General features: G+C 68.1%; 40 protein-coding genes and 5 pseudogenes. 23 read left to right on the plus strand and 22 right to left on the minus strand.

Going from position 1 to position 44,374, the window contains the following annotated elements; genetic code table 11:
- The first annotated feature begins 437 nt into the window (after positions 1–437).
- Both AC068D_RS34845 and AC068D_RS34850 read left to right on the plus strand, forming a co-directional pair.
- The gene (locus AC068D_RS34845) at positions 438–1,730 is read left to right on the plus strand and encodes a hypothetical protein (RefSeq protein ID WP_478827157.1); all 1,293 of its coding nucleotides are present in this window, start codon (positions 438–440) and stop codon (positions 1,728–1,730) included.
- Complete coding sequence (locus AC068D_RS34850; RefSeq protein ID WP_478827158.1) at positions 1,727–4,591, plus strand: helicase associated domain-containing protein; 2,865 nt, start codon at positions 1,727–1,729, stop codon at positions 4,589–4,591. The genes AC068D_RS34845 and AC068D_RS34850 overlap by 4 nt, the downstream gene beginning before the upstream one ends.
- Here AC068D_RS34850 and AC068D_RS34855 read toward each other — a convergent pair.
- Together AC068D_RS34855 and AC068D_RS34860 are read right to left on the minus strand one after the other, a co-directional pair.
- The gene (locus AC068D_RS34855) at positions 4,585–5,361 is read right to left on the minus strand and encodes a hypothetical protein (protein WP_478827159.1); all 777 of its coding nucleotides are present in this window, start codon (positions 5,359–5,361) and stop codon (positions 4,585–4,587) included. The genes AC068D_RS34850 and AC068D_RS34855 overlap by 7 nt on opposite strands.
- A 176-nt stretch (positions 5,362–5,537) precedes the next feature.
- Positions 5,538–6,371, minus strand: a complete 834-nt coding sequence (locus AC068D_RS34860; protein WP_478827160.1) for a hypothetical protein — start codon at positions 6,369–6,371, stop codon at positions 5,538–5,540.
- A 250-nt stretch (positions 6,372–6,621) separates the two neighbouring features.
- Here AC068D_RS34860 and AC068D_RS34865 point away from each other — a divergent pair, with 250 nt between their 5' ends.
- From AC068D_RS34865 to AC068D_RS34875, 3 genes are all read left to right on the plus strand, one after another.
- Complete coding sequence (locus AC068D_RS34865; protein WP_478827161.1) at positions 6,622–8,082, plus strand: hypothetical protein; 1,461 nt, start codon at positions 6,622–6,624, stop codon at positions 8,080–8,082.
- 191 nt (positions 8,083–8,273) lie between these two features.
- Positions 8,274–9,431: an ApeA N-terminal domain 1-containing protein gene (locus tag AC068D_RS34870; protein ID WP_478827162.1), complete on the plus strand. Its 1,158-nt coding sequence runs from the start codon at positions 8,274–8,276 to the stop codon at positions 9,429–9,431.
- Positions 9,428–9,787 carry a hypothetical protein gene (locus tag AC068D_RS34875; protein WP_478827163.1) on the plus strand — a complete coding sequence of 120 codons (360 nt, stop codon included), beginning with the start codon at positions 9,428–9,430 and terminating at the stop codon, positions 9,785–9,787. The genes AC068D_RS34870 and AC068D_RS34875 overlap by 4 nt, the downstream gene beginning before the upstream one ends.
- A 134-nt stretch (positions 9,788–9,921) precedes the next feature.
- Here the strand turns inward: AC068D_RS34875 and tpg (AC068D_RS34880) are convergent, their stop codons facing one another.
- Positions 9,922–10,479 carry a telomere-protecting terminal protein Tpg gene (gene tpg, locus AC068D_RS34880; RefSeq protein WP_478827164.1) on the minus strand — a complete coding sequence of 186 codons (558 nt, stop codon included), beginning with the start codon at positions 10,477–10,479 and terminating at the stop codon, positions 9,922–9,924.
- Between the two features lie 10 nt (positions 10,480–10,489).
- Positions 10,490–12,727, minus strand: a complete 2,238-nt coding sequence (tap, locus tag AC068D_RS34885) for a telomere-associated protein Tap (RefSeq protein ID WP_478827165.1) — start codon at positions 12,725–12,727, stop codon at positions 10,490–10,492.
- A 457-nt stretch (positions 12,728–13,184) separates the two neighbouring features.
- On the opposite strand from tap, the gene tpg (AC068D_RS34890) reads away from it, so the two are divergent.
- Complete coding sequence (gene tpg, locus AC068D_RS34890; protein ID WP_478827166.1) at positions 13,185–13,505, plus strand: telomere-protecting terminal protein Tpg; 321 nt, start codon at positions 13,185–13,187, stop codon at positions 13,503–13,505.
- A gap of 20 nt (positions 13,506–13,525) precedes the next feature.
- Here tpg (AC068D_RS34890) and AC068D_RS34895 read toward each other — a convergent pair whose 3' ends face one another.
- The 5 genes and pseudogenes from AC068D_RS34895 to AC068D_RS34915 form a co-directional block, all read right to left on the minus strand.
- Positions 13,526–13,846 (minus strand): hypothetical protein, encoded by a 321-nt coding sequence (locus tag AC068D_RS34895; RefSeq protein ID WP_478827167.1) that lies wholly within the window; start codon positions 13,844–13,846, stop codon positions 13,526–13,528.
- Complete coding sequence (locus AC068D_RS34900; protein ID WP_478827168.1) at positions 13,756–14,625, minus strand: hypothetical protein; 870 nt, start codon at positions 14,623–14,625, stop codon at positions 13,756–13,758. Before AC068D_RS34900 ends, AC068D_RS34895 begins: the two co-directional genes overlap by 91 nt.
- Positions 14,626–14,630: 5 nt before the next feature.
- Positions 14,631–15,374, minus strand: coding sequence for an AAA family ATPase (locus tag AC068D_RS34905; RefSeq protein ID WP_478827169.1), 744 nt, complete (start codon positions 15,372–15,374; stop codon positions 14,631–14,633).
- Positions 15,371–16,979, minus strand: a pseudogene (locus AC068D_RS34910) (Mu transposase C-terminal domain-containing protein). The gene AC068D_RS34905 and the pseudogene AC068D_RS34910 overlap by 4 nt, the downstream one beginning before the upstream one ends.
- A 103-nt stretch (positions 16,980–17,082) precedes the next feature.
- Positions 17,083–18,165, minus strand: coding sequence for an AAA family ATPase (locus AC068D_RS34915; RefSeq protein ID WP_478827170.1), 1,083 nt, complete (start codon positions 18,163–18,165; stop codon positions 17,083–17,085).
- A gap of 683 nt (positions 18,166–18,848) precedes the next feature.
- Between AC068D_RS34915 and AC068D_RS34920 the strand changes: the two genes are divergently transcribed.
- The 11 genes and pseudogenes from AC068D_RS34920 (at position 18,849) to AC068D_RS34970 (ending at position 29,811) form a co-directional block, all read left to right on the plus strand.
- Positions 18,849–19,223 (plus strand): hypothetical protein, encoded by a 375-nt coding sequence (locus AC068D_RS34920; protein WP_478827171.1) that lies wholly within the window; start codon positions 18,849–18,851, stop codon positions 19,221–19,223.
- An 18-nt stretch (positions 19,224–19,241) separates the two neighbouring features.
- A complete protein-coding gene (locus AC068D_RS34925) occupies positions 19,242–19,610 on the plus strand; it encodes a hypothetical protein (protein WP_478827172.1) in 369 nt (122 codons plus the stop codon).
- 85 nt (positions 19,611–19,695) lie between these two features.
- Positions 19,696–21,600 (plus strand): dynamin family protein, encoded by a 1,905-nt coding sequence (locus AC068D_RS34930; RefSeq protein ID WP_478827173.1) that lies wholly within the window; start codon positions 19,696–19,698, stop codon positions 21,598–21,600.
- Complete coding sequence (locus AC068D_RS34935; protein ID WP_478827174.1) at positions 21,590–23,392, plus strand: hypothetical protein; 1,803 nt, start codon at positions 21,590–21,592, stop codon at positions 23,390–23,392. Before AC068D_RS34930 ends, AC068D_RS34935 begins: the two co-directional genes overlap by 11 nt.
- A 40-nt stretch (positions 23,393–23,432) precedes the next feature.
- A complete protein-coding gene (locus tag AC068D_RS34940) occupies positions 23,433–26,534 on the plus strand; it encodes a dynamin family protein (protein ID WP_478827175.1) in 3,102 nt (1,033 codons plus the stop codon).
- Entirely contained in the window at positions 26,518–27,015 is a 498-nt protein-coding gene (locus AC068D_RS34945; RefSeq protein WP_478827176.1) for a hypothetical protein, read from the plus strand. The genes AC068D_RS34940 and AC068D_RS34945 overlap by 17 nt, the downstream gene beginning before the upstream one ends.
- A gap of 69 nt (positions 27,016–27,084) precedes the next feature.
- Positions 27,085–27,333 (plus strand): annotated as a pseudogene (locus AC068D_RS34950) (transposase); the annotation flags it as partial.
- 63 nt (positions 27,334–27,396) lie between these two features.
- Positions 27,397–28,079, plus strand: a pseudogene (locus AC068D_RS34955) (IS3 family transposase); the annotation flags it as partial.
- A 211-nt stretch (positions 28,080–28,290) separates the two neighbouring features.
- On the plus strand, positions 28,291–28,818 hold the full coding sequence (locus AC068D_RS34960) for an integrase (protein WP_478827177.1): 528 nt from the start codon (positions 28,291–28,293) through the stop codon (positions 28,816–28,818).
- Positions 28,808–29,269 (plus strand): hypothetical protein, encoded by a 462-nt coding sequence (locus AC068D_RS34965; protein ID WP_478827178.1) that lies wholly within the window; start codon positions 28,808–28,810, stop codon positions 29,267–29,269. Before AC068D_RS34960 ends, AC068D_RS34965 begins: the two co-directional genes overlap by 11 nt.
- Positions 29,270–29,316: 47 nt before the next feature.
- Positions 29,317–29,811: a hypothetical protein gene (locus AC068D_RS34970; RefSeq protein ID WP_478827179.1), complete on the plus strand. Its 495-nt coding sequence runs from the start codon at positions 29,317–29,319 to the stop codon at positions 29,809–29,811.
- A 122-nt stretch (positions 29,812–29,933) separates the two neighbouring features.
- On the opposite strand, the gene AC068D_RS34975 is transcribed toward AC068D_RS34970, so the two are convergent.
- On the minus strand, positions 29,934–30,167 hold the full coding sequence (locus AC068D_RS34975) for a hypothetical protein (protein WP_478827180.1): 234 nt from the start codon (positions 30,165–30,167) through the stop codon (positions 29,934–29,936).
- A gap of 52 nt (positions 30,168–30,219) precedes the next feature.
- Between AC068D_RS34975 and AC068D_RS34980 the strand changes: the two genes are divergently transcribed.
- The 3 genes from AC068D_RS34980 (at position 30,220) to AC068D_RS34990 (ending at position 32,004) form a co-directional block, all read left to right on the plus strand.
- Positions 30,220–30,486, plus strand: coding sequence for a hypothetical protein (locus AC068D_RS34980; protein ID WP_478827181.1), 267 nt, complete (start codon positions 30,220–30,222; stop codon positions 30,484–30,486).
- Positions 30,487–30,607: 121 nt separating this feature from the next.
- The gene (locus AC068D_RS34985; protein WP_478827182.1) at positions 30,608–30,829 is read left to right on the plus strand and encodes a hypothetical protein; all 222 of its coding nucleotides are present in this window, start codon (positions 30,608–30,610) and stop codon (positions 30,827–30,829) included.
- 293 nt (positions 30,830–31,122) lie between these two features.
- The gene (locus tag AC068D_RS34990) at positions 31,123–32,004 is read left to right on the plus strand and encodes a Mu transposase domain-containing protein (RefSeq protein WP_478827183.1); all 882 of its coding nucleotides are present in this window, start codon (positions 31,123–31,125) and stop codon (positions 32,002–32,004) included.
- A 7-nt stretch (positions 32,005–32,011) separates the two neighbouring features.
- On the opposite strand, the gene AC068D_RS34995 is transcribed toward AC068D_RS34990, so the two are convergent.
- Positions 32,012–32,419 carry a uridine kinase family protein gene (locus tag AC068D_RS34995; protein ID WP_478827184.1) on the minus strand — a complete coding sequence of 136 codons (408 nt, stop codon included), beginning with the start codon at positions 32,417–32,419 and terminating at the stop codon, positions 32,012–32,014.
- 219 nt (positions 32,420–32,638) lie between these two features.
- Positions 32,639–33,139, minus strand: coding sequence for a galactosyltransferase-related protein (locus AC068D_RS35000; RefSeq protein WP_478827185.1), 501 nt, complete (start codon positions 33,137–33,139; stop codon positions 32,639–32,641).
- A 166-nt stretch (positions 33,140–33,305) separates the two neighbouring features.
- Here AC068D_RS35000 and AC068D_RS35005 point away from each other — a divergent pair, with 166 nt between their 5' ends.
- Positions 33,306–34,799: a hypothetical protein gene (locus AC068D_RS35005; RefSeq protein WP_478827186.1), complete on the plus strand. Its 1,494-nt coding sequence runs from the start codon at positions 33,306–33,308 to the stop codon at positions 34,797–34,799.
- A gap of 196 nt (positions 34,800–34,995) precedes the next feature.
- Here the strand turns inward: AC068D_RS35005 and AC068D_RS35010 are convergent, their stop codons facing one another.
- The 4 genes from AC068D_RS35010 to AC068D_RS35025 form a co-directional block, all read right to left on the minus strand.
- Positions 34,996–35,358: a cupredoxin domain-containing protein gene (locus tag AC068D_RS35010; RefSeq protein ID WP_478827187.1), complete on the minus strand. Its 363-nt coding sequence runs from the start codon at positions 35,356–35,358 to the stop codon at positions 34,996–34,998.
- A 210-nt stretch (positions 35,359–35,568) separates the two neighbouring features.
- Complete coding sequence (locus AC068D_RS35015; protein ID WP_478827188.1) at positions 35,569–35,697, minus strand: hypothetical protein; 129 nt, start codon at positions 35,695–35,697, stop codon at positions 35,569–35,571.
- 66 nt (positions 35,698–35,763) lie between these two features.
- A complete protein-coding gene (locus AC068D_RS35020; protein WP_478827189.1) occupies positions 35,764–36,189 on the minus strand; it encodes a hypothetical protein in 426 nt (141 codons plus the stop codon).
- A 488-nt stretch (positions 36,190–36,677) separates the two neighbouring features.
- On the minus strand, positions 36,678–37,304 hold the full coding sequence (locus AC068D_RS35025; protein WP_478827190.1) for a DUF6409 family protein: 627 nt from the start codon (positions 37,302–37,304) through the stop codon (positions 36,678–36,680).
- Positions 37,305–37,714: 410 nt separating this feature from the next.
- Here AC068D_RS35025 and AC068D_RS35030 point away from each other — a divergent pair, with 410 nt between their 5' ends.
- Positions 37,715–38,035 carry a hypothetical protein gene (locus tag AC068D_RS35030; protein ID WP_478827191.1) on the plus strand — a complete coding sequence of 107 codons (321 nt, stop codon included), beginning with the start codon at positions 37,715–37,717 and terminating at the stop codon, positions 38,033–38,035.
- Positions 38,036–38,163: 128 nt separating this feature from the next.
- Positions 38,164–38,790, plus strand: coding sequence for a helix-turn-helix domain-containing protein (locus tag AC068D_RS35035; RefSeq protein ID WP_478827192.1), 627 nt, complete (start codon positions 38,164–38,166; stop codon positions 38,788–38,790).
- A gap of 241 nt (positions 38,791–39,031) precedes the next feature.
- On the opposite strand, the gene AC068D_RS35040 is transcribed toward AC068D_RS35035, so the two are convergent.
- The 6 genes and pseudogenes from AC068D_RS35040 to AC068D_RS35065 all read right to left on the minus strand — a co-directional run.
- Positions 39,032–39,874, minus strand: a complete 843-nt coding sequence (locus tag AC068D_RS35040) for a transposase family protein (RefSeq protein WP_478827193.1) — start codon at positions 39,872–39,874, stop codon at positions 39,032–39,034.
- Positions 39,875–39,936: 62 nt separating this feature from the next.
- Positions 39,937–40,392 (minus strand): hypothetical protein, encoded by a 456-nt coding sequence (locus AC068D_RS35045; RefSeq protein ID WP_478827194.1) that lies wholly within the window; start codon positions 40,390–40,392, stop codon positions 39,937–39,939.
- Between the two features lie 110 nt (positions 40,393–40,502).
- On the minus strand, positions 40,503–41,369 hold the full coding sequence (locus AC068D_RS35050) for a GNAT family N-acetyltransferase (RefSeq protein ID WP_478827195.1): 867 nt from the start codon (positions 41,367–41,369) through the stop codon (positions 40,503–40,505).
- 626 nt (positions 41,370–41,995) lie between these two features.
- A complete protein-coding gene (locus AC068D_RS35055; RefSeq protein ID WP_478827196.1) occupies positions 41,996–42,184 on the minus strand; it encodes a hypothetical protein in 189 nt (62 codons plus the stop codon).
- 476 nt (positions 42,185–42,660) lie between these two features.
- Positions 42,661–43,700, minus strand: a pseudogene (locus tag AC068D_RS35060) (IS3 family transposase); the annotation flags it as partial.
- A 28-nt stretch (positions 43,701–43,728) separates the two neighbouring features.
- Positions 43,729–44,280 (minus strand): annotated as a pseudogene (locus AC068D_RS35065) (IS630 family transposase); the annotation flags it as partial.
- Positions 44,281–44,374: the final 94 nt, after the last annotated feature.

Genomic DNA, 44,374 nt, shown 5'->3' on the forward strand with positions numbered 1-44,374 from the left:
CCCGCGGAGCGGGTACCACATCGCTGCGCGATGTGCAAGCGAACACCCGCGCTGCGCGCGGGTGTTGCGCTCACGCTCCGCGTGAGCGCTGGCGGGTGGCTGCGCCACCCGCTCACCCCTCTTGCTGCGCAAGAGGGGTGACGGTCCGTCCGCTGCGCTCCCGGACCGGCGGGACTACGTCCCACTACCAGGCTTCCGCTTCGCTCCAGCCTGGCCGGCGGGTCCGCTGCGCTCCCCCGCCTGACGGCCCTTCCGGCTGCGCCTCCAGAACCGTTGGGGCCCGCTGGCGCGGGGCCGGGCTGGCTGCGAGGGGTGGGGGTCGCTCGTTCGTGTGAGTTCCAGTGTAGCGCGCGCATCAGATTGATGCAGCATGTACCGTTGGCGGAAACACGAGATACCCCCCAACCACTCGGGCGGGATCGTGAAGGAGGGAAGACTTGAATTTGTTGAGCGTCGAAATGCGCCTCAAGGCGCGGGAGGAAATCCATCATGAAGTTACCGGATTGACGGCGGAACAGATCCACGAACGGCTGGTGGCTGCGCGCGGCATGGAAAGCCGCGCGGGTCAAACAAGTCCGCTCAGTACGGAGGAGCGGCTGGCCGCTGTTCGGCGGAACGAGCTGAGGCGCATCTGGACCTTGATGGGCGGCACGGCGTGGGACGCCCACTCCCCCGAGAACGACGCGCAGGCGGACCGCTGGCGCCAGGCGCTGCGGGACCGTCAGCAAGGTGCGAACGGTGGGGCGGTGGAGTCTGACTCCGGGCTGATCCGCTATCGGATCGTGGCGCAGCGGACTGACCCTGCGCACCCCGGAGCCTCGGTGGTGACGAACTACACCTACGCGCGGTCCGTTGAGGAGGCGGTGACGAAGGTGCGCCGGGCGAAGGAGAAGCCAGGTGGCCTGTACGGAGACCAGGGCCTGTACCGCGTTGTGGAGGCCGTCGAGGAAGGCCCGCAGAGCGAGGCGCGCCAACTGCAGGGAGCTCGCGGGCGGTTCCTCACTGCGGTCATGGACGCCGCTGTTGCTGCGTTGGACGACGAGTCGGTATCTGCGCGCCCGGAGCTGGTCGGTGTCCTGTCCGAGTTCTTCTTCGACACCGTCTTCACTCGCGCCATCGTCTCCCCCGACAGTGGAGAGGAGCACGCTCAGCTGTACGCCAGGGACGGGGAGGTCCTGTCCCGCTTGCTCCTGGCTCACCTCGCCGACCACGGCATGGACCTGGTGGAGGCCAGCGCCCGCACCGGCGAACTGTGTTCCCTGCCCGATCGGCACACGGGTGTCAGTCGGCCTTCCCTTCGTGGCGAGGAGAGCGAGGCGCCGGCGGAGCTCATCGAGCGCGTCCTCGCCGTGTGTGAGCAGCACTACGCTGCCGTGACCGGCACCAGCTTCGAGCAGTGGGACCAGGAGTCGTCCCGAGAGCTCGTGGACATCGCCCTGCGGACCGTGCACCTGGCGGAGCCGGATACCTACCCGCAGACGCTGGACGCGTACCTGCACGAGCACCGGGCGCAGCTGGAGCGGCTGTGGGGCCGCTACGGGCCCGGCGGCATGTTCGCGGGCGAGCTCGTGCTGATCGACCTGCCCGGCTGCTTCGCACTGTGCGAGAGGATCGAGACAACCCCGCTCTGGCTCGAAGGGATCTGGGCGAAGCACGGCCAAGAGGAAACCGCGCTGGAAAGGCTTCACGACAGCTGGCTGTACGACACGGGTGAAAAGGACGGTCGATGAGCAGGATTCCGCTCAAGAAACACCAGATCGACCAGAAGTCGGCCTTTCGTAGGTGGGTCGGATTCCCTGCAAGGTCATCTGTGCCCCCTCAGGGTGCCCATGGCACGATCGTGTCAGCGACCGGCTCCGGAAAAACGATCATGGCCGCCGCGAGCGCACTGGAGTGCTTCCCGGACGGCCGGATCCTCGTGACCGTGCCAACCCTGGACCTGCTCGTTCAGACCGCCCAGGCGTGGCGGGCCGTGGGTCACCGCTCCCCCATGGTCGCTGTGTGCTCGCTGGAGAACGACCCGGTGCTGAACGAACTGGTGGTGCGCACCACCACCAACCCGATCCAGCTCGCCCTGTGGGCCGGGTCGGGGCCTGTGGTCGTGTTCGCCACGTACGCCTCTCTCGTGGACCGCGAGGACTTCGACGACCCGACGGGCCAAGGGCGCGTTCGTGGGCCGCTGGAGGCCGCTCTGGCGGGCGGAGAGCGCCTGTACGGGCAGCGGATGGACGGTTTCTCGCTCGCCATCGTGGACGAAGCCCACGGCACGGCAGGTGATCTTGGGAGGCCGTGGGCGGCGATCCACGACAACGCCCGCATCCCTGCCGACTTCCGGCTGTACCTGACCGCGACCCCGCGCATCCTCGCAGCGCCCCGCCCGCAGAAGGGCGCAGACGGCCAGGAGCTGGAGATCGCATCGATGGGGCAGGACTCCGAGACCTACGGGCCGTGGCTGGCCGAACTGGGGCTTTCGGAGGCGATCGAGCGGGGCATCCTCGCCGGCTTCGAGATCGACGTGCTGGAGATCCGCGACCCGTCACCGGTCTTCGGGGAGTCGGAGGAGGCGCTGCGGGGCCGGCGCCTGGCCCTGTTGCAGACCGCGCTCCTGGAACACGCGGCCGCCTACAACCTGCGCACCGTGATGACGTTCCACCAGAAGGTGGAGGAGGCCGCCGCCTTCGCGGAGAAGCTACCCCAGACGGCCACGGAGCTGTACGTCAACGACGCGTCCGGCGACGACCTGGCGGCCGCGGAGGAGCTGCCGAAGTCGTCGATCGACGCGGAGCTCTACGAGCTGGAGGCCGGCCGCCACGTCCCACCGGACCGGGTGTGGGCGGCATGGCTGTGCGGCGACCACCTCGTGTCCGAGCGGCGCCAAGTGCTCTGGCAGTTCGCCAACGGCATCGACGCGGCCGGCCGCCGGGTACACCGGGCGTTCCTCGCCAGCTGTCGCGTGCTCGGGGAAGGTGTCGACATCACCGGCGAGCGGGGAGTCGAGGCCGTCTGCTTCGCCGACACCCGCGGCTCCCAGGTCGAGATCGTGCAGAACATCGGCCGGGCGCTCCGCCTCAACAAGGACGGCACCACCAAGGTCGCGCGGATCATCGTGCCGGTCTTCCTGGAACCGAGCGAGGACCCGACCGACATGGTCGCCTCCGCCAGCTTCCGCCCCCTCGTAGCCGTGCTCCAGGGCCTGCGCTCCCACGATGAGCGCCTGGTCGAGCAACTCGCCTCCCGCGCCCTCACCCACGGGCGGCGCAAGGTGCACCTCCGGCGTGACGAAGACGGGCGGATCGTCGGGGCCGACGGCGAGGTGGGCGAGGACCAGGAGCAGGACGACATCGACACCGCGGCCGAGTCCGCACTGCTCCACTTCTCCAGCCCGCGCGACGCCGCCACGATCGCGGCGTTCCTGCGCACGCGGGTGTACCGGCCGGAGTCCCTGGCATGGCTCGAGGGCTACCAAGCCCTCATCCGCTGGCGCAGGGAGAACCAGATCACCGGCCTCTACATCGTGCCCTACGACACCGAGGTCGGGGTCGGCGTCACCAAGGACTTTCCCCTGGGGCGATGGGTGCACCAGCAGCGCAAGGCGCTGCGCGCCGGTGAACTCGATCCTCACCGCAAGGAGCTGCTGGACGCGCCCGAGGCCGGGATGGTGTGGGAGCCGGGCGAGGAAGCATGGGAGGCCAAGCTCGCCGCGCTCAGGTCGTACCAGCGGGCCACCGGGCACCTCGCGCCGCGACAGGACGCGGTGTGGGGCGAGGGCGAGGCGATGGTGTCCGTCGGGCAGCACATGGCCAACCTCCGGCGCAAGGGCTCGAAGAATGGTCTGGGCAAGGACCCGTATCGGGCCGCCATGCGCGCGGCGCAGCTCAGCGCGATCGACCCGGACTGGGACTGCACATGGCCGCTGGACTGGCAACGCCACTACCGCGTGCTCGCTGACCTGGTCGACGCCGACGGCCACCTGCCCGACATCGCACCCGGGGTGCTGATGGACGGCGACGACATCGGGCGGTGGCTCCAGCAGCAGCGCAAGCCGGGCACCTGGGAGCAGTTGTCGCCCGAGCAACAGGAGCGGCTGTCCACACTGGGCATCAAACCGCTCGAGGCGCCCTCTCCCGCCCCGCCGGCCAGGCGCGCGACGAAGGGCCCGAGCAAGGCACAGCAGGCGTTCCAGCGCGGCCTGACCGCCCTCGCACAGTGGGTAGAGCGGGAAGGACAGCGGCCAGTGCCACGCGGCCACAGTGAAGAGATCGAGGTCGACGGCGAGGCGGAACCGGTGATCGTGAAGCTGGGCGTATGGATCTCGAACGCCAAATCGAGGCTCGACAAACTCACCCAGGACCAGTTGGATGCGCTTGCTGCGCTGGGCATGCAGTGGGCGGGCGCGGCACCGGCGCCGACCACCCATACCGTCCCCGCTCAGCCCACGCTGGGCGGCTCCGTGCGGCCCGCGCCGCCGAAGCGGCTGCCGGTCCGGCACCACCATGACGAGTGCGACAAGACGCTGTACGACGGCGGCATGTGCACCTGCGACCTCATCGAGCGATTCGGGCCGCCCTCCGAGCGGGAGGACTCCTACTGAACAGGAGGGGACAGAGGTGAGGGGTCGGGTGGGAACTCCAGCTTCTCCACCTCCAGCTCCCCCGCCTGCGGCCAGCGCTCGCCGTCCTGCAAGCCGACGTTCATGCCGCTGGGCTGGAACCATCCGCCCACGTACCGTCCTGCCGCAGCGTCCAGCCGCGGAAGTAGCTGCGGGTCCAGTGCCGTAGGAGGACTCGGCCACAGCCGCGATACCAGCCCCTGTTCCTCCAGTGGATGCCTGACGTCGATCAGCGGGTGGAACAGCAAATGGAACACCATCCGTGCGCCGGCGCCGTTGCTGCCCAGTGGGCTGAAGCCGAGCGTGGAGCTGCCGGGACGGCCTCCCGCCCCGTCCTCGCGGTGCACTCTCGAAGGCATCGAGAACAGATCGATGGCAGGAGGCGCCAGCGGCTTCGTGTCCTCGTCGACCACCGCTACCCACAACGACACATCAGCGGGCAGCCGACCGGTCTGACGCATCTGCGGCAAGAGGTCCGGCGGGAGCGACAGAGCGCTCTGCTCATGCCTGTCGGCATACTCGTCACGCCACTGCCGGACCTTCTCCCGCTCCATGTGCCGGGCCAGGGGATGCCGGTACAGCAGAAGCGTCTTCACCGCCCACCGGGCGACAGCGGTGACGTCTGGTTCCCCGATGGGCGCCAGATGGTTGAGGAGCGCTTCCACCGGGCGCTGGGCCTCCTCCTCGAAGGTGAGGTTCAGCCACCCGTTGCAGTTGTTCCGGCTGCCGTCCCCGCACACCGGAAGAAGCACCCGCTCGATGTTCTGATACCGCGCTACTGCTCCCCCGCGTGCCTTGAGTGGCTCTCCTCCTGCCCAGATGGTGAACGGCCCCTGCCCTTTCCACCGATTGAGAAGCCACCGAGGCAGGACATGCTCGCCCTGCCCACTGGCTGGTTCGTGGCAGAACACGCAGGTCCTGCTGGCCGTCATGACAGGTCCTCCAGCCGGGCGAGCAGGCCGGCAGCGGTGGCGACAGCCGCGACAGCGTCAGCGCGGGTCCAGGTGAAGTTCTCCGTGGTGCCCGTGTCGTCGTGCGGGGCGCCGCTGAACAGGTTGTAGGCGCTCTGGATGAGCACCGCCCAGCGCTCCTCCTGGTCCCGCTCTGCTGGTTTCTTGCCCGCCGCCCGCGCGTTGACATTCTGGGTGTCACATGCCTCGCGTACGGCGTCGAGGGCCTGGCGGGCAAGCGTGACGGTGTGCTCGTAGCGCTGGTCGCGGATCGCAGTCTTCGCCTCACGGATGCGGCGTGCCGCGGTCGCACGGGCCTCCACGGTCGTGATCGGGACGAGGACGTCGACGAAGGCGCCGGCGTCGGCCTGGGCGAGTTGGTTGCTCCAGGCCGCGTGCGGGATGCGGATGTTCTCATTGTCGGAGGCGACGGGCCAGTGTCGTGTCTCCGCGAGGCCGGTCAGAGTCAGGTCGGCGCGCAGGGTCAGGTCGGCTCCCGCCCGGGTCTTCTCCAGACCGCGCAGCTGTTGGTCCGTCACGCTGGTCTCGAGCGTCAGCGTCGTCGTGAACGGCTTCAGGCCGATGGGACCCGGAGCGTGCAGGACTCCGACCCAACTCGCGGGACTGGGCAGGTCGGACGTCCAGAGGTTGCCGGAGACGAGGAACGGCGCGTCTTCGGTGTATTTGTCGTGGGCGGTCACCTCGAAGCCCAGGACAAGGCGGTGTACGCTCCAGCCCTGCAGGAGGCTGGCGTTGTGCTGCGTGCGGATGTTGACGGTGTAGTCGTTCGAGCCGAATCGGAAGTTGGCCATCGTTCCTCGCCTGGTTCAGGTCTTGTCTGATGGTGGCAGGACCCTCCGCCCCAGCGGCAGCGGTTTTCAGGAGGTGAGCGGGTTCTCCCGGACCGGCATCCTTCACGGGCGTCGCGTACGCGGCGTCGTTTCGGCGTCAGCGACGTATCCGCCAGGGCGGGCCATCGTGGTAGAGCCCCGTCGCCTCGTGTGGTGATGGCCCGTCGTAATGGAGGCGACAGCTTGCACGTGCTGGCGAGATCCTTGCCGTATGGCATGGGAAGTCAGGCAGATGATCAGCGATCAGGAGTACGTGGCGAGGATCCGTCGCCATCGACCAAGTGCACTCATGCCGCTCATCGCGCTGGCATCGGCGACGTACAGCCTGGGTGCGTGGCGGAAGAGCCGGAGCACCTTCAAGTACGTGCCCTGGGCGCTGGCCGACGTTGCCCGTGTGTCCCTGGCCTGCGGCAACGAGTTCCGAAACGACGCGTCTGGACAGGATCTGGAAAGGATCCTGGAGATGTACACACAGCTGGACGACCACTTTGTCCGGGAGACTGCCGATCTGGACTCCCTGGAGCGGTACTTGCTGCGTACGTCCGGTGAGCAGCTGACCTTGCAGGAGTCGCCGTATCAGAACCTGGCCCGCGCTGCGGCCATGATCACGCAGACCACTGCAACCCGCGTACCCCGGTGCCTGCGTCCCGGCTGGGACGAGGATCTGTTCGGCACGAGTCTGTCGAACTACATCGGGATCGCCCAGCTCCTGTGGGCGTCTGCCCTTAAGTGCGGCGGCCGGTTCGACCCGGCCTGGTTGGAAACACCCGGAATGGCACCGGTACTCGAGGTCATCCCGGCCGCCACCTTCACCGCCGTCACCGAGGCTCACTTTGTAACCGACGCCACCGCCTTCAAGGAGGAGAACAAGGCAGCCCGACTGACGTCTGATCCGCTGCGGCGACGGTTCGAGTTCAACCCTCTGCGCGGCAAGCCCTTCCTGCGCGGGTACGGGCCGGGATATCTGGCTCCGGTGTCGGATCTCATTCCGGACAAGGGGAGCCCGCTCGGCATCTACTACACCGGCGTAGCCCGCTACGGCAACGCGTTCACGCAGGATCTTGGCGATCTGTTCGAGGCCTACGTCGGCCGACAGCTCGACCTGTGGCCGGAGGCCGAGGTCGTCCCCGAGATCATCTACGGCCGGGACAACAAACGCAGCGTCGACTGGATCGTCGTCACGGACGAGCTTGTGCTGCTGGTGGAGGTGAAGTCCGTTCGGCCAACCCAGCATCTGCGTCTGGCCACCGACAGGCGTGTCGAAGAGGTCCGCCGGATGCTCGGGCGGGCCTACGAGCAGATCGACAACACCGCCGCCCTGATCCCGAGCCGGCAGAAGGAGTTCACGTCAATCCCCGCCGACCGTCCCGTCCAGGGGCTGATCGTGACCATGGAGCCGTTCCACATCGTGAACGCACCCTTCCAACGTGCCCAGCAGCCCAGCACAGCGGTCCCGGTGTCGGTGTGCAGCGCCGGCGACTTGGAGAACATGGTCACCATCACCGACGCCCCCATCGGCCGTCTCCTGATCGAGCGTGCCAGCGACCCCCAACGCTCCACCTACGGACTGAACGAAGCCTTTGCAGGGCACACGCGTACCCGGAACCCTGTGCTGGACGAAGGCTGGAACAGCTACCCCTGGCGTCGTTCGGCAGACCGGCATTCGCCCTAGCCGGGCCTGCCACCCGCTGACTGCCCTCCCGAGCAGCCACCCGGACCAAGTCGAAGAAGCAGCACTGGGTGACGATGATGCACGGCCCCAGCAACTCCGCGAGCGCCATCGTGGGCGCGTCGTCCGAGTCGCCATGCGCGGCACCAGTGGGAAGCTGGAGGGGCTGCGCAGATGGGTCCGAGAGGGGACACGTGAGTGACGAACAGCATGGCGCGTGGTGGATTCCGGATGCGCCGGCCCTGCGGGTGCCCGGGTCGCTGACCCGTACCGAGGACGGGTGGCGGTTGAACCTCATCGGCACCCTGATGGTGGACTCGGGTGGCTGGGACGGCCTGCACCTTGTCCCACCACACACCATCTGGGGGTCCTGCCACGGGGTTCCGTACACCCTCCTGCAATGCTTCCTGGACGACGACGTACAGGGACCAGACCCCAGCTTGACTCGCAGTGCCAGCGACCAGTGGACCATGACGTGGCGCGTCGGACGGCTTGTACGTGGGGGTGAGGTCACCGAGGCGACTCGCTTCTCCGCAGCGGAGTTCGAGATCACCGGTCTGCCAGCCTGGTGGCCTCCGAGCGGGCTGCGTGGCCCGCAGGCGCGTTCCGGGGCCTACACCGCGCCCGACGACGTGACCATCCCCCTGGACGACGGAACGATCAGCATCGGAGTCCGAGAAAACCGCCACTTCGGCCGCCGGGTGAGATCCCTGCGTGAACGCGTGGTGGTCAGGGCCGACAGGAATTCAGGCTTCACCCTGGACCAGCTGGAGAAGGAGATCGTGGGCCCCATGCGGGCCCTGGTCGCCATCGGGGTCGCCGAGCCGGTCAGCGTGTTCAACCTGCGTGTCGTACCCGAAGATCCCCTCACGGAAGACGGACGGCCGCATTCCCTCGCAGTCGACCCTCACGACGGCGAGGAACCCGAAGAACCTGCGCCGACGATGCACGCCCCGCTGCCACTGTCCCCTTCCCTGGACGGCATGCCATCGTTCATCCCGGCGTGGCTGGCGCTGGCCCACCGCTGCTCCGTTCCGCTGGACGCGGTGGAGCCCCACCGACGGTCCGGGTCCCTGCAACTGCAACTCCTGGACGTCGTCAACGCAGCCGAGACACTCCATCGCGCTCTTCACGAGGAACCGGCGGATCATCCTTTCGCGGAGCGCGTGCGCAGGGCGCTCGATGACGCTGGAGGCTTCAACGCTGCCCAGCGCCGCGACGTACGTGACGCAGTCAAGGTATTCATGGGCATCACGCTGGAAAAACGCCTCCTGGTCCTGGAGCCGAAGAACTCGGGCCCGAGGTGTGCCAGTGGCTCTTCAACGGCACAGTCAAACCGTGGGCCTATGTGACAGCCCGCATCCGCAACGCACTGAGCCACGGCTTCACCGCCCCCGGCGGAGTCCACGAAGATCCCGGGACCCTCGCGGGCGCGCTGTACCTGACCGAGGCCGTCATCACGCTCCGGCTCCTCACCGAGGCCGGCCTGCCCACAGGCACGGCCCTGACCACACAGCTCGACAGGCACCCCGGAATGCGCTCCCTGGCCAAGCAGAGCATCGCAGACTGGCCCGCACTGGCCCACCGCATCAGCCCAAACCAGTGGCCGCAGCCCCAACCCGAACGCCCAGAGGACCAATCGGCATCATCAGAGAGCACGGGTGAGATGCCGCACGGCGCCCAGGGCAGCCCGCAGTTGGCGGAGTGACGGGCGCGACAACACCTTCGCCGTGCACGGGGCCGACTGTGTGGCCCCGCCACGCCCCATACCCAAGCGCCGGCAGGCAGGCCAGGCCGATGCCGAGCATGATGTGGTCGACGGGGCTCGCGTCTGTTCGGGATCTACAGGTCGAACTCGAGATGCTCAATGCTGGTGAAGCGGACCTCCTCCAGCTGGCCGGCGCGACGGCCGCTGTCCTGGAAGTACACCTCCTTAAGCGCTTCGGCGGCGATCTGCTGGAGCTGCTGGTCCGTGGCGCCGTGCTCCTGCGCGTCGAAGAGGCGGGCGGCGTGCCGCGGCGGCAGAGCGACCGTCAGGTGTCGGAGGCGGTCCTCGTCCGTCGTGCCGATCGGCGCGGTGTAGCCGATGCGGGCGCGGGTGTCGATGACGATGCCGCCGGTGGTCGCCGCCTTCTGCCGCGCCTTGGCACGGATCTGCGGCTGCCACCGCTTCTTCACCTCGCGCTCCAGGCGGGCGGCGAGGTCCGGGCGGGGCTTTTTGATCTGGTCCTTGACGTACCGTTCGACGGTGCGCTGGGAGATGCGCAGCATCTGGGCGACCGCCCTGGTGCCCTTGAGCTGCTTGACCAGGTACCGCATCTGCGCGGGCGCGCTCTTTGGCGCCGGGCGAGTGAACGCCTTCTGCACCGCGGCGTCCAGGCCGTCCCCGAACATGCTCATCGCGCTCTACCTACTCCCCGGTTTCCAGGTCGGTGACGGTGCCGTCCTTGATGTACCGGGCGAGGTTGAGCTCCGGGGCGTTGAACTGCTCGCGCACGCCCTCGCCCCACAGCACAGTCTGGGTGCCCTCGTGCTTCACCAGCCCGGGGTTCACGCCGAGCTTGAAGCCGCCCGGCAGCGGCTTGCCGTCACGGTAGGGCAGGAAGTCCAGCGGCGACGGCCCGTCGGACGCGTAGACGGCGCAGTCCGAGAGGACGGCCACCGGGTACTGCCCGGTGAACGCCGCGTGCTTGACGATCTTGCGGTGCATGTTGATCCGGGTCCGGGAGATGACCGCGGCGCGGATGTCCGGGCGCCAGGTGGGCCGGGCAAGGGCCCGCCACGGCTGCCCGGGCTTCCAGCCCTCCCCGCGCGGGCGCTCGCGCAGCTTGCCGATGCCGCCCTTCACGGTCGCCTTGATCGCGGACACGACGATCGCCAGCTGGGGGTCACGCCAGCGGTAGCCGTCCATCGCCGCGAGGAACTCGGCTGGCGGCATGTCGGCGTGCACGCCGAGGTCGGCCATCGTGGCGAGGTAGGCATCGCGGAGCCGGTTGTACCAGGCGTCCAGGTACCGGCCGTTGTCGTAGCGCACCCACGCCTCGATCGGGCGCACCTCGTAGCCCAGCTCCACCGCGTACGCCACCGTCGGCGTCGCGTACCAGGCCGGCCCCTCCGGGCTCTCGCCCTTCGGCGTGAACGGACCGGGCAGCAGGCTCGCGTCCAGGTCCGCCCACTTGTCCTTGCCGACCTTCACGCGGGACAGGTCGACGTGGGAGAGGTCGATGAGCCAGGAACCGGGCAGTTTCGCGTCGAAGACGGGGTTCTTGGCGTGCGTCGGCGCGCCCAGGCCGACCGTGAGGCCGTTCGCGCCGGCCGCGAAGGCCATGTTCACATCGATGCCCACCAGATGAGGGCGCAGGCATTCGGCGTCGGTGAGCGGGCGCGCCCAGTCGTACGCCTCCTCCACCAGGACCTCAGCCGGGGTGCGCTGATGGAAACGCGGCAGATCGGCGAGGAGCGGGTGCCCGTCGGGGGCCTCGCACGGCGCGCAGTCCACCGGATCCTTGCCCAGCGAGCCGGGATTGTGCTCGGAATGCCGCCTGCCGTCCGCGTCCGGTTCGGAGGCGCGGGTCGGCGGGTGCAGGGCGGTCATCAGCTCCAGGCCTGTGACGGCGGTGGAGCCGCGCGGTGTCATCACCCGGGCCGCATAGGTGCCCAGGAGCCGCGCGAGTTCGGCCGGCGGAAGCTGGGCAGCATCGGCCCAGTGCCGGGCATCGAGCGCATCCCACGACGGGATACACAACTGCACGCAGGATCGCTCCGAGCCCTGCGCGGGGCGGTAGATCCTCGCCCACGGCCCGAAGCCGCGCTTGGTCAGCTGCCAGTTGGCGCGCGTCAGCTGCTTGATGACCTTGTGGCCCTCCGGAATCCGGCCAGCCAGGCGCTCCTCCTTGGTGAGCGTGGTGGGCAGGCCGTAGTGCTCGCACGCGGCCTCGGTCAGCACGATCAGCGGGTCGGCATCCTTGCCCGGCCCCGACAACTTCGGCTGACCGAGCCGCCCTTCGCGCAGCGTCCACTCCACCAGCGCGGGAAGCGACTTCGCCGGTACGTCCAGGACCAGGCCGCCGACGCAGTACGCCAGCACCTCACCATCTGCGTCGACGTCGACGACCGCAAACGGGCCATTCTCGAAGCGCGGATCGGTGCCGGCCTCCGTCGTGCCTGCGGGGGCAGCCTTCCGAGCGACTGGACGGCGCGACGTCGGCCGGGTCGTGGCCGCCGGACGCGGTACAGCGGCAGGGGCAGGGGCAGGGGCAGCGGGGCGGAGTGCGGTGTTCGCGGGCTCCGCAGCCGGGCCTGTGGGTGCGGAGCGGGCTTGGGCCGGTTCAACTGCCGATGGCGCAGGAGCGGCCGCAACAGCAGGCGTCTCAGGGATCGCCGTGTCCTCAGAGGGCACCGGAGCGTTGGCGGGGTAGAGCTGAGCGAGCTGCTTGAGCATGCGGGCGTATGCGTCGCGCTCCGGCGGCCGCGGCTCGGTCTTGCCGGCCTCCCAGCCGCTGACCGTCGCGCGCCGCACCTGCAGTGCGGCAGCCACCTCGTCCAGCGTCAGGCCGTGCGCCTGGCGCAGCCGCTTGCGTTCCGCCGGGGGCGGCAGCGGGGAGCGGGACGCGATGAGCGCGTCGACCGCGTCGAACAGCTCGGACATGCAGCACCTCCTGACCCGCAACCCTAGCGTGAAGCGCACATTTCGCGTACCAAGAGCGTACGGATGACGTAAGCGGCGGCTGCAAGTCCTTTAGCCGAAGGTCCGCAGTGGTGTCTCGGCTATGCCTGAACTGGCCGAGGGAAGCGGCTTGGTGTGAGAGATCTGAGAGAGCAGACGGCTGCCGTGCAACAGCCATGGCGGTGGCAGAACGCTCGGGGGCGGGCATGGGTGAGATCGTCAAGGGGCTCGAACGAGCGTTGCTGACCCGTCCCGTGCCCACGCGTGACGCCGCTGTGCGTTTCCTGCTCAAGGCGGAGAAGGGCTCCACGAAGAACGTGGCCGTCCTCCTGGGGATCTCCCAGCGCACGGTACAGAGGTGGGTCACTACCCGGCCGGGAATGCGCCGCCGCCCCAGTGCCGTGCATGCGGGGTTGATCGATGAGGCCGTCAGGGCACGTTGGCAGCCTCTGGCCCGGCCCGCCGGCGGGCCCGGGCCGAGGCCGACGGTTTTGTCTTCCACACCAGGGCGCGGTTCGGTTTCGCCGCTCCGGCAGGATCGTCGGACGATCCGCGAGTACGGCTGATCACCCAGTACCTGTCGGGAGAAGTGGCCCGCGAGCTGTTCGCCGCCCGGGACGCCGGCAGGGGTGAGCAGCAGCAGATGGTGATCCTCGCCCGCGCTTTGGGGCATGCCTACTTCCGGGACTGGGGCCAGCGTGCCCACGGTCTCGGGATCGCCTTCACCGACGTGGAGTTCGCCGATTTCTCCATCGACTGACCGTGCACCGGAGTTGGGGCTCAGTGCGAGGGCGGTGTCTGGTGCCGTGTCAGCATCGCGTCATAGCGCTGTGCTTCCTTGCGTTCGCGCCAGTCCCACTGGATATGGAGGGTGCGCTGGCCTGCGGGCGGCTGGGGCGGGCGGAGCCTAGCGGCCTCGGCCACGCGCAGCAGGTGGGTGCGGTCGTGGAGGCCGGCCAGCAGATGCTGGTCCTGGCCGGGCGCGAGCTGGGCGAAGCAGACGGCGGCCTTCAGGAAGAGGCGTGCCCACGGGGGTACGGGGTGGGTGGCGCAGCCATCGGTGTAGCGGGCGCGGTCATGCACGGCCAGGGTGGCCGCCACGTCGTCATAGTCGCCGGGGCGGCGGTGGCGAGCTGCTGGAAGGAGGCGTCGGTGAAGAGCGTGGCGGCGAGGGCTGCGGCCAGGCGGGGGTGGGCGGTCGCGGCGGCCAGGCGTCGGACGGCTTCCCGGGCTGTCTGCTGGGTGGGGGGTGCGGGTGGCGGCCGGTGCCGGAAGGTAATCGGCGGCGGTGTGCACGGGGCGGTACAGGTGGCGGGGCTGTCGTAGGAGACGAGGCGGTCCAGTGCGGGCAGGGTGAGCCACCGGTTGGCCGGCCGGGCGGGCTCGTCAGCAGGCGGGGATACGGGAGCGGTCGTGCCGTAGTAGTGGCGTCGGGCGGCCTGGAAGTCGGCGGTGACGCAATAGTCGGCCGTCTGCAGCGCCTTGTGCAGGGCGGCGGGCAGGTGCGGGCGGTGGCAGACCAGAGTCAGACGGATGCCGGTGAGGGCACGCAGTTGCAGAAGGCGCATCGTGCGGCGGGCGGTGAGGCGGTGGGCGCGCAGGACAGTCAGCCGGGTGACGGGAAGGGCGGTCATCCAGGCGGTGGCGGCTTCCCAGGCGGGCTGACGGCCGGCGGGGAAGCCGCCCTCGAGCAGAGGCGGTTTGCCCAGGGCGGCGAGAAGGTCGTGTGCGAGGCCGGTCTCGCTGGTCGTGCCCGGCCCGGGGTGCAGGGTGATCCGGCCGGACGGCGGATGGTGGGCGGCCAGGGCGGTATGCGTGTGGATCGCATCGTCATGACGGTCAATGACCACAGTGACGGGCGGCGACGTGGCGGGCGGCATGGTGGTCAGGCGAGACGGCTGAAGGCCCAGCGCAGCAGCTCCTGATCAACGCGGGGACGGCCAGTGCGGGCCAGTGCGGTGCTGGTGTGGGCGGTCAGCTGGGCCCAGGCGCGGAAGTTGCCGTGCGCGGCATGCTGGTCGGCGAAGGCGATGTCTTCAGGGGCGGCGTCGGCCCAGACCGGGTGGAACAGCGGGATCACCTCGAGGACCTCGCCGGGGGTGAGGCGGGTGAACTGCTGCCAGATGAAGACCCGGGAGGAGAGCATCGGTTCGCGGCGCAGCACGGTGTGGCAGCCCGCGCCACCGACGAAGATGATCGCGAGCTGGGTTGAGGGTTCGTCCCAAAGGTAGCGGAAGTATTCGAACGCCTCCCCGTTGAGCCACTGGGCCTCATCCACAAGGAAAGTGCGGGGGCGTTCGGCCAGGGCCGTCTTCAGCAGGCGGTCGAACTCGCTGGGATGGCGCGGTGGTTCGCCAGCCAGGTCGAGCGCGGTGAACAGTTCGTAGCGCACCGCGCGGGCGGTGGGCCGGGCCCGGAAAGTGATCTTGCGGACGTCCTCGCCCGGTTCGAGTTCGCGCAGACAGATGTTGACCGCGAGGGTCTTGCCGAAGCCGGCACCGCCGTGGATGCACATCATGGCGCGGGCGGCGACGGTGTCGGTGACGTTCTCCCGCGCCACCAGCAGGGCGCGGGTGGTGACCACAGAGGCGTCGGGCAGATCGACGTACTGGTAGGTGGCCGCGGTCACGAGGCATCTCCGTCTTCATCGGTGGTGAGACCTGCGGCCCGCCCGCCCGGGCCGTCTGGGGCGGAGGCGCCATCACGGCCGGAGGGGACCGGGGCGGGCCGGCCTGGCGTGGTCAGCGCGGCCAGGGAAGCAGGAGTGCGCCACCCGGCCGGAGGCGCAGCGGGCGGGATGAGGTCCCGCAGCGCCAGATCCGACAGGTCGGTATCCGTGGCCTGGGCGAGTTCGGCCTCGGCCTGCGCGGTGGTCAGCGCGCCGAGCCGCTGCGGAGCCTCGGGCTGGGTGACGGCGGCGTAGCGCTCGCGATGTGAGGCTTCCAGGTCCTTCTTCAGGTGGCGGGCGCGGGCGGCTCGCGCTCTTCGTACGGCGCTGACCTGTTCCTCGGTTGCCCGGTCGGCCAGGTCCGCCGGACCCAGGTAGCGGCCGGTGGCCGCGTGGTAGACCTCGATGCGGTGGTCGTGGTGCGGCATGAAGCGGACCCGGACCTGGATCCCGGCCTGACCGGTCATCCACGGACCCACATAGTCGCGTCTGCGGAAGCGGACACCGCGCGTAGTCAGCTTGCGGGTGCCGGCGTCCTCCAGGGTGAACGTCCACAGATCCGCCGCCGGCACGTCTCTCAGCGGCGTGGGGTCGTCCTGCCACGCCTCAAGCGGGGTCATGCCCCGCAACGGCGCGGGGCGGTGTGTTCCACCACACCGTCCAACCCAGCAGCCGGGCAGTGAAATCCTCAAAACTGAGCAGCACCTCGTCCTTCGGACGCGCAGCCCGCTTGCCGGGGCGCGGCTGGCAGGCATAGCCAGGCAGCGCGGCCAGGAACATGCTCTCCACCGCCCGGTTCAGGCCCTCCACGGTGCCCTTGAGGTGGGGGGTGTAGGCGGGCAGGTCCTCCACCGTCACGTCCAGGAGATCGAACGCGGCGGTCACCGTCCGGGACAGGAAGTCCTTGCCGCGGTCGACCCGTACCTTCTCCGGCAGGCCGCCGAACGGACCGTAGAGGTCCTCGCGCAGGACCGCGGAGCGCAGCGCAGCCAGCACCGACTCCCGCGACGGATCTCCCGGCGTGATGGCCACCCCCGTGATCGCGTTCGTCGCGCAGTCGGTGAACCAGGTGATCCACGGCCTGCGGGCCCTGCCGTCGACATCGATCAGCACCGGCGCCTGCATGTGGTCTGTCTCCCATACCTTGTTGCGCCAGCCCCGCGGCCGGGCCAGGAACACATCGTGCTTGCGCGCCGCCCGCTCCCCACCCGCTAGCCCAGCCCTCTCCCCCGGCGTCAGATCACGGCGGATCGCCCGGTGCAGCGTCGTCAGCGACGGTGCATCTGCAGGCGGAGACTGCCTGGCAGCGCGGACGACCAGCTGGCGATGGACCGCCCGCACGTTCCCCTTCCACAGCGCCAACAGCCCACGGACTTCAGGCGTGATCGTGAACCTCGTGCCGATCTGGGCCCGTGCGCCGGGCTCGTCCGCCGCCCGCTCGTCGCGGCCGGCTTCGGCCAGCCACCGCCACACCGTGCGCTCCGACACCCCCAGCGCATCCGCCGCCACCCGGACATGGCCGGTCGCCAGTTCGCCCCGCACCCGCAGAGCGAGCAGCCGGCGCACCGCCACACCACGCAGCGCGGTACGCGACGCCTCCGGAAGCCCTCCCCGCGCGGCTTCGGCCGCACCACCGTCTTCCACCTCCCCCTCCTCCCCGCACATCCACTCAGGCCGGAGGACTCAGACGCCTAAACAGACGCCGCAGCAGCGCCCGGTCCACCGACGCGTCCGGCACGCTCAGCAGCGCGTTCTGCAGATGCGTCGTCAAGGCAGCCCAGGTACGGAAGACACCGTGCGTGCACGACCGGTCGATCCACGCCACCTCCCCGTCAGCTACGCCGGCCCACAACGGATGAAAGGCCGACACCGTCGCAGCCACCTCGCCCGCGGCAAGACGCCCCACCTCCTGCCACGCACAGATCCGCGACGCCAGCTGCGGCAGACGCGCCACCGCGCGCTCGCTGCCCGCCCCGCACAGCACCAGCGCCATCCGCGCCTGCGGGTGGTCCCACAACGACTGCAGATACTCCAGGCACGGCACCGGCAATCGCTGCGCCTCATCCACCACCAGCACCCAAGCCTGGCCCAGGGCGCCGATGATCCGCTCATCGGCCTCGGCCGAACGGTGCGGAAACCGGCCCGCCAACGTCAGAGCCTCGAACACGGCCCGCCGCAGTTCCGACACCGACGGGCGCACCGGCACCCGCACCCACGACACGCTCCAGCCCACCGGCCGATCCGACAGCGCCATCCGCAGCGCCACCGTCTTGCCCCGCCCCGCATCCCCGAACACACACGCAGCGCCCTCAGCCGCCATCGCCTGCCCCACCGCCTCGGCCACCGCACGCACCGACGCCGTATGCACCGCCTGAGCACCCGCCGGCAACACCACGCCCGGCGCCTGCGCCACCGGCGCTGCCTCCCGCGAGGGCATCAGCTCAGCCGGACCAGCCCCGCCACCAGCAGACGGCGCGCCGACGCCGGCACCCGCGACCACGAGATCCGCCAGAGCCTGCCGGGTCTCCCGCTCAACCCGCTCCTGGCGCAAAACGGCACGGTCCGGCAACACCCGTCCCGCGGCCAGCTCCCGCTGCACGGCCCGGTACACCGAGGCCAGCGACACCCCCGCATCCCCGTCCCCGCAATCCTTCAAATGCCGGTACAGGACAGACACATTGCCGCCCGCCTGCGCCAGCACCTCCCACGCCTCCTCCGACAACTCGAACCGGGAACGCCTGCGACGCTCCACACGGCCCTCACTGCGCGCCGCCTCCACCCACCGCCACACCGTCCTCGAATGCACCCCCGCCAACCGCGCCCCCGCCCGCACATGCGCCGACGTCAAACCACCAGCCGCATCCAGCTCCAGTAACCGCCCGACCAACACCGGCCGGGAACCCGATACCAGTCCCTCAAGCTCCCACTCCCCCACCCGGTCCTCCCCGGCCGCACCCACCGACAGAAGACCACCGTGAACCCGCCCACCCGCAAAAAGATCAGAAGTACCGTTCCCGTGACAGCGGCACGAGGCAGGGTGTAACGCCCCATGACAGTCACGACGGCAGCGGACACCACCCCATGTCAGCGAGACTCCCCACCCTCAACGCTCGGCCAGCAAAAACTCCCCGACCTGACATGCCGTCACTGACACCCAACCACTGACACCAAACCGGCACATCGCAACTGACCTCGGGTCGCTCAGGAGCGGGGGCGTTTGGATCCCTTGCGGCCGCGCCGGGGGCGCACGCCTAAAGTACTTAGGTGGCCTCAACGCGCCGCTGACAACGTGCAACTCCGCGGATAGCCTCGCTGTGCGTTAAGCGGATGGGGGGCCTTTCCGCCATTACGACACAGTTCTTGCACTGGTGGTGTCGCGGAAGCACGGCGCGGGCCCCAAGCGAGTGGGGTAAGGCGTTCGTGCACGGGGGGCTCATGAGCAGCAATCAAGGTCGGCGGCAGTCCGAGGGGACCCCACGGCCGGGAAGCCGGTCCAGCAATCGGCGTGCGACCGCACAGCTCAGGGACCAGGTCGTTTGGGAGTTCAACGCCGCCACGCAGCGCGGCCTGGCAGGTGTCCCCGTCGCCGAGGAGACGCAACCAGTATTCGTGCAGTTCCTGCACGGCGGCCTCAACGAGCTGATGGCGGTGCCGGATCCCGAGGCTCGACTGCCCGAGGCCACCCACAATCTTGAGGGGTTCGCCTCGAATCTGGCCGTCGAGACGCGCCGTCGCAGTCTGACCGCGGTCACGTTGGCCGTGTTCACCGCAATCAGGGAACACACCTGTCCACTGTGGCCGTTCTGCTGATCCTGAGAGAGGGCCACCATGGCAGCAGCTGAAGAAGCGGCCGCAGCAGAACGACGCAATGCCGCCCTGACAGCGGCGTCGGAGACGAGCAAGCACGTCCTGACGCTGACGACCGCGGTCGTCACCATCACAATCAGTCTGGCCAAGGACATCGTCGCCGATGCGACTTCCTCGGACCTGGTCTGGCTGCAGCTGGCCTGGCTGGCTCACGCCATCTCCGTACTCACTGGAGTTGGCACGCTCCTGGCTCTGGCCGGCACCGTGAGCGAAAGTGACGACACCACCTCCATCTACTCGACGAACATCCGACTGCCAGCCGCTTTGCAGATGACCTTCTTCGCGCTGGGGCTGGCGTTCGTGGTCGTCTTCGGTGTCTTGGCCATTTAGGCGCGACAGCCTCCACCTTGCGACGTCATTGCGATCCCTTATGCGTTTGTTCACCCACAAACGGTGGGATGAGAGAGGACATAAGATGGCACGTCCCGGCTCGTACGGAGCCGCGTTCACACCCGGTGGTTCCCCTCGGGAGATAGAGGCTCTGCTCGCCGGCATCACTAAGGCGCTGAACGAGCTCAGGTACCTGGACACCGAGGCCGGCGGGTACGCGGTGGATGGATTCGCTGCCGGCTCCGCCCGGGTCACGGAGATCAGCAGACGCTACGGGGAGCCGTACCGGCTCGGTGTTGTCGGGGACTTCAACGCCGGCAAGAGCACGCTGATCAACATGCTGCTCGGCCGCCGCGGTGCCGTGGTGGAGGGGGTGGTTGCCACCACGGGGACGCTCACCGAGTTGTGGTGGGGTGAGACCGAGTCGGGAGAGGTGCTGGACCAGGACGGCGCGACCCTGTTCCGTGGAGCGCTGGAGGAGGCGCAGCGGTACACCGACCAGCGCACCGTCGAGGGACGGTCGGTGCACGGTCGGCGGGTGCGCGTGATCCTGCGCCTTCCGGCGGGCGTGTTAAAGAACCTGATCATCCTGGACACGCCCGGGCTGAGCGCCACGCAGGCGGACGACGCGACGACCATGGAGGCTCTGCATCTGGTGGACGCGGCCGTGCTCGTGGTGAGCGGCCATCAGCCCGGGGGCGACAAAGCGGTCCGGCTCGCCGAGCAACTGCGGCGAACCAGGCGGCGGTTCTTGGTCGTGGTCACCAAGAAGAACAAGATTCCGAACGTGAATGTGGCTCTGGCTGCCGTTATGGACACCTTCGCCGCCACCGCCGACGGGGAGCCCATCGCGGTTGACTCCATCGACGGCCTGGCGGCCTTGCAGGAGCTGCGGACGGTGGCAAACGGCGGCGACCCCGAGGCAGTCCGCGCGGCGCAGGACCGTCTCGCCGACTCGGGATACACGGCCCTGTACGAGCATCTCTCTGCGTCCTTCCTCGGCGGGCACGGCAGTTCCGGGCGCAGCGGCCAGGCGCTGTCAGACGTCTGCGACACGCTGAAGCGACTCGGTGCCCGGGCGGAGCGGCAGGCCGAGCGCCTAACGGCTGAGGCCGAGAAGGCCGGGGGCGAGATGGACAAGCACGCGGAGTTCGTCAAGACGGCCCTCTTTCCTCAAAAGCGCCGCCTCGACCGTCGGCTCGAGGACCTGGTGGACCTGCACATTGGTGAGCTGCTCGAGGACGTGGCCGAGGCCGCAGAGTTGGCTGTGGAGCAGGTTCACGCCCAGGCGCGGCGTATGGCGGTGCAGGGCTTGTGGGCCAGTATCTCGTCGATCTTCATGGACGATTCCGGGCTCACCCTCGCAGAGAGGATGGAACGCATGGTCGGGGACGCTCTCGGGCCAGACCGCCTGAGGATCTTCTCCCATGCGCTCCATCGCGCCGCACTCGACGAGCTGTCGTTCGGCTGGAACGAAAGCGACTTGCGCATCGACAAGGTCGGCGAGGTGGTCGCCGCCGAGCTCGGTCCCGTGCTTACACAGGTGACGGCGGGAGCGCAGGGGCTGGTCGAGGAGGCCTCTGATGAGCTCTTCCGCTCCGTGAAAATGATGTGCCACCCGGCCAGCCAGGCCGTCGCAGCCACCGAAATGCTGTTGAACGAACTCGGCATCGGAGCACGTGCGCAGCGACGGCGGGACCAGCTGAGTCGCGCGCGTCGCCAGGCAGCCACTGGTGTGCGGGCCACCCGGGCCAGCCTCCAAGACGCACAGGGGAAGTTCTACTGGGCAGAGAACGCGAAGATCTTCAATCGGCTGAAGGCGGAGGCCGACCGCAGGGCCGGTGAGGGCGGACGCCTGCAGATGGATGCCCAGGAGCGCTCACGGCAGTGGCACGAGGCAGCCGATGTCTGTGCCCGGCTGGCCGAGGCCTGCAGCGGGTTGGGGCCGACGCGTGCGTCCGCATGCGAGGGGGCCGAGCGTGGCAGGTGAGGAAGCGTTTGTTGAGTGTGGCGCGAGCGCCGGCGTATCCCTCGCGGAGGCGCTGGCGGGCCTGGTCTCGACGGCCGCCGACCTGAGCTTGGATCTCGGCGGCCGGGCGGACGAGCTCGCGGCGTTCCTGGTGGCGGCACCGACGTGTTGCCTGGTCGCCAGGCCCACGGGCGCAGCTGTTGCCGACGCTGTCGCGGGGGCGGTCGCCGATGCCCTTCCGGAGGTCCGCATGCTGCGGCACTCCGTCACGGACTGGGCCGACCGGCCTCTGTGCGATGTCGTCGTCCTTGCCACACCGGCAGAACAGGCGCTGTCCCAGTGGGAAGAGGATGCCGTGCGGCAGGCCGCAGCGGACGGCTGCCGTGTCGTCGTGCTGGTCACGGATGTCGAGCTGCTGGGCGGGGACTCGGAACAGCAGGCGGCCTGCAGCGAGATCGAGAAGTTCCGGCTGCGCCCCGCCCTCGGCCCACTGGGTGCACAGTGGCACTTTCACGCGGCGGGCGGGAACCAGGGCACCTTCCCCGCGCTGCTACGGCAGGTGCTGGCTGAGGCAGCCGGACAACCGCACCGCCGGCCCGCGCTACGTGCGCTCGCCACCCTGGTCGCCACGGCTGCGGCACAGCTCGAAGGACGCGTGGAGATCAAGCGCCGGGAGTCGGCGCGGCTGGCCGAACTGCGCAGCCGGCAAGAGCCCGTGGTTGAACATCTGCACAACGAGGCCAACCTAGCTCGGATGCGCGCGCTTGACGCGATCCGCGTTGCTGAGCAGCAGCTCACGCGAGTGTCGTTGGCCGTCGGTGGGCGTGCCGTGGAGTGGGCCGAGGACGGCGAAGAGGGCGTTGCCCCCTGGGAGTCGGTCGTACAGCCGCTGCGTGAGGCGTGGCGGGTCTTCCGACGCCAAGCGACGCAAGCAGTTCCGGACGCCTGTGCGGGCTTCCGGGCCGAGTGCGAGCAGGTGCTCGGCGGCGATCGCCGCGCTGCGGCGATGCTGAAAGTCGGAGAGCTGCCTCCGCCGCTGTGGTCTGGTCAGTGGACCACCACAGAGGTCGGGGAGGCACTGACTGCGCTCGACCGGTGCGATCTGGACGGCATGTTGAACCGGTTGCGCCACTGTGCTGAGAACGACATGCCCGGGCCCGCACGCGATACCGACGAGTGGCACCTCGGCGCCGGCCTTGGCGCAGGAGCGGAACACCCCGACATCGAGAGGGGGACGAAAGGCTCCGACCCGTGGGGCACCCCCCAGGAATCCACGGCTCAGCAGCCGGACCACGATGCCGAACCAGGCGCAGGGCCGCCCCGGGACGACGGCAACCCGTCCCGAGCTCAGCATGCCGATCCGGATGTGCAGAAGCAGCATCAGCAGCAGTCGGAGCCGCCGTACCGCAAGGAGAATGTCGGCCAGGAGAAGGCCGGCGCGCCGGAACCGCCGCGGGCCGACCCCGGTCTCGGGCAGGCTGCGGAGCTTATCGACCGCCACCTGCGTTTGCTCCACGAGACCGTGTTGCGGGCTGTGAACAACGTCCCGCAGGAGAGGACCGATCTGAGCGGCGTGCTGCAGACCGGGATGCAGACCGTACTCGAACCGCAGATCAAGACGCTGAGCCGAACCGTCGAACAGGTCGTGGTGAAGGCTGCACGCGCAGACGCCGAGTGCGCCGGGCAGACCCGGGCCGCCTGGCTTGAGACGGCGGCCGTCGCGCTCGCCGACCGGCACTCCTGGTCGGCCGGACAGGTGCGCATCGAGGCTCTGCGCGCGTGGTGCCGGACGGAGGAGCGCCTTGTCCGGTGAGCGGACGGCCGTGCTGCGGATGCCGCGACACACCGCTGCGGTGACCGGCTTGGCAGCGGCGGCGGGCATCGAGCTGCCGACGGCCCCGCCGCTGTCCGGCACGGTGGCCGTGGTGGGGCCCCGGGGCTGTGGCAAGACCACGCTGCTGAGAGCGCTGCTCGGGGGCGGGTCGGCAGGCACTCTTGCGCTTGCTGCCGTTGCCTGGCAGTGGCACGGGCCCACAGAGTATGTGTACGGTGCCGGACCGGGCATCGAGGTCCACGGCTGTGCGGCCGACGGATGGCGGCCGGCCTTCCCAGTGGACCCGCAGTGGGAGGCGACCGAGGCGCGGTTCCGGCGGATGCGCGTGCACCTCCCGTGCGATCTGCTGGCGGGTGGCCTACGGGTACTGGACCTGCCGGGGTTCGACGGGGCGCTCAGCGACCTCGCCGAGTATGCCGAGGAGCTGGCCGATCCGGCCGTCGGTGTGCTGTACGTGCTGCCCCACCGCGGAGTCACCGAGCTCGACGTCCAGGCCTTCGAGGCGCTGCGCGGCCGGCAGCCGGTGGTGGTGCAGGCCATCAGGGACGACCAGTTGCTGCCGCGTCAGTCGCTTCTGGAACTGGTCCCGGTACCTGTGTCGGACTGGCCGTACGCCCTTCCATTGGTTGTCTCCGAGGTGACCGGCCACGGCGGTGCGACTTCGTCCGACCGTGGCCGGGCGGCACTGATGGATTGCCTGGCGGTCCTGCGAGCGCAGGCGCTGCCCGCGGGCACCGGATCGGCGGTGCTCGAGTGGTCCGCCCAGGTCGCCCCACGGCTGTCGTCGGCGATCTCCGACCGGATGTCGGCGATCCACCACGACGCACGAGTCGACGCCACTGTGCGGCGGGTCGCGGCGTGGGGCGAGCTGGCCCGCGCACTGCGGGACTGCCGGACACTCCTTCCTGTGGACGGAGTGCTGAAGGAGCTCTGCCGGGACGCACAGCAGACCCGGTTCTATCCCGTGTCGTTCCTGCGTCCGCTGGTCGCACGCTCAGCGTCGGAGCTGGTGGACCACTGCAACATCCGGGCGGGCCGCCAAGGTGCCGAAGGGGATGCGCCGCTGCAGGCCCCGAAGACGGACTTTGCCCGCAGGTACCTGCAAGCGCGCGCCAGCCTGCACGGCATGGTGTGCAACCTCGCCGCGCACGCTGCAGAGCTGGGCTTGACCCAGGAGGAGCGGAACACGCTCCACACACTTCGACACAAGTCGGCGTCCGAGTGCATCGAGATCGCCATGCTCGGTCAGTTCTCGTCCGGCAAGTCCTCGCTCATCAACGCCATCGTGGAGCAGCGGTTCGGCGACCGGGTGCGCAAGCTCCTGCCGACGAGCGTCCGTGCCGAGACCGCGACCGTCAACATCGTCACCTGGGCTGAGCAGGAGCAGGTCCTCGGAGTCGACTGGCGTACCAAGGCCGACCTGTGTTTCCTCGCCCGGGAGCGGGACGAGGAAACACGGTTCCGGGTCCGGGCCGACGAGATCGAGGCCTTCGCAAGCTGGCTGCGGACAGGTCAGGTGGCGCCCGCAGATTGCACCTTCTGGCTGGTCAAGGGCCACCCGGAACGCGAGGCCATGCAGGCGGGCGACAAAGACATGGTTCGAATTTTCCACCGTACGGTCGACGTGCTGCGTGAACTAGGCGCCCACGGCAAGCTTCCCGACTACGTCTATCCGCACGGCGCCAACGATCCCGACGGCCGCACACTGCCCGAAACGACGGTGGTCACCAGGGTCGAGGTACGGAAATTCGCTGCCACGCCCTGGACCGAGACCTCGAAACCGCTCACGCCCGAGCAGGCCTTCGAGCGGATCGGCGGGGATCTCGGCATCTCCCTACGCGTCGGAAAACTACGCCTCGGCTATCCGCTGGAGCTGCTGAAATACGTCACACTCATCGACACCCCAGGGACGGACGCGCCGAAGCCGCACCACGCCGAGATCACACATAGCATCCTCTCCGAGCGCAAGTGCACCGTGCTGTGCTGTCTCCCGGCGGACCGCGCCGCCGCGCAGGAGGACGAGAAGAACCTCCGCCGCATCCTCCGCTACATGGAGCGGGACAGCCGGGGGCTGGAGCGGCTGTTCGTGGCGGTTACGGCGGTCGATCTCAAGGCGCCGGAGGAACTACCGGAGATCCGCCAATCAGCTCTGAAGCTGCTGAAGCGGCTCGGGGTTGAGTCGCCCAAGCTCTATCTGACCGATGTGAAGAACCGCAACGCAGATTTCCAGGATCTGGTCCGCGACCTCGGGAGGTTCGCCGAGGCCGACCGGCGGCCGTATCTGCTGGACTGGACCCGCCAGCTGCACAACCTGCTTACCGAGGCCGACCGGAGGTGCGTCGCCGAGGTGGCGATCGCGCATGCCGACGAGGCCGCCCGCCGGACCCGGCTGGCCGAGCTGGACGTCAGCCTGACGGTACTGGTTGAGATACGCGAGGACGCCGAGACGTCCGCTGAATGGGGCCTGCCGCGGTTGCGTAAACGCGTGGAGAAGGCGACCTCGCTCAACCGGCAGGAGGTGACCAGGCTCGTCAACGGCCTTGAAGGACCGGACACGTACCGGACTGTCGAAGACGACCTGCAGAACGCGTTCCGGGCCCTGAACGACAGCGCGGACAAAGCCGTCGCGGCCCAGCTCGCCCTCATGGCCGACGAGATCCGCAGCCGGATCGAGGCTTCGGGCATCACCGCCTCGATCAGCGACCCGCCCACCCCGTCGACAGGAACGCTGTTCCCCGTTGCTCGGGTGGCCGCTGCCGCCCGAGCCGCCCATTGGCGCACCAGGTGGCAGAAGACCAAGGACTTCTTCGCCGGCCGGAGCGAGGGCAGCGATACCGTGCGCAACCGCAACCGTGTGGTCGAAGCATGGGAGGAGAGTGACGCGGCCGGGCGCCAGGCGATGAAAGAGCGCGCAAAGGAAGGTGGGCAGCACCTCAGCGACGAGATCGCGCGACTGATCAACTCCCTGTCGGCCGAGCGTTCGGCCCAGGCACGACCGATGTCCAAGGCCCGACTCGGCGAGATCGCCCGAATCCGCAAGGATCTGGAGCGGTGGCAGGGCCGACTGGCCGCGTTCGAACGCACTCTGGAGAACGAGGAAAGACATGGCCGCCATCGGTGACTACGAGCATGAGACGGCGCAACTACTGGCAGCGGCAGTGGCGGGGACCGTCGACAAGGCGCTTCGACCACAACTCCAGCCGCTAGCAGAGCAGTTGCTGGAATTCGGTGAGGAGTTGAGTCGGCTGCCGCAGGCCATCGGCCGGGTACGCACGGCCGTGGACGCCGTTCCGGCAAGACTTGCGGACGCCGTCGAAAGGGGGACGGCCCAGGTGCGCCAGGGCCTTGGCCCGCAAGAGCGATTGCTGCACGACCTCAACGACCGGCTGGCCCTGCTCGTGGACCGCATGGCAGCGTTGGAAGAGCGACTGGAGGCGCAGGAGACCGCCCGCTCCGCCGGCGCCCGCTCAGCGGATGATGCCCGCGAGGCGTTGGCGGCCCGGCTCGCCACGTTGCGCCGCTACCTGCTGATCGGCCTGCCCCTCGCAGTGGTCGCTCCGGTGGCCGTCCTGATCATGTTGTTCGTAGAAAGCCGCAGCTAACTGATCCTTTCAGAATGAGTTTGGTTTGCTGGCTTGGCAGTTGGGCTGGTGGGCGGCAGAGTTGTGCAGGTGTCAGATGATCTTGTGCCTGATGATCTGTGGGATCGTGTCGCACCGCTGCTCCCGACTCGCCCGCCGCGGCGTCGGCGGTATGCGGGCCGGCTGCCGGCGGATGACCGTGCAGCTCTGCGCGGGATCGTCTACGTGCTGCGCACGGGTGTGACTTGGGCGGACGTGCCGACCGAGACGATCGGCTGCAGCGGGGTGACGTGCTGGCGGCGGCTGCGGGACTGGACCGAGGCCGGCGTCTGGCCCCGAGGTGCCCCCGGTGGTGTGGACACACTGACAATGGATCTTGCAGATCCGAGGAAGGGTGTCCTGGTGGGACGGAAGTCTCCGTATCCGGAGGAGTTCAGGAACGACGCCGTCGCGTTGTACCACGCGGCGGGTGGGAAGCGCACGTATGCGGCGGTCGCGGCGGACGTCGGGGTGACCGGCGAAACGCTGCGGAGCTGGGTGCGCCAGGCCGACGAGCACGCCGGCCGGGATCACAGCCGCGGCGGGCAGGACATGGAGAGTCAGAACGAGGAATTGGCCCGGTTGAGAGCCGAGAACGGTCGGCTGCGCAAGGCGGAGAAGGAGTGGGAGCTCGAGCGGGAGATCCTGCGCCGGGCGGCGGCCTAATTCGCGAAGGAGATGAAGTGAAGACCCGCCGCTGGGACTTCGTCTCCGCTCATGCCGGGACCTTCGGCGTTCAGCGGATATGCCGGGTTCTCCAGGTCTCGCGCTCCGGGTACTACCGGTGGCTCGCCGGCGCGAAGGCCCGCGGAAAGCGGCAGGCCGCCGAGGATGAGCTTGTTGCGGAGATCCGCGAGATACACACCGAGCACAAGGGAACCTACGGTGTCCGCCGCGTCCACGCCGAACTGCGGGGCTTCGGGCGCACTGTCAACCGCAAGCGCATCGAGCGGCTGATGCGACGGCACGGCATCGAGGGCCGGCACCTGCGCCGCCGCAAGCGCACCACCGTCCCGGGCCGGCTCGCGCCGCCCGCCCCGGACATCGGGCCACTCGCCGCGCAGATCGAGGCCCGCTTCAGCCAGACCTGCTGCCAGCTCGCCCGAAGCCTCCATGAGACCGGCGTCATCGAAAGATCTGTCGGCCGAACCGTGCCGGTGATCGTCCACGAACTGGAGTACTACGAGGCGATCGCCCGGCAGACCGAGGCCGCCAACCCGCCCGGCCTCGCCGACGAGTTCACCTCATGGGTCAGCAATGGTTGAGGCATTCGGACAGTTCCAATACCCGACTCCACCATTAGCGATCTACCCGGCCGAGACCATCGAGGCTCACCGCGCCTTCATCGCCCGTCGCCGGGCCAGTCGGACCAGCGAAGAGTATCGGACGCCGACCGAGGAGGAATGGGACGCTTTCCTCGCGCACTTCGAGAAGCGCAAGGTCTCCATCGGCACCTGCGGTCGCGCCTTTTCAAGCCCTTGTGTTCATGAACACGCTTGCGTTCGTTGCTCGCTTCTCCGGCCGGACCCGGCCCAGCGCGGCCGGTTGGAGGAGATCCGCGACAACATCGTCGCCCGCATCGCCGAGGCCGAGCGCGAGGGCTGGCTCGGGGAGGTCGAAGGGCTCCGGGTCAGCCTGGCTGGAGCCGAAGACAAGCCTGCTCAGATGGACCGACGAGCTTCCGGCGGTACGGCGATCGACCTCGGCATGCCTCGCATAGCCGCAGCTCAATTTGCCCAGGTGGAGGGAAGGGCTTCGCTGACACAATCACTGGATGACCAGTAATGACATCCGGTTCGACTGCCAGCGCCGTGGCGACGGCGGCCCGCTCGTGATCGTCCCCCGCATCGACGGAGCACCACTTACCGAGCTGATCGACGGGTTCGAGATCGCGGCCGGGATGCAGCCCGCAGGCGACGCCTACGGCGGTCTGATTCCGGAGTTCTTCCGGTTCGGCCCGATGCAGGATCACTTCCTCGGACGGTCCACCAACGCGATGGGGCCGAAGACACCCGTTCTCGGTTGTGAATGCGGCGAGTGGGGATGCTGGCCCCTCATGGCCCGCATCACCGCGACGACCGGCTTCGTGACCTGGGACGCCTTTGAGCAACCGCACCGCAAGGCCCGCGACTATGTGGCCTTCGGTCCGTTCCAGTTCGCCCGTCACCAATACGATGGCGCCTTGCGGGCCCTGAGCGCGGTGATCGGCTCCGACGTCGACGACACGCGTGCATGAGCGCCACCAGGCGCGGCCTGTTGGGCTAAGGGATGGGGAAGCGGTTTATGGAAAGGTTCGAGACGGAGAGTCTGGCGCTCATGCCTGGCCAGAAGGTGCAGGTCAGGGTCCTCAGCCATCACCCATGGGGTGTGCTCGTTGAGATCGTTGGTTACGAGAACGCTGGTCTGTCGGCCTCTATCGACATGATCCAGCAGTTCTCCCCGACCACGAGCAGCCACGACGAACTACTCGCGCTCTTTCCACCCGTCGGTTCACAGATCGATGCAGTGATCGAGCAAATCCACCGCTGGCATCCGCCGGTATCAGTGCGGCTCACCATCCGACCTGCCGACCTGGAGTCACTGGTCTGGAGCTGCGACTTCTGTGGTGAACCGATCACGTTGGGCCCAGGTGGAGACGCCCTCGTCCTGGACTCGCGCAGCAGCGACGGTCCAGGAAGCCACACCATCATCTCCCACCGGCACTGCCTGGCCGAGCGCATCCGCCCGGAGAACAGTGGAGAGCGGGCGCGAGCATTGAAGATCGGGAAGATGTGCTGAAGTCGGGCGGTTCGCGCCTACCGGAATGGATGAGCTCGACAGCTCATTCGGCGGGAACCGGGCGATAGTTCAGAGAAGCTTGTGTCAGATGCTCGCTCCTCCGGCCTGACCCAGCCCAACGGTCACGGCTGACTGAGATCCGCGACAACCTGATCGCCCGGATCGCCGAGGCGGAGCGGGAAGGATGGCTGGGCGAAGTCGAGGGCCTCCAGGTCAGCCTCGCCGGCACGCAGGGCAAGCTGGACCAGCTCGATGCCGAAGCAGCCCGCCGACCCTCCGCAGTCGATCTCGGCATGCCGGCCTACGCAGACATCGCCAACCGCACCACCACCACCACAACGTCGACGAACCGGCACCGTCCCTGAAATCCATGGTCGCCACAAAGCTGAACTGCCTACGCTCCGACCCATGCGAACTGTTTTCGTGTTTCCCGCAGGTGAGCGAGCTGAGACCGTTGCATCGCTCGATCGGCATCTGCCCGAGCAGCGCCATCCGTGGACTCTGGACGGCAACCTCTACATCGACATCGACGATGAGCAGACCGGCTACCTCTTCTCCGACTGGGATCCTGAGGATGTGGCGATCCTCGAAGCGGCCATCGGACACCACCCACTTGGGCGGTGCAGATCGACATCTCCGGGCGGATCGACGGCACCGCAGAGGTTCACCAAATGATCGCTCTGCTGCTGCGCTTCTTCGACTTTCGCGGCTACCACGAACTCAACCGCGGACACGGGCGTTCCTGACTCGATCACCTCACCAGCGCAAGTTCAGAGAAGCCTGTGTTCGCTGCCCGATGCTCTGGCCCGACCCCGCCCAGCGCGACCGACTCGTCGAGATCCGCAACAACCTTCTCGACCGCATCGCCGAGGCCGAGTGCGAGGGCTGGCTCAGTGAGGTCGATGGACTCAAGGTCAGCCTTGCCGGCGCCGAGGACAAGCTCGCCCAGATCGACCGCCGCCGAGGCGAGCACAACGCTGTCGACCTTGGGTTCCCGATCACGCCAAGGATTCGATGAGCTCACTCACTCGGCCGCCCGCACCGGGCCCGATGGGGTCTATTCAGGACGCCGTTCGTGCATCACGCGTGCAGCCGCCGCCTGAGCTGCCTCTTACTCCCACCGGTTCGGTCGCGAAGACCTCGGGCGCCCCGGCGGCGCCTGTTGAAGCGACAAAGCGATCTTCGCACGGCTCACGGAGAATCAGCACCGGATTTGATCAACCAAGCAAGATCAAGGAGAAGTTCAGAGAATTCGGGGTCAGCCCTTTCTACTGCGAGCCGGGACTTCGCGGCGCTCATGAGAAGGGTGGAGTGGAAGGCCAGGTCGGCTACCTCCGCCGCAACTACCTCACACCCGTGCCCCAGGTGGGCTCCCTGGACGAGTTGAACGCGTCTTTCGCCGAGTTCGAGCGGGCGGAGGAAGGCCGGCGGATCGGGATGCGGATCCGCACGATCGGCCAGGACTTCGCCCACGAGTCGATGCTGCTGATGCCACTGCCGCAGGATTCCTTCGAGACGGGGGCCGTGTTCACTCCGCGGGTGGACCGCTACGTGATGATCGCGGTGCGGGTCTGCCGCTACTCGGTTCCGGCCAGGTTCATCAGCCGCACCGTCCGCGTTGTGCTCCGTTCCAGCGACCTGGTCGTCTTCCACGGCCGCACCGAGATCGCCCGCCACCCCCGCCTGACGGCGAAGGGCGCCGAGCGGGTCGTCCTGGACCACTTCCTCGAAGTCCTGCTGGCCAAGCCCGGCGCCATGGCCGGCTCCGAGGCCCTGGACCAAGCCCGCTGCGAGGGCACGTTCACCGCCGCCCACGAAGCGTTCTGGGCTGAGGCGAAGAAGGCCGAAGGCGACACCGAGGGCACCAAGCAGCTGGTCCACGTGCTCCTGCTGCACCGGCACCTCGAACACCGCGATGTGATCGCTGGCATCCGATCGGCCCTTGCTGCCGGCGCCCACGTCGCCGACATCGTCGCCCTCGAAGCCCGCAAGGCCGCTCAGACCGATGGCCGTTCCCCCACCGTGACGGTCACCGGGCTGGCACCGGCTCTGCCCGGGCCGGAACCCAGCGAGGTGGTCAGTCTGAACGCCCGCCGGGCGGCCATGCGGGACTATCCCCAACGTGCCAGGCCGGCATTCCACCGGTTCCGACCATGCCCCGGAAACCAGACCGATGCCTTGGCCCGAATCTGAACGCTCCCTAACGCCGCCACCGCACGACCTTAAAGTCAGCAGTCCCGAGGCAGGCGCCGGCCGAACTGTCGACCACCAGGTCGGCGAAGTCGTCGGGGCGCTGGGCGGCTCGGTAGGCGTCCTCAGCGGGCATCCACTCGTCGGCCCAAGACGTGCGCGCCTCCTCGCCGTCCCGGTCCAGCCCGCGCCGAAGTCGAACCGCCGCGTCGCAGTGGCAGAAGACGGCGTACGCATAGGCGTCGCGTAGCCGCTGTTTGAGGCAGGAGACGCCCTCCACGATGATCGGAACCTCAGCGGGCACCTCGATCCAGTCCGCAAGGGCGTCCTTCTCCCAGTCGTACCTTTGGTACCGCAGCGGGCCGCCGCCGACCGCTGGTCCGATGACCTGCTGCGCGAGGCGGGGCATGTCGAACAAGGCGCCTGCCTCTCCGCTGCGCTGCTGCGGATCGCGCTCGGCAGATAGAAGTCGTCGACGTGGACCACGACCGCGCCTTCGAGGCGTGCGGCAATGAGATCGGCCAGGGTGCTTTTCCCCGAAGCACCCGGGCCGTCTATGCCGACGAGGATGCGGGGACGGCTGGCAGCGCGACCGCTGATCGTCGCCACCAGCTCGCCTAGCTCCAACCGGTGCGGTTCATGCATGCCTAGCTCCAGAGATCTGCACATCGATGGAAGAGGTGGCGTACCGAGCGGGATCTCCGATAAGGCTTGGCCTGCTCTCGGCCACGCTAAGCAGATCCTGGTCCGGTCGCCAGCTTTTGTGTTCCATGACCGGCCGAGGGTGGTAGAGATGCAGCGGATCGTGTGCCAGCTGTGCGATGGCGGTGTTCGCGGTGATCCGCTCGTAGAACTCGTTGTCCTCGTCCCCCCATCCCTCGTATCGCTCGTCGTAGCCACCTGCCGAGTAGAAGAGCTCTGACTCCACGAAAATGCAGCCGCCCCTGTTGGTCATCAGGCGGTAGCCGAGGAGGTCTTCACCGTCCACCTCCCCCGGCGCCTCAAGCAGCCGCTGCCGGACCGCTATCTCGCTGGAGTGCTGGTCGAGGTATAGGAGGCTGGCATGCGGCAGCAAGGCACGTGAACCGGTGGCGTGCAGGTGGTCGAGGGCAACGGCGAGGAAGTTTCGATCCACCATGACGTCTGCGTCGAGAAAACACAGATACCGCTCGGCCCGGCGTCGGTATCGAGCGCAGGAGCTCCTCGTAGCGGGCCGCCTTTGAGCGGGCCCTGCTGGCCGGATTTGGCCCTCGCACGAGGTGCCGTCTCTCAAGTACCTCTGTCACTGCGTCGATGCTGTCGTCATGGCAACGAGTCAGCCGCAGATCGTCATCGATGCCCCCGACAGTCGGGGGCTGCGGGAGGTCAGCGTCGGCGGGGTAAGCGTCGGGCGGGCCTGGTCGACGCGGGACCTTCGCAGAGTCCTGCGGCGAGCCGGACTACCAGCCGACACGGACCTCCACCACCCGGGGCAGGTCCGATGGCGGGCGGACGCGACCTTTTGGCCGGACCGCACGTGGCAACGACGCGCCGTCGCCTGCCTCATGGCTCTTGGAGTCGCCACCTCTGCGGCTGTCCTGTTCCGAGTGGGGCTATCGGACACCCTGCGGGCGCTGACCTTCGGCGGGCGCGTCATGGGCGTGGTTTTCCTGGCCGGAGCGTTGCTGGAGGTGGCCGCGGCCGCAGCGGTTATTGACTATTGGGGCAAGCGAAAAGTGAGGTACTCCGGCCCATGCGTGGTGCTGGGTGTCGTCATCGCTACCGTGACGAGTGCGATGCTCCTGATCCTGCAATGGGAAGGTGGCTACCTCAAGGGGTGGTTCTGGCTGTGGATCGTCCTGGTGGTCTGGTCCGGTTGGGCGGTATGGGAGCTCAGCCGACAGAAAGCCTGGCGGGGAGTCCCCCACCCGAGGAGCTTTGCGGTCGGGCTCGCTCTGTCGGGTCTGGTCGGGGCGGCGAGTGTGGCCTACTCCTCGATGTACAGCCCCTACATCGCCCCGCCCAAGGTGCCTTTCAACGCCTCCTTCGGAAAACCGACACTGAACGCCGCGCATTCGACCCTCTACGTGCCAGCGCACTTCACATTCCGAAACGAGGGATCGGTCAGCATCTTCGTCATCGGAACGCTATGGAAAGCCAACCTGTGGCCTTCGACGTTCACCGAGAATCCTACGAATTTCGGAACAGTGAGGAACGATCTGGGCAACGGCTTTGACACCTACCGCCACGAGCGCTTCCAGGGAACCTCGCGCCTGCTAGCAGCAGGGAAGATCAGCGGCCCGGGAGATCGCCTCGATCCGGGAGACGACTTCTCCACAAACGTGGTCCTCGAGGTACCCCTCAAAGCCGGAGACGGCCGACTCTATGTCGACGCGACCATCTCGTTCATCCGAGCCGACCGAGGCAAACTCGCCAACAGCTATAAAGAGTCCCTCCAGTACTCCTGGAACACCCGCTCAGCCGCCACGGAACATCAGCGAGATGCCCCCGCTTGGCTGGCAGAGAAGGGCGACGACTTCTTCCATTACAGATCCAGGATCTACCGCACCAGCACGATCATGAACATGACCCAGCATCCGGACTGGGTCGCCATGTGGTGGGTGATCCCCAGATCGAACAAGAGAGGCTGGTTCACGCCGGGAGACACGGACCCCTACATGGAGGTCCACATCGCCCGCGACCCGGACAGCCAAGAGAGGCTCAGCGACGAGCAGCAAGAACCCTACGGAATGAAAACCCTGGGCCTATATATCGACCAGCCGGTCGCCCTGCTCCGCCAACAGGCCGAAAAACCCTGATGCCACCAGGCCCAAGAGCCCATGGGCCTCACCAGCTATCCGTTCCCGGCACCCTGTTCGCCCCATGTCGGGCCGCGAGCGGCAGCAGAGGCCCTCTTTCCCTCACCGGTCACTTACCAACCGTGCACAAGCCACTGAACTTGAATTCGTGATGTCGGCGGCGTCGCAGAAGCTGCTGGGCTCCGGTCGTTCGGGATCAAGAGCGTGTCTGCAACCAGTGACGGGCGGCGGCCATTGTCAATTCGATGTCGTCGCTCCATGAACAGACTTCCAGCCAGGACAGGTAGCCGCCCTGGGTGAAGACCAGGACCTCACCTGGGCACTCGCCGGCTTCGGTGACGAGCTGCGCTTCGGCCGCCACGACCGTGCTGGGGCCGGTGGGTGCAGGGCCCACCTTGCTGGAGTCGAGCTCGAAGTAGGCGGTGCCACACCCACATGTGCAGCGCGCTCGCACACGGAGGTGCGGAACCTGCCTCTGGAGCGCGATATGAACCGGGGTGTCCCCGTTCAGGACTGCCGCAAGCACGTCGGCCACGTCCCCAGGCAGGCTCTCATTCATCAAGTCACCGTATCTGACCAGCGACCTGAGACTCCGACCGTGCCGGCTGCCCTATCGCCGATCGGCCAGCCAGCGTGTTCACGCTTCCAGCACCAGGCCGGTGCCAGCGAGGCAGCCATTGATGACCTCCGGTCGGTACTGCAGCATATTGAGCTTGCGCTTCACGGCACGGGTGATCTGGCTGAGGTCGGCTGCGCCCCCCGGGGTTGGTCAGTCCTGGACGAGTCGCAGGGCGCGGGCCTGGGCGGCCCGGTCGAGCACCGGGGTGCACCACTGGATGCTGTCGAGGACGAGTCGGTCGATGACGTCGTCGAAGCCCTTGGGGGCGCTGGCGAGCACGAACGATCGGCAGAGAGCGCTGGTGCCCCGGCGGGAAAGCCCGCCGGGGCACCAGCGCTCATCGCCCTACTGCGCCTGCCCCTTCCACTTCTCCGGCAGGAGGGGCGCCGAAATCAGGAAACAGACGAACGCGAGCTGAACCGTGACCTGGAGCAGTGGCGCCGCGGCGGTACTGGACGCCAGCACAGGCCAGGCGAACACCAGCATCGGCGCCACCAGCCCCCCCCCCCGGAACCGGCGCGGTTCCATCTTCCGGTGAGCCAATCCCGCACAGATCGCGAGGCAGAGTGTCGGAGTTCCTATGAATCCCAAGAGGATCAGGCTTGTCGCCATGACCTTCGCGACGGGCTCGCCTTCCCAGGGAAACAACAGGGCGATGATCAGCCACGCGGTGGCGTAGAGCAGCAGGTACGTCAGCACGCAGCGCCCGATTCGCCCCCAGGCCGGACGGGCCCCACGAGAGGCCGCCTGTTGTGCGTCCTGCATCAGCATCCCTTCACGCATCGGCTATCGGTCCAGGTCTTGTTGATCTTCCCTGGCCAGCGGGTAGGGAATCCAGACCGCTGGGGCTGTCCATGCTGTCTGTGGCGATGATTCGTGGTGACTGGTTGGGGCGGTACTGGACCACGTCCATGTCAGGATACGGGTCTCCCGACGGCTCACCGTGACAGAGGTCTTCGTAGCTTTGATCTTGATCGTGTTGTCTGCCGCGAAGCACCTGAAGAGGCTGTTCACGCCGTGCACGCCGATGTCCAGTTGCTTGGCAGAGCTGTCACGGCCGAAGCCTTGGGGGGCGCGGCATAGGCGCGCACTATGTCTGTGGACGGACCTGATGGAGTCTTGTGCTGGGTCTTCCTACGGTTGCTGACGACGTCGTAACCCTCTTCTCGGTGTGTGTGCTCGGTTGGGCGGCTGCCACTGCCGCCGTGATGGTGGTGCGTATGGCCGAGGGCGGGTAGGCCCGCCCCCGACGGCGGGCCCTATCGGGCGAGGCGGGCCTTGCGGAGCCAGTAGGCCCAGCGGCCCGCCCGGTACCGCACGGCAGCGGACCCCGGGAACTCCCCAAGTCCCGTGTAGAGCTTGATCACGGTGCGCTCGGACATGTCCTCGATAGCGCCGACGGCGGTGACCTCGCCGGGGAAGGCGAAGCCGACGGTGCGCGGGTCGAACCCGGCGGGACCGAGCGTGTAGAAGTACATGCGGTACCCGCCCTTGAGGTCGTTCTCGTTGAACAGGCCGAGCACGACGGCCTTGCGCAGGCCGGTGTTCTTGCCGTCGATGTGGCGCGGGACGACGATGAACGCTTCGATGCGGGGCAGGCCTTCGCTGTCGGGCAGGTAGTGGGCGCGGCGAATGCCTGAGACTCCACCGGTGACCAGGCGGACAGACCCCCGGGAGCGTTCGGCGAAGCGGCTGACGATGAGCTCGGCCCGTGCCCGGGGCTCTCGTACACGGTGCGGACCGAGCGCCAGGTCTGCCCTTTCTGCTGCTTGCCGCGGCAGCAGTCCGGGCCAGATGGGTGCGGCTCCACATCGACCGGTGCGCCGTTCTCGTCGACGACCGTGTGGATGCGGCGGCACCGGGCGGTGCGCTGCCAGCTGCACCACCGTTGCGGCTCGGCGCACTCCTTGCCGTGCCAGCGGCGGCAGTCCTTCGTACGGCCGACGAAGGTGATGCGGCGGATCTCGCAAACGGCGTAGGGCGTCTGGTCCAGGCCGGTCTCGAAAGCCTCCAAGACCGCGCGGTTGCGGCCATCCTCGGCTAGTCGCCGGTAGAGCGATCCGGCGGGCCCATACAGGGACATCTGCTCGTTGAGCGCCATCGAGACGTACTCCATGCGCAGCACGTCGGCGGCCACGTGCGGGTGGGCGCGCAGCCGTTATTCGTGGCGGTCGCGGGAGGCGCAGACGCCGGAGAGCGGGCAAGTTATTGAGAATCGAGACAGGGTGGTGACCTTTCGTCAGTGGCAGGCGAAGCCCGCGCGGAGGAGATGAGAGGGACGTGGTAGACATGCGGCATGGCTGCGTTCATGGCGTTCTTCGATGGCTCGACCACCACTTGGAGGGTCAGCTCAGCCGTCGTGACTGCCGCGATCACGGACCTTTGGCCGGAGGCCGAAGTCGACCCGCCGCGACGTAGCGAGGCATGTGCCTTCAGCTGGAGCTTCTGCACGGATGAAGGTCCGGGTGAGGTGTTCATGCCGGAAGGTGCAACGGGCCTCTACCTGGATGCGCCCCTGCCGGACTCTGCGCAGCTCGCGTGCCTGCTGCGCCAGTGGATGCCGGACTCGGTCGACTGGTGTTCTGCGATCAGGGCTACAACTTTGATGTTCGAGTAGGCCCGGGTGTCACAGTGGCGGCGCTCATCGAAGAGGTGGACGACCAGCCCTGATGGGACTGTGCCGTGGCAGGGAACGTTCGCCTGGCCAGGGGAGATGGCTTTGTCGACCGGTGGCAGAGTGTGGCCATGGAAATTGCCAACCGTACGCTGACAGTGGACGTGATCGCGGCACTGAGGTACTGGCCTGGTGTCATCTGGGGCGGTCAGAAGAACCCTCCGGACCCGGTGGATCTCACTGTTCTGCCGCCTTTCTTCAACGACGTGCTGCTGGAACTTCCCTGGTGGAACCGCGACTGGAAGGTCCGCGATGTCGAGCCGGGCATTCCCGTGGAGATCGAGGGTGATCGCCACGGTCGGCCTTCAAGGGTTACGGAGGTGTCAGTGCCGGGCACGGTCGGTTCCAGCGGTGGTGAGAGCCTGCCCTTCGTCGCGAGGGTCGCGTTTGCGGGCGCCCAACTGATCGGGTTTCAGGCCAAGATCGGTGAGGTGATCCTCGGTCCGGCCCTTGCCCCTGCTGGGCGGCTGGAGCCACATCCGTTCGCAAGGGTGCTCACTGGGCTGATGGACTTGCGCGGGATTCCGGTGAAGGCGATGGCAAGGGAAACCGCACGATCGATGTCCACCATCCACATGCTTCGCACCGGCAGTCTCAACCCGGGGCCGCTTCTTGCCCAGGAAATTGCCAAGGTTCTGGGCATGTCCGAAGGGGACGTCAGAGTCATCGCTGGACTTGACGACGGCAGTACGCGGTAGCTGACAGGCGACGGCGTCGCGATGCGGCGTTGGTGCTTCGTCAAGCGACTCGCTCACCTGGCGTCCTTTTGCCGGGCGACGGTGTCCGTGAGCTGGGTGAGGGGGATGAAGGCGGACCTTGTTCCGAGTTCTTCTCACTGAGCAGTGTGCATCGTGAAGTCGCAGGTCACCGGTCTGGCGTGAGTCGTCTTCGGGATTCTCGGGCTGATCGTGGGCGGATGCCTCTCGCGAAGATCATCGGTCAGCGGGCGATTTCGCGGTTGGTCAGCACCACCAGGGCCCTGACCAGGGCGGTCGCCGACTTCGGGTCGGTGCGGAGCTTGGTGAGGACGCGCCAGTTCTTGAGGTGGGCAGAGCCGTGCTCGACCGGGGCACGGACGGCGGCCAGTACCGTGTTCGACAGTTTCTGGCCGGGGGTCAGGGGTCGGTTGCGGGCGGCCTTGTAGCCGGTGATCACTGCCGGGTCGTCGTCCGGGTCGTCGTTGTTGTCCAGGCCGATGAAGCCCAAGTCGGCGATGGCGCCGAGGCCGGCCGCGCGCAGGTGGGCGGTGAGGTGGTCGTGCCGGCAGGCGGTGATCTCCGAGGTGCGTCCAGGCCGGGCCGCGGAGACCCAGAGCAGCCGGCCGCGATCGTCGGTGAGTGCGATCACGAGCAGGCCGTGGCATTTGCTCTTACCGGAGTAGTTCTTGCGGTTCGCGTCTCCGGTGCGGCTTCGGGTGCGTATCAGCGAGCCGTCCAGCAGTACGATGCCGCCGCCCGTTCGGGCGATCTTCTTGAGCGCGCGGTCCAGGCGCGGGGCGCGGGCGGCCAGCAGGCCGACGACCTCGCGCACCCACCGGCTCACGGTGGTGCGGTGGACCCCGTTGCCGCCGGCCAGGTCGCCGGGCCGCTGGTCACAGCGCAGCACCGCCAGCACGATCCCGGCGATCTTCCCGGCGGGCAGCGCCCGCCACGGCGAGCGGATCTTCTTGCAGTGGCCGCGGATCAGATCGGCGAGATAGTTCAAGGTGGCGCTCGACAGTGGCAGGCGGGCGGTGTAGACAAGGCCGTCAGGGCCCTCGACGGTTTCGTTGTTTGTCTTCACACCAAACTCAACTGCCGCCGGGGGTCCGCCGGTTACGCCCACCGGCCCGTCGAGTCCGGCGACTACCGACGCACGGTGAACTTCCCGTCACCCCGCTTGTGCAGCCAGCCGCGATCGGCCAGCTTGGTCAACTTCCCGCGCAGCGGCTCCAGCTTGCCCCGCACCCCGGTGTCCAGACCCAACGCCTCACCGACGGCCCGGGTGGCGACCGGCCCGCCGACCTGCCGCACGGCGGCCAGGATGCGCTGGTAGTCCGCCGGCAGCGCGGACTCGGCCACCCCTGACGCCCGGTCCGGGACCAGCCACACCGCCCGGCCCGCCACCTGCACCACCGGCGACCTGGCCGTTGCCCGCTCATCGGCGAGCTGCTCGCTCATCCGCTGCCACACCCGCACCGCCACGGCCAGCTCGTCCCGCTCGGCCCGTACCTCGGACAGCTGCTTGCCCAGCTGCTCTTCGAGTTCATCCAGCTCCGCGCGACGCGCGGTGATCCGCTCATGCACCTCGGGGTCCACCATGCGCCGGAGCGTACGAGCGCAACCCGCGACGGCGGATGGGAAACCGCAAAAACCCGCACCTGCCACACGATCTACGCCCCAGACTGCCGCCCTACCGAGCAGCCTCAGCGTCAGGCCGTCCGGACCCGGTCCCGCACCTCCGGCCGCACCTCGAACCCGGCCGCCTTGTACGTGGCGACGCCGCCGACGTTGGAACTCGGCGTGCACACACGTACGCTCGACGAGCCCATCTCCCGCAGCACAACCGCCCCGGCCACGGTGATCGCCCGGCCGTAGCCGCGACCACGGTGGTCCTCGTGGACGCCCATCGGCTCGACTAGCCCCGGCTTCCCCGGGCCGGCCGACCACACCGTCACCACCGCCGCCACGCTGCCCTGGTCGTCATAGGCGCCCAGGCAGCGGGCGTCGGCGTAGAACGGTCCCGCCGATATCGCGTGCCAGTACTCGCGCGTAGGCCGCGAGGTGTTGAACGCCGACCGCAGAACGTCGGCGAAGTCCTGCGCCTGCTCCGGGCCGATCGACTTGATCCGCACGCCGGGGTCCTCCACCGGCTCGGTGAGGTCCCGGAAGAGCGGCGTCCACGGCTCGTCGACGCCCCAGCCCTCCTTGCTCAGCAGGTCGTGGAGCAGCAGGCCCAGCGGCGCCTCGATGGACACCGCTCCTTCCGGCAGCACGCCGCGCTCAGGCAGCGAGAAGTCCTCGACGAGCCGCCGCGCCAAGTCCTCATCCTGGAAAGCGTCTGGAGCGACCGTCATCCGCACCAGCGTCGGCGAGTCGAGCATCCCGACCGCGAGAATCCGCCCGTCCCGACTCCAGGTCCGGACCACCGCGGCCGTCTCGGCCGTTCCGAACCGGTAGTTCCAGCCGATGTCCCCGGAATGCAACTGCATCGGCGCTTCGTCGTACTGCCACTCCCGCAGCGCGGCCATGGCCTCGCCTACCCCGTCGACAGTCGGCGTACCCAGCACAATCGTCATAGCCGAGATCAGACACTTCATCCCGAAGGTCCACAACCGATTTACCGGGCCTGCCGCTGCTCCCGCAACGGCCCGACCAAGAGCTTCTGCTCCCGCAGTAGCCCAGCAGCTTCGGTACCCCCCGTTCCGCGCGGCGCGCGGTGATCCGCTCATGCACCTCGGGGTCCACCATGCGCCGGAGCGTACGAGCGCAACCCGCGACGGCGGGCGAGAAATCGCAAATCCCGCACCTGACAGACGATCTACACCTCAGACTGCCGCCCACGACCAGCACAAGTACGCCGAAGACAACTCACGCCAGACCCGTGACCAGCACCTTCACGATGCACACGGGTCACTGGGCCAGGGCCAGTCTGGCGGCCATGAGTTTGGCCCAGGTCGCGTCATCGATGATCCGTGGGTTGGGGCCCATCAGGGCGCGCAGTGACAGCGGCATGCTGAGCACCTGTCGCGGGTCGAACCTCGGCTTGATCCACTCCCATTCGATCAGGTCGTTGAAGAAGCCGCGGATGCTGTCGATCCGTGTCGCCTTCCCGCGCGGGCTCAGCGGCTGGCCGAAGCGGGACTGGATACGGCTGTGGCCGGCCCCTGTCCGACTTTGGCGTTCATCGTGTCGGCGCCGGACGTCAGGCCTCTACGGGCGGGGCGTCGGCGTACTCCATGCCCCGCACCAGCGGAATCGGCCCGCCGGTTACGGCGTCCGTGCAGTAGGCGTGGAAGATCTCGGCCCTGCCCAGCGGGTGGGCGATGCAGTCACTCAGTTGCCAGCCGAGGACGCGGGAGGTGTCGCCGGGGGAACGTCCGGTTCGTCGCAATCTCGCGCATGGTCAATCGTCCACCTCCTCAACTCGCTTCGCGGAGCCGCGCCGACGCCATGCGCGCATGGATGCTGCTGCGGCGGCTACGACGGCCGCTGTCGTGAGCTGTGCGGGCAGCTCGCTAAGCAGGCCATGCGCAAGCTGGTCAACAAAGTGCTGGAGCTGAACAGACATCAGGGGATCTCCGTTGTGATCGGATGCACCGCGTCTTGACTCGGCGGCTGCGATACAGGAACGCCCGCTTTAGCGCATCGGGCGGCGCTCCACAGACTCCATCTGCTGAGATGGCTCCGTCGAGTTGTCCGGGAGGTGCACCGAACAAGCTCGAACAACGATCGGTTGTCCGTTTCTAGATCAGTAGATGAGTTGTCGGGAGGTCGGAGACGGACACGTCCGTGGGGAAAACTGCGCGGCCCTTCCGAGCAGGACAATGCGCTGGCAGGGTCTGATGCAGGTTCGGGTGACAGGTTCGGTCACGCGGCCTGGAGGGCCGGTGTGGTCATGACAATCTCGAATTCGATGGGTGTCAGCCGGCCGAGCGAGGCTTGTCTGCGGCGCCGGTGGTAGGTCTTCTCGATCCAGGTCACGATCGCAATCCGCAGTTCCTCGCGGGTGGCCCACGTCCGGCGGTCGAGGATGTTCTTCTGCAGCAGACTGAAGAAGGACTCCATGGCCGCGTTGTCGCCGGCCGCCCCGACTCTCCCTATCGATCCGGCCATCCGGTGACGATCGAGAGCTCGGATGAACTTCCGGGACCGAAACTGAGATCCGCGATCGCTGTGCAGAATGCACCCGTCGACGTGGTCGCGTCGGGCCACGGCGTTGTCCAGGGCGGCCACGGCCAGACGAGACTTCATCCGCGCATCGATGGAGTAGCCCACGATCCTGTTACTGAAGACGTCCTTGATCGCACACAGATACAGCTTTCCCTCTGCTGTGGCGTGTTCGGTGATGTCGGCGAGCCACAGTCGGTTCGGCCCGGCCGCGGTGAAGTTGCGGCGGACCAGGTCGTCGTGCACCGGCGGCCCGGCCCTCTTGGTTCTCCCGCGCTTCTTGCCGAACACGCTCCACCAGCGGTTGTCCCGGCAGATCCGCCACGCGGTCCGGTCCGCCATCCGGGCCCCGGCACCGCGCGCTTCATCGGCCAGGAAGCGGTAGCCGAATTCCGGGTCGTCGCGGTGGGCGTCGAAGAGCGCTTTCGCGCGGTATGCCTCCTCCAGCACGGCGTCGGCCACCGGCTTGTCGAGCCAGCGGTAGTAGGGCTGTCTGGCGAGCTTCAGGACCCGGCACGTGACCGTGACGGGCGTCCCGTCCGCGGCCAGCTCTTTCACGGGCGGGTAGATCCTTTTCCCGGCAGATGGGCCTGCGACAGATAGGCCGCTGCCCGGCGCAGGACCTCGTTCTCCTGCTCCAGCAGCTTGATCCGCCGCCGAGCTTCGCGCAGCTCCGCGCTCTCCTGGCTGGTCACTCCGGGCTTTGTCCCGTCGTCGATGTCCGCCCGGCGCATCCATTTCCCGGCGACCCCTTCGGCCGCAGTACCCGCGTTCGGGCACCCCGGGCATCATCGGCAGAACCGGCTGGGAGCGGTCCAGGGCCTGGATCTGGGACTTCTCGTCCACGCACAGGACCAGTGCCCGCTCCGGCGGATCGAGATACAGCCCCACCACGTCGCGGACCTTGTCCACGAACAGCGGGTCCCTGGACAGTTTGAAGGTCTCGGCCCGGTGTGGCTGGCGTCCGAATGCCCGCCAGATCCGGGAGATCGCCGACTGCGACATACCGGTGGACGCGGCCATGGACCGGGTCGACCAGTGGGTGGCGTTCTTCGGTGTCTCCTCGAGTGTTTTGACGATCACCCGCTCGACATCTGCGTCGGTGATCTTGCGTGGCACACCCGGCCGCGGTTCGTCGCACAGGCCGTCCAGCCGGCGCTCGAGGAAGCGCCGCCGCCAGGTGCGGACGGTGTCCGTGGTGATCCGTAATCGCCGGGCGACCTCCGCGATCGCATGCCCTTAAGCGCACTCCAACACGATCCGCGAACGCAACGCCAACGACTGGGCGCTCGAACGACGACGCACCCACGACTGCAACATCTCCCGCTCGGCATCGGTCAGCACAACCGGCGGAATCTTCGGTCCAGGACGACTCACACCAGACCAACGACAAATCTCCGACTCAGGACACTAG

It is taken from the genome of Streptomyces sp. NPDC043861, from assembly GCF_056435905.1.

Excerpts from the sequence above, each read along its gene's own strand:
- AC068D_RS34930 (WP_478827173.1), top strand. The coding sequence starts at position 19,696 with ATGGCACGTCCCGGCTCGTACGGAGCCGCGTTCACACCCGGTGGTTCC.
- AC068D_RS34925 (WP_478827172.1), top strand. The coding sequence starts at position 19,242 with ATGGCAGCAGCTGAAGAAGCGGCCGCAGCAGAACGACGCAATGCCGCC.
- AC068D_RS34985 (WP_478827182.1), top strand. The coding sequence starts at position 30,608 with ATGCTCTGGCCCGACCCCGCCCAGCGCGACCGACTCGTCGAGATCCGC.
- AC068D_RS34865 (WP_478827161.1), top strand. The coding sequence starts at position 6,622 with ATGGCATGGGAAGTCAGGCAGATGATCAGCGATCAGGAGTACGTGGCG.
- AC068D_RS35005 (WP_478827186.1), top strand. The coding sequence starts at position 33,306 with ATGGCAACGAGTCAGCCGCAGATCGTCATCGATGCCCCCGACAGTCGG.
- AC068D_RS34920 (WP_478827171.1), top strand. The coding sequence starts at position 18,849 with ATGAGCAGCAATCAAGGTCGGCGGCAGTCCGAGGGGACCCCACGGCCG.
- AC068D_RS35030 (WP_478827191.1), top strand. The coding sequence starts at position 37,715 with ATGGCTGCGTTCATGGCGTTCTTCGATGGCTCGACCACCACTTGGAGG.
- AC068D_RS35045 (WP_478827194.1), bottom strand. The coding sequence starts at position 40,392 with ATGGTGGACCCCGAGGTGCATGAGCGGATCACCGCGCGTCGCGCGGAG.
- AC068D_RS34900 (WP_478827168.1), bottom strand. The coding sequence starts at position 14,625 with ATGCCGCCCGCCACGTCGCCGCCCGTCACTGTGGTCATTGACCGTCAT.
- AC068D_RS34945 (WP_478827176.1), top strand. The coding sequence starts at position 26,518 with ATGGCCGCCATCGGTGACTACGAGCATGAGACGGCGCAACTACTGGCA.
- AC068D_RS34860 (WP_478827160.1), bottom strand. The coding sequence starts at position 6,371 with ATGGCCAACTTCCGATTCGGCTCGAACGACTACACCGTCAACATCCGC.
- AC068D_RS35020 (WP_478827189.1), bottom strand. The coding sequence starts at position 36,189 with ATGCTGATGCAGGACGCACAACAGGCGGCCTCTCGTGGGGCCCGTCCG.
- AC068D_RS35010 (WP_478827187.1), bottom strand. The coding sequence starts at position 35,358 with ATGAATGAGAGCCTGCCTGGGGACGTGGCCGACGTGCTTGCGGCAGTC.
- AC068D_RS34970 (WP_478827179.1), top strand. The coding sequence starts at position 29,317 with ATGGAAAGGTTCGAGACGGAGAGTCTGGCGCTCATGCCTGGCCAGAAG.
- tpg (WP_478827164.1), bottom strand. The coding sequence starts at position 10,479 with ATGAGCATGTTCGGGGACGGCCTGGACGCCGCGGTGCAGAAGGCGTTC.
- AC068D_RS35000 (WP_478827185.1), bottom strand. The coding sequence starts at position 33,139 with ATGGTGGATCGAAACTTCCTCGCCGTTGCCCTCGACCACCTGCACGCC.
- AC068D_RS34850 (WP_478827158.1), top strand. The coding sequence starts at position 1,727 with ATGAGCAGGATTCCGCTCAAGAAACACCAGATCGACCAGAAGTCGGCC.
- tap (WP_478827165.1), bottom strand. The coding sequence starts at position 12,727 with ATGTCCGAGCTGTTCGACGCGGTCGACGCGCTCATCGCGTCCCGCTCC.
- AC068D_RS34980 (WP_478827181.1), top strand. The coding sequence starts at position 30,220 with ATGCGAACTGTTTTCGTGTTTCCCGCAGGTGAGCGAGCTGAGACCGTT.
- AC068D_RS35050 (WP_478827195.1), bottom strand. The coding sequence starts at position 41,369 with ATGACGATTGTGCTGGGTACGCCGACTGTCGACGGGGTAGGCGAGGCC.
- AC068D_RS35035 (WP_478827192.1), top strand. The coding sequence starts at position 38,164 with ATGGAAATTGCCAACCGTACGCTGACAGTGGACGTGATCGCGGCACTG.
- AC068D_RS34965 (WP_478827178.1), top strand. The coding sequence starts at position 28,808 with ATGACCAGTAATGACATCCGGTTCGACTGCCAGCGCCGTGGCGACGGC.
- AC068D_RS34960 (WP_478827177.1), top strand. The coding sequence starts at position 28,291 with ATGGTTGAGGCATTCGGACAGTTCCAATACCCGACTCCACCATTAGCG.